We start from the raw sequence: 57671 nt of genomic DNA, 5'->3' as shown, positions 1-57671 counted from the left end.
CTGCGCGTCCGCGCGCAACCGGTGCTCCTCGTCGACCAGCTCGGAGATCCGGCCCAGGATGGTCTTGTCGTCCATCCCCTGAGCCTGGCACAGCGATACGGCCCACCGCCTGAATTCACCCGGGCGGCGTGGCTCGATCGCCGGCCGGACCGGCCCGCACCCCGAGGCGCGGGGATCCCGACCATGCCATGCCGGACATGACGTAGATCACCCTATCCGATCTGATCCGTCGATCGACGGCCCGTGTGCTGACGGATACCGGCAGTGCCGTCGTCTCGTCGATGACCCATTTGAGCTGGGCAAACGCGCTGTGGCCAGGTGGACGGGGTGGTCCTCGGGTGGGCGGGGACGCCGGAACGCGGCGGCGGAAGGCCGTCGAGCCACGCGAAATCCGTTCTGGACAGCGGGAATGTCGACCATGAAGATTTCTCGACACGCGACTAGTGAGGGATACCACTGCGATGTCATGCTCTTCGCAATCGTGGCATTCCAAAGAGTAAACCCACACCCCGGGGAGTCTGTGCGAGTGGGAAACAACCACGCGACAAATGTCCAAAGCCGACGCGCAGAGTCGGTACCGCTGCGACACGTACTGCCGGGCCTGTTGCGCGATCCGGCCCGCGCCCTGGTGGAGTGCGGCGAACGGTCCGGCGGCGAGGTCGTGCGGCTGAACCTCGGCTCCTTCCGACCGTTCCTCGTCACCCACCCCGAACACCTCCAGCGGGTGCTGCGGGAGCGGGCCGACAACTATGTCCGGGCAGGGGACGGGCTCCAGTGGCGGCCACTCAAGCGGCTGTTCGGCGAGGGCATTCTCAGCGACGGTGAACACTGGACCAACAGTCGACAGATTCTCCAGCCGTTGTTCACCGCCCGGCGCATCGACGGGCTGGTCGACCGCCTGGCCGTGGCGATCGAGGAGTCGATCGACGAGCTGGCCGAACCGGCCCGCTCCGGCCAGTCGGTGGACATGGGCAAGGTGCAGGCCCAGGTGGTCTGCTCGGCGATCATGCGGGTCTTCTTCGCGGACAAGATCTCGGTGTCGGACGCCATGCAGATCATGGAGGCCCAGGACGCCATCGCCTGGTCGGTGATGCCGCGGATCCTGGTGCCCTGGGCGCCGCTGGCCGCGCCGATGCCCGGCGACCGGACCTTCCGCCGCTCCGTGCAACTCATCGACGACCTGCTGATGCCGACCATCCGGGCCGCCCAAAACACAGCCGAGGCCGACTCCGACGACATCATCTCCACCCTCTGGCGGGGACGCACCGAGGACGGCGGCCGGTTGGACGAACGCCAGGTGCGCAACGACACCGTGGCGATGGTGGCCACCACCACGGAGACCACCATCAGCGTGCTCACCTGGCTCTGGCCCCACCTCGAACAGGACCCGGAGATCTCCGACCGGCTCTACGAGGAACTCGACCGGGTGGTCGGCGACCAGCCGGTACGCGGGCAGCACCTGCGCGAGCTGCGCTACACCCGGCGGGTGCTCGACGAACTGCTCCGGCTCTATCCGATCGGCTGGCTCTTCCCCCGGATGGCGGTGCAGGAGGACACCCTGGGCGGGGTGCGCATCCCGGCCGGCTCCACCCTGGTGGTCAGCCCGTTGATCACCCAGCGGATGTCGCAGTTCTGGGACCGGCCCGAGGTCTTCGATCCGGACCGGTTCCGGCCGGAACTGGTCCGCGGCCGGCCCAAGTACGCGCACTTCCCGTTCGGCGGGGGTCCGCACCAGTGCATCGGGATGCACCTGTTCTACCTGGAGGCGACCCTGATCGTCGCCACCCTGCTCAGCCGGTACCGGTTCCGGTTGAGCCGCCCGGCCGTACCCGGGATCAAGGTGGCCGCCGCGCTGCGTCCCCGGGACCGGGTGGAGGTCACCCTGCGGCCCGTGGCGGGTGTAGCGGCGTGAGTCTGGTGACCCAGTCGCCGCCGGAAACCGGCGGCGACCAGATGAGTGTGGCCGCGGAACAGGGACGCATCTGCGCCCTGGCCGCCAAGGGCCAGCGGGACCTGGCCGAGGTCGCCGCCGGCTACCCGGATCTGTTTCCCGCCAAGCCGTTCGACGCGACCCTGTTCGGCAACGTGGCCATGGCCATCGCCTTCGGCGCGCCCTGGTGCGAGGTGGCTCAGCTTCGACTGACCAACCGGGCGGTGCTGTGGGGATTCGCCCTGGACTGGCAGGTGGACCACGAGGCGGGTTCGCGCGACGAGATCGACCGACTGGCCGCCCGTTGTCTGGCGGTGGCCGACGGTGCCGCCCCGGAACCCGGGGACTCCCTCGGTGCGTTCCTGGCCGAGCTGCGTGACGAGCTGGCCACCGTGCCGGCCTTCGCCGAGTACGGCCACCACTGGCGCCAGGAGACCGACAAGGTACTCACCGCCATGGCGCGGGAGTGGACCTGGAAGCAGACCCCCGACCAGCTGCCCGGCTTCGAGGAGTACCTCGACAACGCCGACAACCTGGCCTGCACGGTGGTCAATGTCGTGCACTGGATCCACACGGCCGACCCGGCCACCCTGACCCACCTGGACGCGATGCTCACGGCCAGCGACTGCGTGCAGCGGATCCTGCGGCTGGTCAACGACCTCGGCAGCTACGAGCGGGACCTGCGCTGGGGCGACCTCAACGCCCTGCTGCTGGTGCCCCGGGCCGAGGTCGAGCAGCGCATCGCCGAGTTGGTGGCGCAGGCCCGCGACCTGCTGGCGGCGCTGCGGGAGAACTGCCCGGTGCAGGCCGACTACCTGGCCCGACAGATCGGCTTCAGTAGCGGCTTCTACCGGTCCACCGACTTCTGGGGGGTGCCGTGACAGCACCGCCGCTGACCGCCGAGGCGGTGGCGCAGCCGACCCTGGCCGAGGAGGTCGGTGCGCTGCTGGCGCAGTTGGAAGCACAGCCCCACGGGCAGGTCAGCACCTCGGTCTACGAGACCGGGCGGCTGGTGGCCGACACCCCGTGGGTGGCCGGGCATCCGCAGCGGCTGGCGTACCTGCTGGCCGAGCAGGGGGACGACGGCAGCTGGGGTCCGGCCGGCGGGTACGCCCTGGTCCCGACGGCTAGCGCGGTGCAGGCCCTGCTCGCCAGCCTGGTTCGGTGCGATCCGCCCGACCCGGCCGGACCGGACCGGGCCGCGGTCGCCGCCGCGGCCACCCGGGGGCTGATCGCGCTGGCCCGGCATCTGGGCGAGGGCACCGCCCTGCCGGACACCCCGGCCGCCGACCTGATCGTGCCTACCCTGGTGGCGCGGATCGACACGGACCTGGTCGCCTTGGCGGGCGACCCGGCCCTGACCGGGGCACCCGCCGCGCTGCCCCGGATCGACCGGCGTCGGGTGGAGGCGGTCGACGCCCTGCTGGCCGGCGGCCGACCGGTGCCCAGCAAGCTGTGGCACGCCTACGAGGTGCTCGGACCGGCCGCCGCCGCCCGCACCGAGGTCGCCCCGATCGAGGGTGCGGTCGGAGCCTCGCCCGCGGCGACCGCGGTGTGGCTGAGCCACCGAGGTGCCGAGGACCGGGCCGCCCGCGCGTACCTCGACGCGGTGGTGGCCCGGCACAATGGCCCGGTGCCGTGTTGTGCGCCGATCACGGTCTTCGAGCGTTCCTGGGCCCTGGCGAACCTGGCCCGGGCGGGGGTGCCGGTGCGCCCGGGCGCGCGGCTGGTGGCGGAGCTGGTCGCCGCCCTGGGGCCGGAGGGGGCGGCCACCGGACCGGGGCTGCCCGCGGACGCCGACACCACCTCGACCACCCTGTACGCCCTGGCCCGGCTGGGTCACCCGGTGGACCCGGTCAGCCTGCTCCGCTACGACCTGGGCAGCCATTTCTGCACCTGGCAGGGGGAGGACGGGCAGTCGATCACCACCAACGCCCATGTGCTGGAGACGCTGGGCTGGCACGCCCGCTACACCACCGACGGCGCCGACCGGTACGCCGCCAGGGTCAGGTCACTGGCCGGGTGGCTGCGGGAGGTGCAGCAGCCGGACGGGCTCTGGGTGGACCGATGGCACGCCTCGCCCTACTACGCCACCCACTGCGCGGTGTCGGCGCTGGCCGCGTACGCGCCGCCGGAGGTGGCCCACCCGGCGATCGATCGTGCCGTGGACCGGATCCTGGCCACCCAACGCGAGGACGGGGGTTGGGGGCGTTGGTCCACGACCACCGAGGAGACCGCCTACGCGGTGCAGATCCTGTTGGCCGGGCGCCGGCCGATCCGACCGGAGATGACCGCGGCCGTGCGCCGGGCATTCGCGCAGTTGCATGTCAATCGGCTCGACCACCCTCCATTGTGGCACGACAAAGACCTGTACGCGCCCATTCTCATTGTCCGGTCGGCGGTGATCGCAGCGCGGAAACTGGCTCATGCGGCGGTGCCGACATTCAACCAGGCTTTGCCGGCGACACGGGAAGCGGGGACCGGGTCAGGCATGATCACGACCGCTTGAGTTGGCGCGGTGACGCTGTTAGCGTGCGCCGGGGTCGATGTGCGTGACGCACTGCTGACCGACCGATCAATTAGCTCAGTGCCAGGGACGGTGTAATGGGTTCCCGCAGTTCGAATCTGCGTACCAAGGTCGTGGCTCTATTGGCCTCGCTGGTGGCACTCTGGGGCTTCACCGCCTGGGTCACCGTCCGAGAGGGAGTCAACCTCGTCGGTGTGCAGGCGCTCGACGCCCGGGTGTTCGACCCCACCGAACCGCTGCTGATGCAACTGCAGTTGGAACGCCGTACCTCCGTGGTCTACCTGGGACGGCCGGACGAAGGCGGGCGCACCGAACTGGCGCAACTGCGGCAGCGCACCGACGAGGCGGCGGCCGATTTCGTCGAGTCGACCGACAACTGGCAGGTGCGTCTGCTCGGCAGCAAGGATCTGGAGGAGCGCATCACCGCCCTGAACCGGGGATTGGCCGCGCTGTCGGAAACCCGTGATGCGGTCGACCAGCGCAACATCGGCCGGGGTGAGGCCATGACGGCGTTCACCGAAGTGATCGAATCGATCTACGGCGTCTACGACGAACTCGGCAACCTGGATGACGACGAGGTGGCCGAGAACACCGCACAGCTGATCCGGCTCAACCGGGCCAGGGAACTGGTGTCCCAGGAGGACGCCCTGCTGGCCGGAATTCTGGCCGCCGGCCGAATCACCCAGAACGAGCGGGCGGAGTTCACCCGCGTGGTGGGTGCCCGGCAGTTCCTCGCCGAGCAGGCGGTCACCCGGCTGCCCGCGGCAGATCAACGCCGATACGAGCAGATGATTGCCGGCGTCAATTTCACCCGGCTGGCCAATCTGGAAAACCAGATCATGCTCGCCTCCGGAACGTCGCGCCTGCCGTTCGACAGCCAGGAGTGGAACGAGATCTCCTCGGCCGCCCTGGTCGAGATCGGCGACGTGGTGCTGGCCGGTGGTGACGAGATCGTCAAGCGGGCCACCCCGGTCGCGATCGGCGTGGTCGTCCGGCTGGTGCTCGCCGCCGGTCTCGGCCTGCTGGCCGTCATCGCCTCCGTGGTCGTCTCCATCACCACCGCGCGAGCCCTGGTGCAGCAGCTGCAACGGCTGCGCGACGCGGCCTTCCAACTGGCCAACGAGCGGCTGCCCAGCGTGGTCGAGCGGCTGGGTCGTGGTGACCAGGTGGACGTGGCCAAGGAGGCCCCACCCCTACAGTTCGGTGACGACGAGATCGGCCAGGTGGGTAAGGCCTTCAACGTCGTGCAGGAGACCGCCATCCGTACGGCGGTCGAACAGGCCGAGCTGCGCCGGGCGGTCCGGGAGGTCTTCCTCAGCCTGGCCCGGCGTACCCAGGCCCTGGTGCACCGCCAGCTGACCCTGCTGGACGCGATGGAGCGGCGCGAGCACGACGCGGAGGAGTTGGAGGACCTGTTCCGGGTCGACCACCTGGCCACCCGGATGCGGCGTAACGCGGAGAACCTGATCGTGCTCTCCGGCTCGACCCCGGGCCGGGCCTGGCGACGCAGCGTGCCGATGGTCGACGTGATCCGCGGTGCGGTCGGTGAGGTCGAGGACTACACCCGGGTCACCGTGCTGCCGGTCGGCGGGGTGTCCCTGGCCGGACGGGCGGTCGGTGACGTCATCCACCTGCTCGCCGAGCTGATCGAGAACGGGCTGTCCTTCTCCCCGCCGCACACCAACGTCGAGGTCCGCGGTCAACTCGTCGCCAACGGGTTCGCCATCGAGATCGAGGACCGCGGTCTGGGCATGACCGAGGAGGACCTGGCCGCGGCCAACCACCGGATCGTGGACCGGTCCGAGCTGAACCTCGCCGACGCCTCCCGGCTGGGCCTCTACGTGGTGAGTCGGCTGACCGACCGGCACGGGGTGCGGGTCCGGCTCAAGGAGTCCGCGTACGGCGGCACGACCGCGGTGGTGCTGATCCCGAGCAACCTGATCATCGTCGACGGCAGCGAGCCGCAGAGCGTCGCCGGGCCGGGCACCGATGGCGCGGTGCGCGGCGGCGAGCCGGTGCCGGCGATCACCGCCCAGCGGTCGGGCGCACCGGTGGCCCTGGCCGCCCCGGCGCTGCCGCCCGCCCCCCGCCCCACCCGCGAACCGGTGGCCGACACCGAGGCCGAGCAGGGGCAGCCGGGCGGAGTCGCTGCCGACACCCCGGTGGAGGTCCAAACCGACCCCGAAGGTGGGCTGCCGACCCGGTCACGACGTCGACCCGGGCACTCCGCCCTGGACGGTCCGACCATTCCGATCAGTGTGCCGGTCACCAGCCCGCCCGCGGGCGGATCCGGGCTGCCGCGTCGTCCGCTGGACACCCGGCCTGCCGCCGCACCCGCCCCGGCGAGTTCCCCGGCCGGCAGCGCGCCGGCGACCGCCGAGCCGGGCGAGACGGCCCCGGCCGAGTCGACCCGCACCGAATCGGGCCTGCCGGTCCGCATCCGGCAGGCCAGCATCACGCCGGCGTTGCGCGCCGAGCCTGAGGCCGCGGAGGAGGACGAGGACGTGATCCGCGAACCGGAACAGGTTCGGCGAATGATGAGTTCGTACCAGACCGGCACCCAGCGCGGCCGTACCGACGCCGCCCGGCTGCTGGGTGGTGGCGGTCGGTCAGGCGACACGGACGAGTCTGACGACGCCGACCAACAGGAGTCCTGACCGGGGTGCCGGTCGTGCGGCGATCCGCCCGACCGACGGTCAGGACCAGATGAGCACGGCGATGAGCCGGGGGAGAAGAGGACGACGAAGTGGCGCAGAAGACGGCTTCGAGTGCCGACCTGACGTGGTTGCTGGACGATCTGGTCGGCCGGGTCAAGCAGGCCGAGCACGCGGTCGCACTGTCCGCCGACGGTCTGCTGATGGCCTCGTCGCAGGGGCTCAGCCGCGACGACGGCGAGCATCTGGCGGCGATGGCGGCGGGAATCCAGAGCCTGGCTCGGGGCGCGGGGAAGCGGTTCGGCGGCGGTCAGGTGCAGCAGACGATCATCGAGATGCAGTCTTCGTTCCTGTTCGTCACAGCCGCCGGTCGCAACGCCTGCCTGGCGGTCCTGGCCAGTGAGGACGCGGACGTGGGGCTGATCGCGTACGAGATGGCCATGCTGGTCACCCGGGTAGGCAAGTTCGTCGCGTCGCCGACACGATCAGCCGAACAGACCAACGGGGAGAAGTAACCCACATGACGGTGCAGGGAGAGTCCGCCGACCACCAGTGGGTGGACGACCATGCCGGTCCGGTGGTCCGCCCGTACGCGGTGACCGGCGGCCGGGCCCGCCCGGTCACCGGCACGTTCGACCTGATCTCGCTGGTGATGGCGACCCGGACGGACGTCTCACCGGAGGTCGGGTTGGGCCCGGAGCACCTGGCGATCGTCGGTTTGTGTCAGCGGATGCAGTCGGTCGCCGAGATCGCGGCGCATCTTGACCTGCCGGTCGGCACCGTGCGGGTCCTGCTCGGCGACCTGGTAGCGCGCAGCCTGGTTCAGATCCGGGAGCCACACAGCACCGTCGGCATACCCGACAACAGCATCTTCGAGGCGGTTATCAATGGACTACGGGCACTCTGAGCGGCCGTCGGGCGCGGTCGCATTGCCCACGGCGATCAAGATTCTGGTCGCGGGCGGATTCGGGGTGGGCAAGACCACGCTGGTCGGCGCGGTCAGTGAGACACGCCCGTTGCGGACCGAGGAGGTGCTCACCGAATCCGGGGTGGGCATCGACGACCTGTCCGGGGTCGAGACCAAGCGCACGACGACCGTGGCGATGGACTTCGGTCGCATCACCATCAGCGACGACCTGGTGCTGTACCTGTTCGGTACCCCCGGCCAGGACCGGTTCTGGTTCGTCTGGGACGAGTTGGCGCTGGGTGCGATCGGCGCGGTCGTGCTGGCCGACACCCGACGGCTGGCGGACTGCTTCCCCTCCATCGACTACTTCGAGGGGCGGGGCACTCCCTTCCTGGTGGCGGTCAACTGCTTCGAGGGGGCCCGGCAGTACCGGCTGGACGAGGTGCAGGCCGCACTGAACCTCGACCCGGAGGTGCCGGTGCTGCTCTGCGACGCCCGGCAACGGGAGTCGGCCAAGGAGGTGCTGATCACCCTGGTCGAGCACGCGATGAAGCTCCGCGAGGCCCGGCGCGCCGGCGGCTGAGACCGCCGCCGACCCTAGCCGCTGGGCGGAAACGATCGAGGGGCTCCTTCCCCGCACGGGAAGGAGCCCCTCTATGTGTCCGACCGTCAGCTGGCGATCATCCGACGCAGCACGTACTGCAGGATGCCGCCGTGGCGGTAGTAGTCCGCCTCACCGGGGGTGTCGATCCGCACCACGGCGTCGAACTCCACCCCGCTGTCGGTGGTGACCTTGACCGTACGGGGGGTCGAGCCCTCGTTGAGGTCGGTCACCCCGGTGATGGTGAAGGTCTCCGTGCCGGTCAGCCCCAGCGAGTCGGCGTTCTCACCGGCCGGGAACTGCAACGGCAGCACCCCCATGCCGATCAGGTTGGAGCGGTGGATCCGCTCGTAGGACTCGGCGATGACCGCCTTGACCCCGAGCAGCATGGTGCCCTTGGCCGCCCAGTCCCGCGAGGAGCCGGAACCGTACTCCTTGCCGGCCAGGATGACCAGCGGCACCTCGGCGGCCTGGTAGGCCATCGAGGCGTCGTAGATGGAGGTCTGCTCGCCGGTCAGGTGGTTGACCGTGAAGCCGCCCTCGACCCCGGGCACCAGCTGGTTGCGCAGCCGGATGTTGGCGAAGGTGCCCCGGATCATCACCTCGTGGTTACCCCGCCGCGAGCCGTACGAGTTGAACTCGTGGCGCGGCACCCCGTGCGCGGCGAGGTACTCGCCGGCCGGGGAGTCGGCCTTGATCGAGCCGGCCGGGGAGATGTGGTCGGTGGTCACCGAGTCGCCCAGCTTGGCCAGCACCCGGGCACCGGCGATGTCGGTCACCGGGGTCGGCTGCTGGGCCATGCCCTCGAAGTACGGGGGCTTGCGCACGTAGGTGGAGTCACCGTCCCAGGCGAAGGTGTCACCGGTCGGGGTGGGCAGCGACTGCCAGCGCTCGTCACCGGCGAAGACGTCGGCGTACGCGGCGCTGAACCCGGTAGCGCCGATCGCCGAGGCGATGACCTCCTGGATCTCGGCGGTGCTCGGCCAGATGTCGCGCAGGAAGACCGGGTTGCCCTCGCTGTCCTCACCGATCGGCTCGTTGGCCAGGTCGATGTCCATCGTGCCGGCCAGCGCGTACGCCACCACCAGCGGCGGGGAGGCCAGGTAGTTCATCTTGACGTCCGGGTTGATCCGGCCCTCGAAGTTCCGGTTGCCGGAGAGCACCGAGACGACCGCCAGGTCGGCCTCGTTGACGGCGGCGGAGATCTCCTCCGGCAGCGGGCCGGAGTTGCCGATGCAGGTGGTGCAGCCGTAGCCGACCAGGTGGAAGCCGAGCTTCTCCAGGTACGGGGTGAGACCGGCCCGCTCGTAGTAGTCCATGACCACCTTGGAGCCCGGCGCCAGGGTGGTCTTCACCCACGGCTTGCGGTTCAGGCCCTTGTCCACCGCGTTGCGGGCCAGCAGCGCCGCGCCGATCATGACCTGCGGGTTGGAGGTGTTGGTGCAGGAGGTGATGGCCGCGATCACCACCGCGCCGTGGTCCAGCTCGTAGGTGTTGCCGTCGGTGCCGGTGACCCGGATCGGGTTGCTGGCCCGCCCACCCGAGCCGACTGCGGCGGTGACCAGGTCACGCGGGGCGTCGGCCGGGTCGTTGACGTCGTTGGCAGGGGAGTCGCTGGCCGGGAAGGACTCGGCGCTGGCCTCGTCGGCCGGGCCGGCGGTGCCGAAGGCCTTCTCCTGCGGGGGCACGCCGGGCTTGCGGCCCGGCTCGCCGCCGGTCTCGTCGGCGGCCACGTAGTCGGTGAGCGCCGCGCGGAACAGGGTCTTGGCGCTGCCCAGCGGCACCCGGTCCTGGGGGCGCTTCGGCCCGGCGAGGGAAGGCTCGATGGTGCTCAGGTCGAGCTCCAGGCGCTCGGAGTACTCCGGCTCGGCCGCCGGGTCGTGCCAGAGGCCCTGCTCCTTGGCGTACGCCTCGACCAGGGCGACCTGCTGCGGATCGCGGCCGGTCAGCTCCAGGTAGCGGACGGTCTCGGCGTCGATCGGGAAGATCGCGACCGTGGAGCCGTACTCCGGGGACATGTTGCCGATGGTGGCCCGGTTGGCCAGCGGCACCGCGCTTACGCCCGGCCCGTAGAACTCGACGAACTTGCCGACCACCCCGTGCTTGCGCAGCATCTCGGTGATGGTGAGCACCAGGTCGGTGGCGGTGGTGCCGGCCGGCATCTCACCGGAGAGCTTGAAGCCGACCACCCGGGGGATCAGCATGCTGACCGGCTGGCCCAGCATGGCGGCCTCGGCCTCGATGCCGCCGACGCCCCACCCCAGCACCCCCAGGCCGTTGACCATCGTGGTGTGCGAGTCCGTGCCGACCACGGTGTCCGGGTAGGCCTGACCGCCCCGCTCCATGATCGTACGGGCCAGGTACTCGATGTTGACCTGGTGCACGATGCCGGTGCCGGGCGGGACCACCTTGAACTCGTTGAAGGCGGTCTGGCCCCAGCGCAGGAACTGGTAGCGCTCCTTGTTGCGGGCGTACTCCAGCTCGACATTGCGCTCGAAGGCGTCCTCACGGCCGAACAGGTCGGCGATGACGGAGTGGTCGATGACCAGCTCGGCGGGGGCCAGGGGGTTCACCTTGGTGGGGTCGCCGCCCAGGTCGCGGACGGCCTCACGCATGGTGGCCAGGTCGACCACGCACGGTACGCCGGTGAAGTCCTGCATCAGCACCCGGGCCGGGGTGAACTGGATCTCGACGTTCGGGTCCGCGGTCGGGTCCCAGGAGCCGAGTTGGCGGATGTGCTCGGCGGTGATGTTCGCGCCGTCCTCGGTCCGCAGCAGGTTCTCCAGCAGGATCTTCAGGCTGTAGGGGAGCCGTTCGTGCCCCTCCACCTGACTGATCTTGAAAATCTCGTAGCTCGCGTCTCCGACGCGTAGCTGGGTCTTCGCACCGAAGGTGTCGAGGCTCGCCACGTCGTACTCCTTCACACCAGCGACCGTGAGTAGTCCTGAGCAGTCTGTCGCACCGGTCGGGGCGCCGCCGTGGTTAGGGGACACTTACCGCCGATTCTCCCTGTCATCAAAACCGTACGTCCGTCTTGCTATGCACGCAACCCAGTGCCACCGTATGGACCCCCTCCCGGCACCCCCACCCCGCCCCAACGGGGCGAAGAGAGGGCCAAGGGGGTGGGTTTCTGGGGAGGGGGAGGGGGAAAGCGCGGCGGGTAGGTAGCCGACGATCACAGGGAGGGCCCGTGGTGCAGCAGGGTCGAGCCGTCGCCGTTCGCCAGCACCCGGCCCCGGTGGCCGGGGCGCCGCTGTGGTGCGACGCGCGGGACTACGGACTACAGGGCGACGGTACGACGAACGACCAGCCCGCGTTGGCGGCCCTGGTGGACCGCCTAGGGGAGGGGTACGCCGCCGACGGGCGGGCCCGGGTCATCTACTGCCCGCCCGGGATCTACTCGATCCGGGACGCCGGCACGGTCTGGCGCAGCGGGGTGTCCCTGGTCGGTGCCGGTTCGGGCGCGACCCGGTTCCTGCTCAGCAACGAGGGCAACCGCGCCGAGCCGACCCCCTTGGCGTACTGGACCACCCTCCAGCACGGCGCGGACCGGGACCGGCACATCGCCGACTGCACCTTCGCCGACTTCGAGATCGACGGCTCCGGCGTGGCCATGACCCAGTACAACTACCTGGCCAAGGGCCTGGGGTTGCAGTACGTCGTACGCGGGGTGTTCCGCAACCTGTACATCCACCACACCGGCGCCACCGGGCTGGGTTGCGACTTCCTCCAGGACTGCCTGATCGACGGGGTGGTCGTGGTGGGTTGCGGCCGACTGGACAACGGCGAGCAGATGGGCGGCGCGGGGATCGGCGTCGGCATCGGCGGGTGGGGTGATGTGGAACGCTGCACCATCTCCAACTGCACCACCCTCGGCAACGGCACCAACGGCATCTTCCTGGAGTTGCAGAAGCCGTACTGGACCCCGCCGCGTGGGTACCGCATCGTCGCCTGCCACAGCCAGGCCAACCGGTTCGGCATCTCCGACTGGGGCGCCGACGGACTGATCGTGACCGCCTGCACCATCACCGGCAACCTGGAGGCCGGCTTCGACGTCTCCGCCAACGGCACCGCCGGCATCGCCGGTCGCGGCGGCATCCTGGCCAACTGTGTCATCGACCGCAACGTCGGTGACGGGATCAGCATGGGGAACACCCCCGGCCCGTACACCATCCAGGGCAACCGGATCAGCGGCAACGGGCGCCACGGCTATCACCAGCACGACCTCGGCACGGGCTACGAGGGCCCGGCCCTGGACATCGTCATCGACGGCAACCAGTTCTGGGACAACGGGCTGGACGGGATCCGGATCGACCGGCCGATGGTCGACACGGTGGTGGTGAACAACCGGATCCGCAACAACGGGCGGCAGTGCGCCCCGGCGGCTGCCGGGTCCGGGGAATCGGTGCACTACGCCCGCCGTGCCGTGACGGACCGGTCGGCGCACTGGCCGATCGACGGCCACCGGGGCAAGGTGCTGCGGGTCGGCACCCGGTACGCGGTCGTGGTCGCCAACACCGACACCGATCTGGCCCTGGCCGACCTGCGGCCGGACGCCGAGAACGCCTGGAACGAGGACGTGCCGCCGCCCGGTGCGGCGTACGAACTGCCCGGCCCGGCCCCGGTACGCGCCGGCATCACGGTTAACTCCGAACTGCGTTCGTCGACCGTGCGCGGCAACCGGATCTGGGACAACCGCGAGGATCCCACCCAGAGCTACGCCATGTGGATCACCCCACGGGGCCGCTGTGTGTCCTGCCGGGTCGAGGACAACGACCTGGCCGGCAACGCCGATGGGCCGCTACGGCTGGACAACTCTCCGGAGGGCGGTCGCTGGGACCGCAACCACGTCGAAGTGGACTGAGGGCGTCAGTCCTGCTCGCCGGCGGGGGAGAAGGAACTGGCCTCCGCGTGCCGGTTGCGCAGCCGATCCCGGATCTCCTCCGGTGTGTACGCACGCCGCCGTCGTTCGGCTCGCGCGATCACCACCCCCGAGGCCGCCACACCGGCCAGACCGGCGAGACCGAGAACCTTCCACCACCGCACCCGTCGCCGCATCCGCTTAGGGTAAACCCTCATGAGCATCAGCCTGGACGACGCGGTCGAGCTGACCCGTACCGGCGACATGTGGCTGTTCCGGGGGCGCAGCGCGCCGGACCGGGCCATTCAGTGGACCACGAACAGCCCGGTCAACCATGTCGGCATGGCGGTCGTGCTGGACGACATGCCACCCCTGATGTGGCACGCCGAACTCGGCCGTTCCCTGCCGGACATGTGGACCGGTACCCACCAGCGGGGGGTGCAGCTGCACGACCTGCGGGACGCGGTCTGCGTCTGGGCCAACCGGTACGGCCAGCGGGCCTGGCTGCGGCAGCTCGACCCGCCGGCCGACCCGGAGATGGAGAAGGCGGTGCTGCGGACCATCGCCCGGCTGGACGGCACCCCCTTCCCGTCCACCGCCCAGATGGCCTGGCGCTGGCTTCGCGGCCGGGTGCCGGCCCCGCGCCTGCCCCGCCTGCCGCTACCCGCCGCCCTTTCCCGCCCGGTCGGCTCGGCGGAGCCGACCGCCCAAAGCACGGCCGCCGCTGACGAGTCGACCCTGGAGAGCGCCTACTGCGCGGAGGTGGTGGCGGTCACCTACGAGGCGATGGGGCTGCTGCCGGCCGGTCGCCGTCCCAACTGGTACGACCCGGGACGCTTCTGGAGCGGCGATGACCTCGGGCTGCGCGGCGGGGCCCGGCTGGGCAGCGAGATCGAGGTACGGATGCCGGCCCGTTGAGGTTTGGTCGACCGGCCGGTCGGCAACTTCCTGCCTGTGAATGCCTCCACCGATCTCGACGTCCTGACCGAATTCTTCGACCGGTACGGCGTGGCCCTGACCGCCGGTGACCTGCCCGCGATCGCCGGCTGCTACGCCCTGCCGGGGTTGGTGGTCGCCGACACCTACAGCTTCTCGTTCACCTCGCCCGCAGCGGTGGCGCTGTCCTTCGTGGGCGCCGCCCCGGACTACAGCGAGCGGGAACTCATCGCCGCGCACGCCGAGATCGAGCAGATCCAGCACATCTCCGCGCTGCTGACCATGGTGGCCGTCCGGTGGGAGTTCCTGGACAGCCAGGGACGGCAGGTGACGGGCGAACGCTACCGTTACCTGCTGCGATCCACTGACGACGGACCGGCCATCTGCACAGTGATCCGGGCCGGCTGACCCGTCAACCAGCTGTCACCGGCTGACCCGCCGGCCAGCCAGACCCCACCACCGGCCGGCCGGGGCTCCACTGTCGACTGGCCGGGCTGTTCGGTGCCCGGGTCCGCCTGGCTAGGCTGACCCATCGGTGACCATGAGGGGGCCTGAATGCCGGAGCGGTCGGCGGGCGACGAGGGCGCAGATCGCCACGGCCGGGTGGCCTTGCCCACCGTGATCGGGTCGGCACCATGGGTGGTGGTGCTGGTCGGCGTCGCGGTGCTGGCGGTGTTGCTGGTGGTGGCGACGTTGTCCTTTCGCCAGCCGGAACAGCCAACGGCGTGGACGCCCGGTCCGCCGATGCTGCTGCCGACCCAGCCCACCCCGACCCCAAAGCCCAGCGCAACCCGCAAACCCACCCCCTCGCCGAGGGCGACTCCCGGCCCGGCGGTCACTCCGTCGTCGACACGGTCGGCGCTTCCGTCGCGTACGGTGTCGGAGCCGTCGCGCAGGGAAGCGGAACCCTCCGAATCGCCCGATGTCTCTGACCCGCCGTCGTTGGCCGTGGACGCCGGGGAGTTTGCCGCCAGCTATCTGGTCACCTTCAGTGTGACGGACTATTACCGGGCCCGGTTGGTTGTCCACAACGGCACCGATCAGCCGGCTGGATGGGTGGTCGACCTGAGGTTCACCAGCGAGGTCACCGGCGTTCGGGCCTCCAGTGGGCCGGGGGTGTCGATGAGCATCAAGGGAGCGGGCTGGTACCAGCTCAGTGGCACCGGTCTGCTGCCCGCCAGCGGGCGGCAGACGGTGTATCTGCGAATCAGCCGTACCGGAAATCGGAATTACCCGGCACAATGCACGGTCAACGGCTCAGCCTGTGCGATGGGCTGACCGTACAGTCGGGACTGTTGATTGATCGGTCGGGGACTTCCCGAGTTCTGTCATGATCGTTACCCTTGCCGGGCTGCCCGCTGAGGAGAGACATGTCCGGTGTGCGTCGCGCTCCGCGTTCGATGCCGTCCCCCGGTGCCACCGCGGTGGCGTCCTCGCCCTGGATCCTGATCTCGATCGGGGTGGGCGCGATGGTGGTGCTGCTCGTCATCGCGGTGGGGGCGTACCGGGGGCCCGGAGCCGACTACGACCCCACCCCGCCGTTGGGTGCGGTGCCGCCGCCACGCGCCACCTCGGCCGGGTGGGGGGCCTCCGGCCTACCGTCGCAGCCGGTGCCGGGCCTGTCTCCGCGTCGCACCGACCCACCCACCCCGACCGGTACGGCGGCCATGCCCGCGCCCGAGCCTGAGCCCTCGGCCGGGCAACCCTCCCGCTCGGCGGCACCGACCTATGCGGCACCCGAGGTCAGCAGCCCGCCGATCGCCCGTCCACCCGCCACACCGGCCTCGCCGATTCAGGCGCGCTACCGGGTGACCGACACCTTCGACGGCGGATTCATCGCGGAGCTGTCGATCCGTAACACCTCCCGGCGCGACCAGGAGTGGGTGGCCCGGGTCGAGTACCCCGGCGGTCGGGTGGTCACCGCCTGGCTGGAGGGGGTGCCGCAGGGGACCTTCCGCGATTCCGGCGGCACCCTGACCTACCGCAGCGGCCCGGATCTGGCGGCCGGTGCGGCCGTAGCCCTGCGGTTCCACATCGAGTTCGCCTCGCCCCGCCCGGCGCGTTGTGTCGTGTCCGGACGGACCTGCGACGGCCTCTGAGGACCCTCCCGCTGTTGCGCGGTGCTTTCAAGCTTGCGCAAGGTGTCGACAACATTACCGGTTCGTTTGCAAGGTATTGCAGAACCTTTCGGCAAGGGCTAGCGTGCGGGCCAGTCAGCGACCAGAGGAAGGCCGTCGATGAAGCCCCCGCCGAAACCCCGCAGCGCCCTGTTCCCCCTCGTCCTGCTGCTCACCCTCACCCTGCTCGGGGCACCGGTCGTGGTGCACCAGAGCCCCGCCGTGGCCGCCCCGGGCACCGGCTCGCTGAGTCCCACCGGGGCCGTCACCTGGCAGTCCGAGCCCAGCGCCAAGGCTCTGCTGGCGGCGGGCGCCAGTTCGGCCCGCGCCGAGCAGTTCTACTTCGTACTGCCCGACCGGTTCGCCAACGGCGACCCGCGCAACGACCGGGGTGGGCTGACCGGAGACCGGCTGCGCACCGGGTACGACCCCACCGACAAGGGGTTCTACCAGGGCGGCGACCTCAAGGGGCTGACCGATCGGCTGGACTACATCCAGGGGCTGGGCACGACCGCGATCTGGCTCGCGCCGGTGTTCAAGAACCGGCCGGTGCAGGGCAAGGGGGACGACGTCTCGGCCGGCTACCACGGCTACTGGATCACCGACTTCACCCAGGTCGACCCGCACTTCGGCACCGCCGCCGACCTGAAGAAGCTGGTCGCCTCGGCCCACCGACGGGGCATCAAGGTCTACCTCGACGTGATCGTCAACCACACCGCCGACGTGATCACCTACGCCGAGGACAGGTACAGCTACCTCGACAAGAAGACCGCGCCGTACCGCGACGCGCAGGGCCGGCCCTTCGAGGACCGCAACTACGCCGACGGCAGCCGTACCTTCCCGCAGGTGAACAACCGGTCCTTCCCGTACACCCCGACCTTCGCCAGCCCGGCGGACGCCAAGGTCAAGGTGCCCGGCTGGCTGAACGACCCGACCATGTACCACAACCGGGGTGACTCGACTTTCGTCGGGGAGAACAGCGAGTACGGCGACTTCTTCGGCCTGGACGACCTGTGGACCGAACGGCCCGAGGTGGTCCGGGGCATGACCAAGATCTACGCCGACTGGGTACGCGACACCGGGGTGGACGGGTTCCGGCTGGACACCGTCAAGCACGTCAACATGGACTTCTGGCCGCAGTTCAGCCAGGGCATCGACCAGGCCGCCACCCGCGCCGGCAAGAAGGACTTCTTCATGTTCGGCGAGGTCTACAGCGCCGACCAGGAGATCACCTCCAGCTACGTACGGCAGGGCGGGCTGCCGGCCACCCTGGACTTCGCCTTCCAGGAGGCGGCCCGGGGCTACACCGCCGGCGAGGGCTCCGCCAAGACCCTGGCCGAGGTGTACGCCCGCGACGACCTGTACGCCGCCCGGGACACCCACGCCGGTCGACTGCCCACCTTCCTGGGCAACCACGACATGGGTCGGATCGGCTCCTTCATCGCCGCCGGCCCCACCGACCCGGCCACCCACCTGCGCCGTGACCAGTTGGCCCACGAGCTGATGTTCCTCACCCGGGGCCAGCCGGTGATCTACTCCGGTGACGAGCAGGGCTTCACCGGGGCGGGCGGGGACAAGGACGCCCGGCAGCCGATGTTCGCCTCCCGGACCCCGGACTACCTCGACGACGACCTGCTCGGCACCGACCGCACCCACGCCCAGGACCAGTTCGACCGCGGCCACCCGCTGTACCGGACCATCGCCGCCCTGGGCCAGCTGCGCCAGGCCCACCCGGCGTTGCGCGACGGGGTGCAGGTGACCCGGCACGCGGCCGAGGGGCCGGGGGTCTTCGCCTTCTCCCGGTTCGACCCGGACGACCGCACCGAGTACCTGGTGGCGGTCAACAACGCGGCCACCCCCCAGACCGTCACGGTGGACACCTGGTCGCCCGGTGCCACCTTCGCCGGGGTCTACGGCAGCACCGGTCGGCCCAGGGCGGCCGGGGACGGCAAGCTGACCGTCACCGTGCCGCCGCTGTCGGCCGTGGTGCACCGGGCCGGCAAGCCGGTGGCCCTGCCCACCACCAAGCCGGGCCCGACCATCACCGTCCCGGAGGCACCCCAGGCCACCCGGGCCGAGGTCACCGCCCAGGTGACCGGGGACCCACTGGCCACGGTCACGATGGCGGCCCGGGTCGCCGGTGGCCGGTGGACCCTGCTCGGCACCACCCATCGGGCGCCGTACACCGTGCACCACGACCTGACCGGGCTGGCCGCCGGCACCAAGGTCGACTACCTGGCGGTGGTCCGCGACGGGCGGGGCCGCGCCGCGACCGCCCGGGGGGCCACCACGGTCGGCACCCCCGACCAGGTCGGCTCCTCCCGGGACTGGCTGGTGGTGCACTACCAGCGGCCCGACGGCGACTACCCCGACTGGGGGCTCTACACCTGGGGTGACATCGACCCCGAGTACGCCACCGAATGGCCGAAGGGGCAGCCCTTCGCCGGGACGGACGCCTACGGCCGGTTCGCCTGGGTGAAGCTGAAGCCGGGCGCGAAATCGGTCGGCTTCCTGGTGGTCGATGCGGACGGCACCAAGGACGTCGACAATGACCGGGTGGTGGATGTGACGCAGACCGGGGAGGTCTGGGTCAAACAGGGTGACCCGGCGACCTACCAGAGGCGGGAGGAGGCGGCCGGTGGGCCCGCGCCGCCGGTCGAGGAGGGCACGGCGGTGCTCCACTACCGCCGGTCCGACGGCAACTACGAGGGTTGGGGCCTGCACCTGTGGGACGGCGCCGCCAACCCCACCGACTGGGCGCGGCCGATGCCGCCGACCCGGATCGACTCCTTCGGCGCCGAGTTCCGGGTGCCGCTGGCCGAGGGCGCTACCGGGCTCAGCTACATCATCCACCGGGGCGACGAGAAGGATCTGCCGCAGGACCAGCGGCTCGACTTCGCCGAGGCCGGACGTGAGGTGTGGTTGCTGGCCGCCACCCCGGGCCGGCTGCTGCCGACCACGGCCACCGGCACCGGTACGGACATCGACATCGGCCGGCAGAAGGCCCACTGGATCGACCGGTCCACCGTCGCCTGGCGCACCGGCGCAGGCGACGGCAAGGCGTACGCCCTGGTGACCGCCCCGGCCGGCGGGGTGCGGGTGGTCGACGGCGAGCTGGTCGGGGCGTACACCTCGCTGCCGTTGACCGCGCAGCGCAACGGGCTCACCGAGGCCCAGCGGGCGGCCTTCCCGCACCTGTGGGACCACCGGACCTTCACCCTGGACCGGCGAGACCTGGCCAAGGTGCCGGCCGCGTTGCGCGGGCAGGTGCTGGTGACCGAGCGGGCCGCCGACGGGACCCTGCTCGGCGCGACCGGGGTGCAACTCCCGGGGGTGCTCGACGACCTCTACGCCCCGGCGACGGCCGCCCGACTGGGGGCCACCTTCACCGACGGGGTACCGACCCTGGCGGTCTGGGCCCCGACGGCCCGCAGCGTGTCGCTGGAACTGTTCGACTCGCCCACCGCGACTCCGCGCCTGGTGCAGATGCGCCGGGACGACCGCACCGGAGTCTGGTCGGTACGCGGGGCCCGGGACTGGACCGGCCGGTACTACCGGTACCGGGTGCAGGCCTGGCAACCGGCCGCCCAGCAGATGGTCACCGCCGCGGTGACCGACCCCTACTCGGTGGCCCTGGCGGCGGACTCCACCCACAGCCAGATCGTCGACCTGGCCGACCCCAGGCTGGCCCCGCCCGGCTGGGCCAAGCTGCGCAAACCGGCCGCCCCGCCGGCCGCCAAGGTGCAGATCTCCGAGCTGTCGGTACGCGACTTCTCCATCGCCGACAGCACCGTCCCGGCCGACCGCCGGGGCACCTTCCTGGCCTTCACCGACCCGAACACGGCCGGGATGAAGCACCTGCGGGCGATCAGCGAGGCCGGCGTCAACCACCTGCACCTGCTGCCGACCTTCGACTTCGCCACCATCCCGGAACGGCGGGCCGACCAGCGGCAGCCGGACTGCGACCTGGCCGCCCTGCCGCCGGACTCGGAGCGCCAGCAGGAGTGCATCGCCGCGGTGCGCGAGCGCGACGGCTACAACTGGGGGTACGACCCCCTGCACTACACCGTCCCGGAGGGCGGGTACGCCGTCGACCCGGACGGCGCCGGGCGCACCACGGAGTTCCGGCAGATGGTCGCCGGGATCAACGGGGCCGGTCTGCGGGTGGTGCTGGACGTGGTCTACAACCACACCTCGGCCACCGGTACGGACCCCCGCTCGGTGCTCGACCAGATCGTGCCCGGCTACTACCACCGGCTGCTCGACGACGGGACGGTGGCCACCTCCACCTGCTGCGCCAACACCGCCCCCGAGCACGCGATGATGGGCAAGCTGGTGGTCGACTCGATGGTCACCTGGGCCAAGGCGTACAAGGTCGACGGGTTCCGGTTCGACCTGATGGGCCACCACCCGAAGGCGAACATCCTGGCCGTACGCGCCGCGCTGGACAAGCTGACCGTGGCCCGGGACGGGGTGGACGGCCGGAAGATCCTCCTCTACGGCGAGGGCTGGAACTTCGGCGAGGTGGCCGACGACGCCCGGTTCGTACAGGCCACCCAGGCCAACATGGCCGGCACCGGGATCGGCACCTTCAACGACCGGCTGCGCGACGCGGTGCGCGGCGGTGGGCCCTTCGACGACAACCCGCGTCAGCAGGGCTTCGCCTCCGGGCTGTTCAGCGACCCCAACGGCGACCCGATCAACGGCAGCACCGCCGAACAGCGGGCCCGGCTGCTGCACCAGCAGGACCTGATCAAGGTCGGGCTGGTCGGCAACCTGCGCGGCTACCGGTTCACCGACTCGGCGGGCCGGACGGTCACCGGCGACCAGGTGGACTACAACGGCTCGCCCGCCGGCTACACCGACTCGCCCGGCGAGGCGATCACCTATGTCGACGCCCACGACAACGAGATCCTGTACGACGCGTTGGCGTACAAGCTGCCCCAGGCCACCCCGGCCACCGACCGGGCCCGGATGCAGGTGCTGGCCCTGAGCACGGTGGTGCTGGGTCAGGGGGCCGGGTTCGTCACCACCGGCACCGAGCGGCTGCGGTCGAAGTCGCTGGACCGCAACTCGTACAACTCGGGGGACTGGTTCAACCAGATCCGCTGGGACTGCGCCCAGGGCAACGGGTTCGGCGCCGGCCTGCCGCCCGCCGAGGACAACCGGGACAAGTGGCCGTACGCGAAGCCGCTGCTGGCCGATCCGTTGCTGGTGCCGGACTGTGCCGCGATCGAGTTGACCGACGCCCGGTACGCCGAACTGCTGCGGATCCGTAACTCCTCCCCGGTGTTCGGGCTGTCCACGGCACAGGAGGTGCAGCGGCGGGTCAGCTTCCCGCTGTCCGGCACGGGCGAGACGCCGGGGGTGCTGACCATGACCCTGGACGCCCGGGGCCTCGGCGGGGCCTGGAAGTCCGTGACCGTGGTCTTCAACGGCACCCCGGAGGCGGCCACCCAGCGGGTGACCGGGCTGCGGGGCGCGGACGTGACGTTGCACCCGATGCTGCGTTCCTCGGCCGACCCGGTGCTGCGGACCGCCGCCTTCGCCGCGTCGACCGGCACCTTCACCGTCCCGGCGCGCAGTGTGGCCGTCTTCGTGCAGCGGTAGGCCGTACCACCACGAACGGGGGCTGGACCGCACGGTCAGCCCTCGTTCGTGCCCGCAGCAATCAGCCACCGACGGCCGGCTCCCTTCCGTGGTCGGAAGGGAGCCGGTCTGCGGTCGGAGCCGGTGTCAGTACCGGTCAACCGTGTGGATCAGCCGAAGCAGCCGTCCGGAACCACCGGGCTGCCGAGGCAGTTGGTGGGACGGTTGTCGGTGATGACGGACTTGTCGTCCAACACCACGCCGTCGTTGTTGGTGAAGACGCCGCCCGGCTTGTTGCGGGCGGAGTTGTGGGCCACCTCGGTCTTGGTCAGGTAGACCCAGCCGCCCTTGTTGAAGATGCCACCGCCGACAGCGAACGGGCCGACGGCACGGTTGCCGGTGACCTCGGTGTCCCGCAGCGTGGTCTTGCTGTCCTCGTTGAACAGGCCGGCGCCGAAGAACCCGGCGACGTTGTCCTTGATGGCGCTGTCGTCGACCGTGGCGGTGCTCCAGTCGACCACTGCCAGGCCGCCGCCGACACCTGCGGTGCTGTTCTTCGCGACCGTGCTGTGCGCCAGGGTGAGCTGGCTCTTCTTGGCCGCGAGGATGCCGCCACCGGCGATCAGCGCGGCGTTGTCGGAAACCTTCGAGTGCTTGACGGAGGTCTGACCGCCGATGTCGAGGATGCCGCCGCCGAAGCCGGTGGTCTCGTTCCCCTCGATCTCGGACTTCTCGACGTACAACGTGCCGTTGTCGATGCCGGCGTGGTGCAGCTTGTCCTTGTGCGGCTTGAACTTGACCAGACCGTTGGAGATGCCCGCACCGCCGATGATCGCCTGGTTGTTCTTCACCGCCGACTTCTCGATGTTGAGGACGCCGACGTTGAGGATGCCGCCGCCGAAGAGGAAGGCGGTGTTGTCGACGACGCGGCTCTCGTGGAGCAGGGTCTGGCCGTAGTTGGCCACGGCACCACCGTTGGCACCGGACTGGTTCTCGACGAACTCGGTGTCGTGGACATCGGCCCGGCCGCCCGGCTGCACCAGCAGGCCCGCGCCGTCAAAACGGCCCGGCTCCCAGTCGCCCTCGGCCTCGACCTGCTCCTCGGACTGCCACTCCTGCTCCCCGTCGACCTGGGCGGTGGCGGGCACCGCCGCCGCGTCGGTCTCGGCCGGCGCCTTCGGCGCGGCCTGCAACGCGGTGGCCAGCGGCTTGCCGCCCTGTACGGCGTCCGTCGCCTCGCCCGAACCCGAGAACTGTGACCACGTCTTCCGCGGCTCCGGCGCCGAGACCTTCTTGGCCGGCCCGGTCTGGCCGCCCTTGATGGTCAGGCCCTTGAGGGTGAGTTCCCCGCCGGGACCGACATTGAGAATGCGGAACGGCTTGGCCGTGGCATCCCGCTCGATCTTGGTTTTGTCGCCCTTGAGGGTGATCGGTTGGGTGATCTTCGGTAGGCCGTTGCCCCACTTGTCGTGCCGGGTGAGCTTGTAGGTGCAGTGCTCGGCCAGCCTCAGGGTGGCACCGTTCCTGTTGTTGGCGAGGGTGATCGCCTCGATCAGCTTGTCGCTGTCGCAGGGCACCTCCCTCGCCCGCTCATCGTGCCGATCGCGGTCCCGCTTCTTGCCGTCGTGTTCCGCCTCCTTGCCGTGTTCCGCTTCGCCCTGGACGTCGTCGCGGATGACCTGCTGGGTGGTCGACCACTTCACCCCGTCACTGCCGCCGACCGCCCCGGCACCAGCGACGCCGACCGCGGCGATGCTGACCACGCCGGTCAATCCGGCAACGCCGCTGGCCACCCAGAGCTTGCGGCGACGCTTCGGCGTCGGCCGATCATCGTTGTTCGCTAGGTAGTTGGACATCGGAGCTTTTGCCCTCTCCTCGTACCAGACAGGGTCGCTCCGCCTCAGGCGGGCGTCCCCTGCTACAAATCGGTTGTAGCTCCCGAAACCAACAGTAAGAGAATCTTCCTCACCTCGCGGCCAAATGCGAAAGGAACCCGCATTAGGTGCATTCGCTGTCCCGCGCACCCAAGCCCTCATCCCCACCCCACCGTGGCCGCACCCCGGACAGGCGGCTGATCAAGAGCTTTTGGTCGTGCTACACGCCATTCGTGACGCAAACTTCTCGATCAACATGGCTGGGCGGGCGGGGGGAGAAGGGGGAGGGCTTCTCCGGGGCGCCGGGTGGCGGCCCGGAGAAGCCCTCCGGCTATGTGGTCTGGCTCTCTCGGTATGTCTCAGCCGAAGCAGCGGTCCGGAATGACCGGGCTGCCGAGGCAGTTGGTCGGGCGATTGTCGACGACCGTGGATTTGCTGTCGATGTCGACGCGGTCGTTGTTGGTGAAGATGCCGCCCGGCTTCTTGGTGGAGAAGTTGAAGGCCACCTTCGACCGGATCAGACTGACCTTGCCGCCGTCGTTGTAGATCCCGCCGGCCTGTGCGTACCCACCGACCGCCTGGTTGGCGAGTACCTCGGTGTCCCGCAGCACGGTGAAGCCGAAGTTGAAGATTCCGCCACCGTCGCCGTCGGAGACGTTCTCCTTGACGAGGCTGTGCTCGATGACGGCCTTGGTGCCCGCACCGATGCCGATGCCGCCGGCCCGGCCCTGGGTGGAGTTCTTCGCGACGAGCACGTGCTTGAGGGTCAGCTGGCTGTCGACGTTGGCGAGCACACCGCCGACATCGGAGCCCGCGGTGTTGTCGGTGAACTCGCTGTGGCTGGCCGAGGTGGTCCCGCCGTTGTCGGCCAGGCCGCCACCGTCACCCGCGGTCCGGTTGTGACTGATCTTGCTCTTGAAGATGTAGACGGTGCCGCCCTCGATCCCGTACTTGTCGGACGAGCCGTTGGCGATGCCGCCGCCGCCTTCCTCGGCGCTGTTGCGAACCACCTCGGACTGCTCGACCTGGAGAGCTCCGGCGTTGAAGATGCCGCCGCCGAAGCCACCGGCGCTGTTGCGCTCGATCAGGGTCCCGTCGATGCGGGTGGCGCCGAAGTTGGCGATGGCACCGCCGTCGCCGGCCGCGTGATTCTGTACGAAGGTGCTGTGCTCGACGACGGCGCGACCACCCTGGTGGACCAGGAGACCCGCGCCCTCGGTGGGCGTGTGCCCGTGCCCGCCGGTGGGCCACGGAGCCGGCGTCACCTCCGAGCCGGGCTCGCCGGCTCCGGGCGCGGCCGCCGGTGCCGCTGCCGCCCGAGGCGCGGCTGCTGCCTGGGGGGCGACCGCCGGTGTCCCGGGCGCGGCGTCAGCCGCCTCCGGCGTGGCCGTGGGAGCCGTCGTTTCCCCCTTCGACCCCCACCGTACGCGGGGCTTCGAGTCGTCCTTCTTCTTGTCGTCCTTGAGCTGGCCGCCCTTGATGGTCAGGCCCTTGAGGGTGAGTTCCCCGCCAGGGCCGACGTTGAGGATGCGGAACGGCTTGGCCGTCGGATCCCGCTCGATCCGGGTCTTGTCGCCCTTGAGGGTGATCGGCTGATTGATCCGTGGCAGGCCGTTACCCCACTCGTCGTGCCGGGTCAGCGTGTAGGTGCAGTGCTCGGCCAGCTTCAGGGTCGCGCCGTCGGTCCGGTTGGCCAGGGTGATCGCGTCGATCAGCTTGTCGGTGTCGCACGGCACCTCCTTCACCCGTTCTCGACCGTCGAAGCGCTTGCCCTTGCCGTCCTGGTCGCCCTTGCCGTGCCGGTCGCCTCGGTCGCCCTTGCCGGACTCCGCGCCACCGGTCTCCTCGGCCTTGTCCGCGTCGCTGACGTGCTGTTTCGGTGCCGACGCCGGCATGTTCGACGCCTGTTGCCGCTCGCCGGACTTCTGGTTACGGGCGGCCACGCCGCCCACGGCGGCCAGGCCGACGACGCCGGTCAAGCCGGCTACCCCGGCGGCCACCCAAAGTTTCCGTCGTCCTCGTCTCGGTGGGGCCATGGGGGCCTCACCGGAGGGAGTCGTTAGGTTGGACATCAGAGCTTTCCGCCCTTCCTGCTACCAAACGGGCTCGCACCACCCGAAGGAGGCGCGTCAGCTACAAATCGGTTGCAGCCTCCGACGACCACCGTATGAGAAGGATCCTCGCGACAAGGGCGTATCCGAAAAACACCCGCATTAGATGTATTCCGGGCATGTGCCGGTCACAGCGCCAGCCTGGGCAAGAAGCGGGTGACCGGACCAAACAAGGACGGGCCCCGCTCGGGGTGTGCTGGACGTACGAAACGTCGCACACCGCCGGGCGGGGCCCGTCGGGCGGTCGTGGCGCGGTCAGCCGGGCAGGCGCAGGCCCGCCTCGCGCTGCTCGGCCAGCCAGGTCTCCACCTCGTCGGAGCGGCGGGGCAGACCCGCCGACAGGTTCACCGCACCGGAGTCGGTGACCAGGATGTCGTCCTCGATCCGGATGCCGACCCCCCGCAGTTCCTCGGGGACCAGCTCGTCCTCGGGCTGGAAGTACAGCCCCGGCTCGACCGTGAGCACATATCCCTCGCCCAGGTTGCCGTCGCGGTAAGCCTCCTTGCGGGCGTTGGAGCAGTCGTGCACGTCGATGCCGAGCATGTGGCCGAAGCCGTGCAGGGTCCACCGGCGGTAGACGGTGGAGTTCTCGTCCATGGCCTCGTCCACGCTCACCGGCAGCAGCCCCAGGTCGGCCAGGCCCTCGGCGAGCACCCGCATACAGGTCAGGTGGACCTCCTTGAAGGCCACCCCCGGCTTGATGACGTCGATGCCGGCCTGCTGCGAGGCGTACACGATGTCGTAGACCTGCCGCTGGAGGGGGGTGAACCGGCCGTTGACCGGCAGCACCCGGGTCACATCGGCGGTGTAGAGGTTGCGGCCCTCCACCCCCATGTCCATCAGCAGCAGTTCGCCCGGCCGGGTGACCCCGTGGTTGTGCACCCAGTGCAGGATCGTGGCGTGCTCCCCGGCGCCGACGATCGAGCCGTAGCCGACGTCGTTGCCGTCGTGCCGGGCCCGCAGGGCGAAGATCCCCTCCAGCAGCCGCTCCGAGACCCCCCGGTCGGCCGGCAGCACCCGGGCCACATCCTCGAAGCCGCGTACGGTGGCGTCGATCGCCTCCTGCAACTGGCTGATCTCCCACTCGTCCTTGACGAGCTTCTGCTCGGAGATGGCGATGGCCAGCTCCCGGTCCCGGGCGGGCTGACCCTCCTCGCGCGGACCGTCGTAGGCGCGGACCGCGGCGTCCACCCGGGGGTCGAAACCGCGCAGCACCCGGGTACGCGCCGGGGCCAGCTCGGCCAGCGCCGAGTCCAGCTCGGCCAGATCCACCGTGGGCAGGCCCAGCTCGGTGGACTTCTCGCTGAGGGTGTGCCGTCGGCCCACCCACAGCTCGCCGTGCCGGCTGCGGAAGAACTCGTCGTTCTCCCGCGAGCTGCGGGGCCGCATGTACAGGATCGGGTCGTGCCCGGAACCGTTGGGCCGCAGCACCAGGACGCTGTCCGGGTCGTGGTCGCCGGTCAGGTACGCGAAGTCGCTGCCCGGACGGAACCGGTACTCGGTGTCGTTGGCGCGGATCTTCTCCCCGCCGGTGGGGATCACCAGGGTCTCGCCCGGGAAGGCGGCCGACAGCGCGGCTCGCCGCTTGGCGTAGTTCGGCACCTCCGGTCGGGGGCCTACCGGCAGGGTGGTGTCCCGCCAACCCTGCCGCATGAACGCCAGGAACGCCGGGGGGAAGTCCGGGTCGTGTGACTCGGTGCCGTCGGCCGGCTTGCCGTCGGTGCGTTCCTCGGTCATGCCCGCTCCCTTCATGTCGTCGCTGGCCCCGACCGTACCGCGAATCCGGTCCGCACCGGCCATGGTGATCATTTCGTGCTGCGCGCCGGGACCCTCTCCGGGCCCTCGGTGGGGGAGCCCGCCCGTGCCGCAACGCCCGATTCGTACGCATGGAAAGATGACGACCATGTGCGGACTCCTGGCTTTTTTCAGTGCGCGCGGCGACGCCGCCGCTCACCGCGACAGCATCGCCGGAGCGTTGGAATGCCTGCACCACCGCGGCCCGGACGAGACCGGTGTCGAGGTGGTCGGGGACGCCACCGGCCAGTACGCGGACGGGGTCTTCGCCCACAAGCGGTTGGCGATCATCGACGTCGCGCTCAGCCATGAGCCGCTGCCCTACGCCGACGGGCGCTACCTGCTGACCTTCAACGGCGAGATCTACAACTACATCGAGCTGCGCGAGGAGCTGATCCGCGAGCACGGGGCCCGGTTCGCCACCAACGGTGACGGGGAGGTGATCGTCGCCGGCTACCACTACTGGGGCGAGCAGGTGCTCACCCGGCTACGGGGCATGTTCGCCTTCGTCATCTGGGACCGGCAGGCCCGCCGCGCCTTCGGCGCCCGGGACTACTACGGCATCAAGCCGCTGCACTACCTGGAGACCGCCGACGGGCTCTACCTCGCCTCGGAGAAGAAGGCCCTGCTGCCCTTCGCGCACTCCGCGCACATCGGCGACGCCGGGGTCGACACGGCCAACCTCAGCCACTACCTGACCCTGCAGTACGTCCCCGAGCCGGGCACCCTGCACAAGCAGATCAGTCGGATCGGGTCGGGGGAGTACCTCACCTGGTCCCCGGGTGGCCGGATCGACATCCGCCGCTGGTACCGCCCGGTGTTCCGGCCCGCCCCGGTCGCCGACGAGCAGCAGCTCTACCACGAGATCCGGGAGACCCTGCGGGAGAGCGTACGGATGCACATGCGCTCGGACGTGCCGGTCGGCTCCTTCCTGTCCAGCGGCATCGACTCCACCGCGGTGGTGGCCCTGGCCCGGGAGTTCAACCCGAACATCCTCACCTTCACGGTCGGCTACGACGTCCCGGGCTACTCGGAGATCGATGTCGCCCAGGAGTCGGCCCGGCACCTCGACGTGACCACCATCCCGACCAAGATCGGGCCGCAGGACATGATCGACGCGCTGCCGAAGATCGTCTGGCACCTGGACGACCCGGTGGCCGACCCGGCCCTGGTGCCGCTCTACTTCGTCGCCAAGAAGGCCGCCGAGCACGTCACCGTGGTGCTCTCCGGCGAGGGGGCCGACGAGTTCTTCGGCGGGTACACCATCTACCGGGAACCCCTCTCCCTGAGCGGCGTCAACGGGCTGCCCGGCGGGGTGCAGAAGGGCCTGCGGGCGGTGTCCAAGGCCATCCCGCAGGGGGTCAAGGGCAAGAGCTTCCTGGAGCGCGGCACCACCCCGATCGAGCAGCGCTACTACGGCAACGCCCGGATGTTCACCGAGGAGGAGAAGCAGCACCTGCTGCGCCGCTACGACCCCTCGGTGCGCTACACCGACGTCACCGCCCCGATCTACGCCGAGTGCACCGAGCTGGACGACGTCACCAAGATGCAGTACGTCGACCTCTACACCTGGCTGCGCGGCGACATCCTGGTCAAGGCCGACCGGATCTCCATGGCGCACTCCCTGGAGGTGCGGGTGCCCTTCCTCGACCGGGCGGTCTTCGAGGTGGCGGCCAAGATCCCGGTGGAGTTGAAGCTGCCACCCCGCTCGGACACCACCAAGTACGCCATGCGTCAGGCGTTGCAGGGGGTGGTGCCGCCGGCCATCGTCAACCGCAAGAAGCTCGGCTTCCCGACCCCCACCCGGGTCTGGTTGCGTGGCGAGATGTACGAGTGGGCCCGGCACGTGCTGAGCACCTCCGGCGCCGGTGACCTGCTCGACCTGTCGTACGCCCTGCGCCTGCTGGAGGAGCACAAGCGGGAGGAGGCCGACCACTCCCGCAAGGTGTGGACCGTGCTGATCTTCTGCATCTGGCACGCCATCTTCGTGGCGAAGACCCTGGACCCGGGCATCCAGCGCAACCAGTCCGCCCTGCTCACCAAGCCGGTCGTCGGCTCGATGGTCCGCTGACCTGTCAGCGGGGATTCTCGTTCAGCCCGGCCGGTGGAACGAAGGGGATGGACCATAACGGATCTTGGCCATTCCGCCTCTTGTGGACATTGGGTCCGCGCTATCAGCAAGCCGTCCGCTTCGAAGAGAGATAGATCAGCTACTGACTAGTAATATTTGCTAAAGTTTGATCATGGACTAACCTCCAGGCCAGAGTCGGCCGACCGGTGATCTGCCGGAGGAGGCGGCCATGAACAGCCAAACTGATGTCGATCGTCGTCAACCGCCAACGATCTCCACTCCTCGTTTCGTGGGGCGGGACCGCGAGATGCGGGCGTTGTTCGGCGCACTCGGACAACCGCCCGCCGTGGTCCTGCTGGAGGGGGAGGCCGGCATCGGCAAGACCCGGCTGTTGCGGGAGTTCCTGGCATCTCCATCCGGTCAGGGTCACCGGGCCCTCGTCGGTTCCTGCCCACCCCTACGTGAGCCCTACACCCTCGGCGCAGTGGTCGACGCGGTGCGCGAGGGCGTCGGCAATGTCGCCGGGCTGCGGCTGAGCGGCCTGGCCGGAGCGCTTCGGCCGTTGTTTCCCGAATGGGCGGCCGACCTGCCACCCGCACCGGAGCCGATCGAGGATCCGACGGCGGCGCGGCACCGACTCTTCCGCGCCTTCGTCGAGTTGCTCGGCCGCCTCGACGTGGCTGTGCTGGCGCTCGAGGACGTGCACTGGGCCGACGACGCCACCCTTGAGTTCCTGCTGTTCCTGGTCTCGCGCCGCCCCCAGCCGGCGAGCATAGTCGTGACCTACCGGCCCGAAGAGCTACCGGCCGACTCGTTGCTCCTGCGGCTGTCCTCTCGGCTGCCCGCCGACGCTCGTCTGTCCAGGGTGGAACTCGAGCCGCTGTCAGTCGATGACACGGCCGCCTTCGTCTCCTCGATGCTGGCCGACGAGCACGTCTCCGCCGAGTTCGCGGCCTTCCTGCACGAACGCACCGACGGCGTACCCATGGCGGTGGAGGAATCGATACGCCTGATGCGGGAACGTGCCGACCTGGTCCGCCTCGCCGGCGGCTGGGCGCGCCGTCGGCTGAGCCACATCGAGGTGCCGCCGACGATCCGTGACGCCGTGCTCGAACGTGTCGCCCGACTGCGGCCCGACACCGTCGCCATCCTGCGTGCCGCCGCGGTGCTCGCCGCCCCCGCCGATTACCTGACCCTCAACGCGGTCGCCGGTCTGCCGCCGGAGCGGGCCGGCGTGGCCGCGGCGGAGGCGCTCGGCTGCGGCCTGCTGCGCGAGGACCGGCGTGGGAAGGTGTCGTACCGCCACTCCCTGGCCTGCCGCGCGGTGTACGAGGCCGTCGCGGTGCCGGAACGCCACCTCATGCATCTGCGGGCCGGCAGGGCACTGGAAGGATCGGTGCTGCCGCCGGTGGCGCAGTTGGCCCACCACTTCCGGCAGGCCGGCGAGACCGAGGCATGGTGCCGATACGCCGAACAGGCAGCCGACCTCGCCGCCCAATCCGGTGACGCGGCCACGGCCGCACTCCTGCTGCACCGGCTGGTCACCAGCGTTGACCTGCCGGTCGAATCGCTGGTGCGGCTCGTGATGAAAATCCAGTTCCAGCCGTTGCCCGACGCAGACCCGTATTCGGACATCGTCGGTGTCCTGCGGTCCGCGCTGCGGAAGGAAGCGCTGACGTCGCAGCAGGAAGCAGCGGTACGTTTTCAGCTCGGCCGGGTCCTCATGGTGGCGGGTGCCTGGGAGGAGGCCCGACTCGAGGTCGAGCAGGCGACGGTCAATCTGGCGCCGGACTCGGAGCAGGCCGCGCGAGCACGGATCTTTCTTGCCCTTTCTCCCGGCACCGCCCGGCTGACCGAGGAGCAGCTGCGTCAGCTGCGCGAGGTACCGGCGGCCACGTTGTCGATCACGCCATACGAGCGACTACGCCTGCTCCAGGAGCGGACGTTCGCGCTGCTCATGCTCGGCGAGGAGACCGCCTGGGCCGAGGTGCAGCAGCTTCCCCAGGAGAGCGCGGATCCTCGCCAACGTGGGCTGATCGCGGCGAGCCACGCGAATATCGCCGAGATGGCGATGCGTTGGGGTCGATACGACGAGGCCCGCCTGCGACTGGCCAAGGCCAGAGACCTTGCCGACAGATACCAGCTTGAGATGCTGTTCGGCGCCATCGCGGTAATCGAGGCACACCTGGACTGGTTCACCGGCGCCTGGGCCGGCCTGGCGGACCGGGCCGCCGCACTGATGGCCGCGCCCGACGGGGTGTGGCTGAGGGACCAGCGCGAGGCGGCCCTGGTGGCAGGCCTGCTGCATGCGCTCAACGGAGACCGGGAACAGGCGGAACGCCATCTGCTCGTCGCCGGCAGGGACGATCAGCAACGCATCGAATCCACGGCAGCGCTGGCCCGACTGCGACTGCGCGACGGATGCGTCGAGGAAGCGCTCCGCATGACCGAGGAGCCCGGAGAAGTAGCACTACGCAACGGAATCTGGGCGCGTGGCGCGGAAATCGCGCCCGTGCGGGTTGAGGCTCTGGTTGCCGCTGGTCGAATCGACCAGGCCGGCGATCTGGTCGGCGCCTTTCAACGCGCCCTGGGCGACGCGCCCGCCCCGGCACCGCAGGCGTCCCTGGCGCTGTGTCGCGCGATCCTCACCGAAGCCCGCGGGCAGGCCGCCCGGGCCGCCGAGCTGTTCGCTGACGCGGTCGCAGCGTGGCAGGCGTTGCCTCGCCCGTACGATGCGCTGCTCACCCGGGAGCGCCACGCCCGCTGCCTGCTCACCGTCGGCCAACCCGACGTGGCCTTGCCGATGCTCGCCGAGACAGCACGGGCCCTGACGGAACTGGGCGCCGGCATCGACGCCGACCGGATCTTGCAGGCTTTGCAGGAGTACGGGTGGAAAGGCGGCATGACGCGGGGCCGTGGCCGGCCGAGCTACGGCAACCAACTGTCGCCGCGCGAGCGTGAAGTGGCCCGCCTGCTGGTCGGTGGGTGGACGAACCGCCAGATCGCCGACGAGCTGATGGTGTCCACGCAGACCGTCTCCAGCCAGATCAAGTCGGCCATGCGCAAGTTGCAGGTGACCTCCCGCACGGGACTCGCACTCAAGATCATGGAACTTGGCCTCGTCGAGCAGGAGGCACACGCGCCGGCGCAGGACGAAAAAATTCAGCCCCCGTCAGGCGGCACGAAATAAATCCGTGGGTGCGCGGGCGGTTTAAATCCTGCACTTGGCCAATCGATCTACGGCCAAGGTGATCCCACACTGTCCTCATGGAGCCAGGACAACCGTCTATGCCTGAGTCATCAGACAGCTCGCCGGAGTCGTCGAGCGGGTCGAACGGCCGCGCGGAGCTGGCACGACCGCCGATCGACTCGGCAGTTGCATCGAATAGTACCGATGCGGGCGGAGTCGATGTCGATGGCGAATACGAGCCGCTCTAGCGAAGGCCGAGGGTCGACAGCGGGGTTTCTCTTTCGGCTGCACGACCATTTTTCGGTACGTCGGCGGAGCAGGTACCAGTTAGCAGGAGGAATTTGATGCGATCCACACGCCATCATCCAGGCACCTGCCTGGCCGTATCTCGGCAGGAGGCCGACAGATGAGGCCGAGTCCGGCTATGAAGCCCATCGGGCGACGCTTGGGCGCCCTGACCGTCGGTCTGACCATCTTCGGGATGGTCGTGTCAACCTCGCCGGCGAACGCCGAAACGCCAACCCAGCAGGGTCCGCGACCGGATGTCACGGCGCCCCGGAGCCTGCCGGTGACCATCAGCGAAGACGCCCTGCGGGTCGCTGCCGGCTCCGGCGCAAGCCTGCCGCTGACACTGATCACCGGTGACAAGGTGCATGTCGGTATCGGCGCGGACGCGAAACCGGTAGTACGGGAGATCGAAGCCGCCCCCAGACCCGACGGCGAAACTGTCACCTTCCACACCATCACCAGGAAGGGCAGCGTCTACGTCGTACCGAACGACGCACTGTCGCTGATCGAGCAGGGTCTGCTGGACTGGGGCCTGTTCGACCTTGCCAAGCTGGCCGCGCACGTGGCGGAGGGCACGGTCGGCCGGGTGCCGGTGCTGATCACCTACGACCAGAATCTCCGGATGCGGGCGGCACCGAAGGTGGCCGGTGCATCAACCGGGTCCACTCTGGCCAGCATCAACGCCCAGTCGATGGACATCCAGGGTGACGGCCGGTGGTGGCAGGAGGTGCGCGGCAAGGACGACATCGGCGTGGCAGCCGCCAGGACTGCCGGTGCACTGTCCGGAGTCAAGAAGGTATGGCTCAACGAACTGGCCCGCATCAACCTTGACACCTCCGTAGCGCAGATCAATGCGCCGATCGTGTGGGACCGCGGCTACGACGGGTCGGGTGTGACCGTCGCGGTACTCGACAGTGGTATCGATCCCAATCACCCGGATGTGGCCGGCAAGATCGTCGAGCAGGTCGACTTCACTGGTGACGCGAGCGGCCCGAAGGACGGGCACGGGCATGGGACGCACGTGGCGGCTACCGTCGCCGGCAGCGGTGCCGCCTCCGACGGACTGCGCAAGGGAGTGGCGCCGGCGGCGAAACTCATGGTCGGCAAGGTCTGCAACGACGGCGGCTCCTGCCCCACCGATGCCGTCATCGCCGGTATGGAGTGGGCTGCCCACTCCGACGCCAAGGTCGTGAACATGAGCCTCGGCGGCGGGGCCACCGACGGAACCGACCCGTTGAGCGAGGCGGTCAACAACCTGAGCCGCAGCACGGGAACCCTCTTCGTCGTCTCGGCGGGCAACTCCGGACCAGGCAGCGGCACTGTCGGAGCCCCGGGAGCTGCCGACGAGGCACTGACCGTGGCGGCCGTGGACAAGCAAGACGCCATGGCCGGCTTCTCCAGCCGCGGACCGCGAATAGGAGACAACGCGGCGAAGCCGGACATCGCCGCTCCAGGCGTCGAGATCGTCGCTGCGCGCGCCGCCGGTACGGCGATGGGTACCGTGGTGGACGAGCACTACACCAGCGCCAGCGGCACCTCGATGGCCGCCCCGCACGTTGCCGGAGCCGCGGCCATCATCGCGGAGAAGTACCCGGAGCTGACTGGGCAAGAGATCAAAGGGCTCCTGATGTCCACCGCCATGGACCTCGGGCACGACGTGTACGCCCAGGGCGTCGGCCGGGTCGACCTGGCCCGAGCCGTCGACCCGACCATCAGCACCACCGGAAACCTGCACTTCGGCCGGCACACCTACCCCCACTCACCGGTGGTCAGGACGCTCACCTACACCAACCACACCGACCAGCCGATCACGCTGAATCTCTCGGCCTCGGTCGCCTCCAACGGCCAGTCCGCTCCCGCAGGGCTGTTCAGCTTCGGCACCGACCCGGTGACCGTGGCCGCGCACGGGACCGCGGAGGTGCCCGTCACCGTCGACGGCAGGGTGTTGGAGGACGGTGGGCAGTACGGCAGCTACACCGGTGTGCTGACAGCTCGGGATGCCGACGGCATCGTGCAGGCGTCCAATCGGATCAGCGCCTTCCTCGAGCCGGAGCGCATCGAGCTGACCATCAACGTCATCCCACCGGCCGGTGCCACCTCCGTCAGGTACGGCAACGCACTGATCGTTCCCGTGGATGACAAGGTGCACCTGCACGACGACGCGGTGGGCGTGCCCGGCAGTGACCGGATGACCGCACGCCTGTTCGAGGGCACCTTCGCCGCCGCCCTCTCGGTCACCTGGCAGGACGCGCGTGGCGAGCAGCACAGCGCACTTCCGATGGCCTCCGAGGTGAAGCTGAGCAAGCCCACCACCGTCACCCTCGACCTGCGTAAGGCGAAACCGGTCAGGGCGAAGACCCCGAAGCCGACGGAAACCTACTTCGCGGCCCAGGTCATCCAGCGGACGTCCGCTACCGGTGACTGGGACATGACGGCGCAACAAACCGCATCGAACTACGGCGCCTACGACCCGAACTGGTGGGCCCTGCCCACCGACAAGGTGCGTACCGGCACCCTGACCCACAGCGCCTACCTGGTGCAGACCACACCTCTGATCACCATGAAGGTCACCGGTGGGGGCAGCTCCTTCGACCTGTCCGCCCGCTACAGCACCCCGGACGCCTCCGTGTATCGCAACGACCTGCAGTGGACGGAGGGGGAGAACACCTTCTCTCAGCCGCTGCGGCTGCGGGTTCCCCGGCTGCCGAACAGCGGGACGAAGGCTGTCGTCTACGGCGGCATGGGATTGGCGGACGACCTGGCGAAGATCGATGCCAGGGGCAAGCTGGTGCTGCTGACACCGACCGACATCTGCCCGGCGACGACCTGTCAGGTCACCTCGCTGCGGGAACGGGTTGCGGCGGTGGCTGCCGCGGGGGGTGTCGGCGTGCTGGTGGCCGGCCCGCCGGGTCTGCAAAGACTGACGTTCGTCGAGCCCACCATCGTCTGCCCGGACGGGCCGGAGAGCTGCCCGGCAATCGAACCGTACGCCGCGCTGCCGATCCTGACCGTGCCGGCGGATGAGGCCAACCAGCTGATCGCGCGGCTCGAGGCCAAGCCGAAGAAGGCCTCGTCCGTCCGAATCAAGCTCGGCGGCAGCCCCGACCCGCAGGTCTACACCCTCGCGTTCCACGACTCGGGTCGGGTGCCCAACAAGCTGCCGTACCAGGTGCGACACAACGACCTTGACCGGGTCGACCACCGATTCCACGCCAGCCGGCCGGGAGAGGTCACCAGCCTGACGTGGGGGCAGTGGACCGAATCCGGCCCGGACCCGGTGTCCGTCAGCCTGCCGCTCACGAGCACGCAAGACAAGCTCACCACGTTCGTCACCCGGCAGAAGAACGCCATCAACAAGTTCGCATTCACGTGGGTCGACCACACCGAAACGCCAACGCCATCGTCGAATCAGCAGGAAGACCAGGAGTTGCTGGCCGGTGTGGCGCAGACGGTCTACTGGAACACCGGTCCGACCCTGCCCGGTGCGGTGCCGCAGGTCCGTACCAGGTCGGGCTTCACCCTCGACACGGGAACGCTCTGCGCAGGGTGCCGGCAGGCTGACACCTTCTACCCGAACATGTATCTGACCACCAGCAGCGGCGGCCGCCAGGCGATGATCGGCATCGTCAACAACGAGGGGCTCGCCGAGGGGTACTTCGGAATCAACAACTGCGAGCCGTCCGCGTGTGACTTCAGGCTCGCCGATGAGTCCGGCAACGAACTTGAACGCCGGCTCGCGCCCTTCTCCGCCGTGATCGGCAGCGGTGCGGCCGGTGACCCGGTGGCCCGGACCTCCGGTGGCCAGCGATGAGGGCCGAATCGAAAAGGGAGGCCGACGCAATGAACACGACGTCGCCGTCGTTGCGGCGAAAGGCAACACTCGCGGGGCTGGTAGCTGCGGGGATCGTCGCGCTGGGATGCGCGGCGGGTGGTGACATCGTCGCCTATGATCTGCCGCCGGAATCGGCCCGCTACACCTTCGAGGCGGAGACCGACGGCGTCAAGACCGTGTGGGAGTACACCTCGGGCAAGGCGACCGAGGGGGACGTCTCGGAGTTGCAGCCCTGCATGGGCGACATCGTCGGGGGCGCGGGCGAGTGTCGCCCGGAACCGCTGATCTTCCTCCGCTACGACCTGGGTCTTGACCTGGACAACACGGTCAAGGCCGGGAGCGCGCACCAGGTCACGATCATCGGCTACTACCAGGAGCGTCTCAGCACGCCGCCGAAGGTGACCGATCTGCGTGTGGAGGTCAGCTTCGACGGTGGCCGAAGCTGGCAGCCGGCGCCGACGAAGGCCGCCGGGAAGAACACCTACACCGCGACGGTCAAGCACCCGAAGCGGGGTCAGGCCGCCGAAGGGGTCGGGTTGCGGATCAGCGCGGCCGACAGCGGTGGCAACACCGTGAAGCAAACCATCCCCACGGCGTACACGCTGCGCTGAGCGGTTCCGCGGACGGGATGACCCGGTCCGGGGCGCGGTCGGGGCGAGACACTCTCGCCCCGACCGCGCCTTTTCAGTGGCGGCCGGTGTGCCGAGACCGGACTGAGTCGCTTGGGGTGCTGGCGGCGCTGAGGCGCTGACGGACAAGCGGAAGGGGGCCCCGGATCCGGGGCCCCCTTCGTGGTGCTGGTGATCAGCTGGCGGTGCAGGTGATCGTGGGGGTGGAGCTGGTGCCGCTGGCGAGGAAGCCGAAGCTCGTACTGGCGTTGGCTCCTAGGCTGCCGTTGTACCCCACGTTGCGGGCCGTCACGGACGATCCGGACGTGGTGTGCGTGGCGTTCCAGACCTGACTGATCTGCTGACCGCTGGACAGGCTCCAGTTCGCGGTCCAGCCGTTGATCGGCGAGGTGCCGGTGTTCTTGATCTCCACCTCACCCTGGAAGCCACCGGACCAGCTGTTGGTCAGCTTGAAGGTGGCCGAGCAGCCGCTGTTGTTGCCGGGCGGCGGGGTGGTCGGCGGCGGGGTGGTGGGCGGCGGGGTGGTCGGCGGGGGAGTGGTGGGCGGCGGGGTGGTGGGCGGGGGGTTGGTGCCACCGCCACCGATGCCGGTCACCTCACCGTTGCCGCCGTCGAAGACCACGTCGGAGCAGCCGAAGAAGTTCTCCTGGCTGTCCGAGCGGACCCAGCGGGAGTAGATGATGTGCCGGCCACTCTTGTTCGCCGGCAGGGTGCCGGTGAAGTAGTAGTGGCCGTCGTTGGTGCCGACCGCGCCGCGCTGCGGCGGGTTGGTCACCGTGAGGAACGGCTGGGTCTCCAGGTCGCTCCAGGCCAGCGCCCGGGTCGGGCTCCAGCTGTCCTTGGTCACGTAGAAGTAGAACGTGCCCGGGTGGTGGGCCCAGTTGCTGTACCGGAACTCCATGGAGCGGCCGGCGGTCAGGTGGGTCAGCGGCCAGTCGTTGCGGGCCAGGTCGAAGCCGCGGAAACCGGTCGCGCCGCCGCTGCACAGCTGCCCGTCCGGAATGAAGCCGGTGGTGCGACCGCCGGCGTCCGAACGCAGCACGCTGAACCAGTTGTAGAGGGAGTTCGTGCCGCTCTGCGCGACAGCCGCCGCACAGGCCGGGTTCTGCGGACGGATCTCGCCGGTGGGGGAGAGCCCGTCACGCCAACAGAGGTAGGTACGGGCACCCGGGGTCATCGCCGCGCCGTGCGCGGCGGCCGGGTCGGGGCTGGCGGTCACGGCTACGACCGCGCTCGCAGCGAGGGTGACGGCCGCGAAGAATACCGCGGCCAGACGAGGACGGTGCACAGGTTCTCCTGACTCGCGGGGACACCGGTCCGGTGGCCCCGCCGGAACGCGCGGGGGATGACGAGGTATGCCAACCCCGCTGCTGTTAGGCGGATGCGATCGATGCGGCGACCCGCGCCCAGGTCGGATGAGCCCGACAGGCGGGTGCCGTCAGCATGCGGTCGACGCGTAAATGCCCTCGCGTGCGATGAACCCGGCGCCGGTGACGCGCAGCCCCCGCGTCACCCGGTACCCACTATCCCAGCACGGGCGGCGCATCGGCGCAATAGTCATTTCTCGATGTCGGCTCGGTCGATGCGCCGCCTCGCCCACCCGACCGGCCCCGGCTGTGCCAGCCTGAACATCCCGGCAGTGGACGGAAGGATCGGCTCGATGGGATACGCGGTGGTGCTCGGCGAGGCGCTGGTCGACCTGCTCGACACGGAGTACGACGGTGTGCCGGTCTACCGGCAGGCCATCGGTGGGGCCCCGCTCAACGTAGCGGTGGGCATCGCCCGGCTCGGCGGTGCGGTGCAGTTCGTCGGCTCCCTCGGTGAGGACGCGCTCGCCGAACGGATCCGCACCTTCCTCACCTCGGCCGGGGTCGGTCTGACCGGCACGGTCACCGCCGCCGTACCGACCACCCTGGCGGTGGCCACCTTCACCGGCGCCGAACCGGACTTCCGCTTCTACGGCGATCCGCCCTCGTACGCCCTGCTGAACCCGGAGGACCTGGACGTCGGGCTGATCCAGGGCGCGCAGGTGCTCTCCTGCGGGTCGATCGTGCTGCTGTCGCCGGCACCGCTGGCCGCCGCCCGGCGGGCCTGGTCGCTGGCGACCGGCCTGCGGGTGTTCGACCCCAACGTCCGGCCCCGGCTGCTCTCCGGCCCGGCGGCGTTGGCCGACCTGCGCGAGGTGGTCGCCGAGTTCGCCGCCGGGGCGCACCTGGTCAAGTTGAGCGCCGCCGACGCGGAGCTGCTCTATCCGGGCGAGCCGGCCGAGGGGGTGGCGGCCTACCTGCGGGAACTGGGGGCCGGCACCGTCGTGGTCACCCTGGGCGCCGCCGGTGCGGTGGTCACCGCCGCCGACACCGATCCGGTACGGGTACCGGCGCCGAGGGTCGCTGCGGTCGACGCCACCGGTGCGGGTGACTCCGTGCTGGCCGCCCTCGTCGCTGACCTGCTGGTCGCCGGGGAACCGGTCGACCCGACCGGGTGGGCCGAGCGGGTGGCCTTCGCCCTGCGGGTCGCCGGGCTGGTCTGCGAGCGCCCCGGGGGCGCGGTCGCCATGCCCACCCGGGCCGAGGTCGCCGACCGGTTCCCCGGCTGACCCCTGCGGCCCGCCGTCACCCGGTCAGATCGTGCCGTCCAACTCGGCGTAGCCGCGACGGGCGGCCAGCAACGCGGCCCGGGCCGGAAAGGGTGCGTCGGCGGCGACCCGCTCCGGTGGGGTCGAGCCGGTGTGCCCGGCCCGGATCAGCCAGGCCAACTCGACCAGCTGGGCGTGCTGGGCTCGGACGAAGTCGACCTCCACCGGCGTGCCGTGCCCCGGCACCACGACCGTCGAGGGGGTGGCCCAGCGCAGCAGTTCGGCCACCGTCTCCGGCCATTGCAGGGGGTAGGAGTCCTCGAAGGCGGGTGGGCCGGACTCCTCCACCAGGTCACCGACGATCAGCACCTCGGCGTCGGGCACCTGCACCACCAGGTCGGCGTCGGTGTGCCCACGACCGGGATGGCGCAGCAGCACCGGCCGCCCCCCGATGTCCAGGGTGACCTCGGTGCGCAGGGTGTGGGTGGGCGCCAGCACCTCGACCTCGGTCACCTCGGCGGCCAGCTCGGGGTGCTCGTCGCGCAGTTCCGCGTACGCCTGCCGGCGTAGCCCTTCCGGGTCCTCGCGCAAGGCCGCCGCGGCCAGTTCGTGCGCCCAGATCGGGCGCGACCCCCCGGCGGCCAGGGTGGCGTTGCCGAAGCAGTGGTCGAAGTGGTGATGGGTGTTGACCAGGGTCAGCGGGTCGGCAGTGACCGCGCGTACCGCCTCGGCCAGCTCGACCGCCTGCCCAACGGTGGACAGGGTGTCGACCAGCAGGGCCTGCCCCTCGCCCAGCACCAGGGTGACGTTGACCGCCAGCAGGGGCTCCCGCAGCACCAGGACCCGGTCGGCGACCTCGACGAAGCCACCCGTCATGAGGCTCCGCCCGCCCGCTCGATGAAGCGCTGCCGGTCGACCAGCACCCGCTCCACCCGGCCTCGCGCGACCGTCTGCTCACCTTCGGTGACGGTCACCTCGAAGGTCAACCGACGCCGGTCGACCGCGGTCAGTTCGGCCTGGGCGGTCACCGTCCGGCCCACCAGGGTCGCGGCCAGGTGATCCAACTCCACCCGGGTGCCGACCGTCGTCGTCCCGGGCGCCAGTTGACGGGTGATCGCCGCCACGGTCGCCGCCTCGGCCAGCGCGACCACCCGGGGGGTGCCCAGCACGGGCACGTCGCCGGAGCCCAGGGCCTGGGCGGTGTCGGCGTCGGTGACGGTCAACGCGACGCGGGCCACCAGGCCCGGCGTCAGGGCATGATCCGACTGCTCCTGCATGGCCACAGCGTAGGTGCTGGCCCGGCGCCGGGGCGGGTGGCCGCCACGATCACCGCGATCCGGGCCGTGTCGGGCCCCGGCGGGATGCGACCCCGGTCACTGCCCCGGCGCGGCAGGTGGTCCTGCGTCAGACGGTGGTTGATGCGCCGTTAACCTTGTCCGCGATGTCTGCTGTGACCGACCCCCAGCCCACCGCCCCCACCGAGGCCCCCGTCCCACCTGAGAACGGGCGCCGCCGGGTGGTCGCGATGCTGGTGTGGGCCCTCGCGTTCGTGGTGTGCTGGCTGGCCATCGGCCTGCCCACCGACCCCCTGTACGCCTTCTTCTGGATCTGGGCCGGCACCATCGCCTGGAACTCCGACCGCCCGTGGCGCAGCCACCTGCGGTTCGCCCGGGACTGGGTGCCGGTGGTGCTGCTGCTGGTCGCGTACAACCTGTCCCGTGGTTTCGCCTACCACGACGGGACGGTCCCGCACGCGTACGAGTTGATCCTCGCCGACCGGGTGATGTTCGGCTGGCTCACCGGCGGGGAGGTGCCGACGGTCTGGTTGCAGCAGCACCTCTACCACCCCGACGTGCGCTGGTACGACGTGCTCGTCAGTTGGGTGTACTTCTCCCACTTCGTGGCGGCCCTGGCCGCTGCCGCGGTGCTCTGGGTGCACTCTCGCGCCCGCTGGGCGGCCTTCATGCGCCGCTGGTTCTTCCTCTGCGCCGCCGGCCTGGTCACCTACTTCCTCTACCCGGCCGCCCCGCCCTGGTGGGCGGCGCAGAACGGGCTGCTGACGGAGGTGGCACGCATCTCCACCCGGGGGTGGCGGGAGTTCGGCATGCACGGCGCCGGCAACCTGCTCAACGCCGGTCAGCTTGCCTCCAACCCGGTGGCCGCCATGCCGTCGCTGCACACCGCCTTCGCCCTGTTCGTGGTGCTGTTCTTCCTGAGCGGGGTGCGGCGTCGCTGGTGGCCGCTGCTGTTGGCGTATCCGCTGGCGATGACCTTCACCCTGGTCTACAGCGGCGAGCACTACGTGATCGACGTGCTGGTCGGTTGGGCGTACGTCGGGATGACCTTCCTGGTGGTGGGCCTGGCCGAGCGCTGGTGGGCCGGCCGAAAGGCAGGCCGCACCCCGACGGACACCCCCGCCGACCCGCCGGTCACCCCGGCCGACCCCACCACCGTCCCGGCGACCCGCTGACCGACCCTCGCGGTTCGGGCGGTCACTGCCGGGGTCGAGCGGGTGTCACTGCCGGCGGCGGGCGGCGTGGGGTCGGGCGGTCACTGCTGGCGGGCGGCGTGCCCTCGCGCGGACAACTCCGCCGCCAGGGCCCAGGCCTCGGCCAGATCCCGGTCGACGGCCGCCGCCCCGGCCCCACCGGCCGTGTCGGCATGGACCGTGGCCAGCCGCAGCAGTCGCTGCAACGGCCCCTGCACCACCCGGACACTCTGCAACCGGGCGTACGGCACGACGGTCACCTGGCGGGTCAGCAGGCCGGAACGCACCGCGAAGACCTGCGGGGTCAGCCCGGCACCGAGCACCTGGCGGCTCAGCGGGTTGAGCCAGCGGGCCCGCTCCGGCGGCGTGGTCAGCGGCAGCGACGACAGATCGACCCCCGGCAGCACCTCGGCCATGATCGCCTCGGCGGTGCGGAGGTCACCGACCGGCAGCAGACGGTCGGGGCGGCTGCGCTGGTCCGGCTCGCCGCCGGAGTAGCCCGCCACCTCCAGGCGCATCCGCAACCAGCCCTTGAACCGCCAGAGCAGCGGCCAGGTCACCCCGACGGTCTGCACCCGGTGCAGGGGTACGGTCTGCATCCTGGTCTCCAGCAGACCGTTGCGGATCCGCAGCCGGTCCTCGTCGCGGGCCAGTTGGAACCGCCAGTCGTCCAGCACCCGGCGAACCGGTTGCAGCAGGATGCCGGCCATCGCGGTCAGGGTGCTGGCCACCGCGATGAACGACCAGGAACCCTCCGACAGGAACTGCGCGGCGACGAAGAGCACACCGAACGGCAGCAGGAACGCCTGGGGGGTGAGCAACTGACTGATCAGCAGATCATGGTTGCGTACCGCATGCAGTTGCCTACCGGCCGGCGGCTCGGCCCCGGCAGGGGTGGCCAGCGGAGCGGGCCGGGGCCCGGCACCGGGTGCGCTGACGGTCGGTGACCCGGCCAGGGCCAGCAGGCGTTGGCGCAGCGCGGAGGCCTCGGCGAGGCTGAGGAAGGCCAGCGGGGCCTCCGTCTTACCGCCGCCGACCACCTCCAACCGCAACTCGGCCAACCCGGTGAGCTGGGCGAGCAGGGGCCGGACCACCTCGACGGCCTGGAGGCGTTCCAGCGGGATCGCCCGGGTCCGGCGCCACAACAGCCCTTCGTGGATCCGCAGCTCGCGGCCCACCACCTGGTAGCCGGTGTTGTACCAACTGACCACGGCCAGCACGGCAGCGCCCAGGACGATCACGGACACCATCGCCGCGAACCAGCCGAACCCGACCCGGGACAAGGTCGACCAGGACAGCCCGGCGATGACCACGACCAGAGACCGGGCGCTGTGCAGCACCGGACTCAGCGGATGCAGCCGCTGTCGGGCCTGCGGTGCCTGCGGCGAGCCCAGCCAACCACCGGGCGGATACTGCGGCGGCCCCGCGCCCGGGAGATATCCGTACGGATACTGCGGTGGCACCGCCCCCGGCAACGGGCCGGCTGGTGGTGGCGGGGCTACCGGTGATGGGCCGGCTGGCGGGGGTGGGGCTGTTGGGGAGCTGGCGGAGGGTGCGGTGTCCGGCGAGGGCGGGGTGCGGTCCGAGTCCCCGCCGACGGGGTCGCTCACAGCCCTTCCGCCCGGTCCTCGCCGAGGGCGGTGAGCCGGTCGCGCAACCGGGAGGCCTCCGCGGGCCGAAGCCCCGGCACCCGGGCGTCACTGGCCGCCGCCGCGGTGTGCAACTGCACGGTGGCCAGGTCGAAGGCCCGCTCCAGGGGGCCGGCACTGACATCGACGAACTGCATTCGGGAGTACGGCACGATGGAGAGCCGACGGACCAGCAGCCCGTGCCGCACCAGCAGATCGTTCTCCCGTTCGGCGTAGCCCCAGGCGTGTACCGCCCGGACGATCGTCACCGCCCGCCAGAGGGCGAAGAACAGGAGCAGGCCGAGGGCCAGCCCGAAGGGCCAGGCGCTGGTGAACGCCCAGCCGACCCCGAGAATGATCGACAGTACGACCACCATGGCGGACAGCCGCAGCAACTCCACCCAGATCAGATCCCGGGAGATCGACTGCCAGTGGACCGTGTCCGGCCACGGCTCAAGTGGGCTGGGGTGCCCGGCGTCCGACCTCGGCAATGAGCCGCCGCCCACCTGATCACCGGTCATGGGGCCCGCCTTCTGTTGTGCCCGTCCACTCTTCGAGGGTAGGCGATCCGCTCAGCGGGGCGACCTCCCGCAGGAAGCCGCGTGCGGTGAGGAAGTCGCTGAGCTGAGCGCGGTGCGCGTCGCAGGCCAGCCAGGTCTTGCGCCGCTCGGGCTGGTGCAGACGGGGATTGTTCCACCGCAGTGACCACCCGGCGCAGGCGTGACACCCACGGGCCGAACAGACCAGGACCTGGGTGGAGGTGTCGGGGTCGCTCATCCCGGCCAGTCTAGGGCGGCGGGAGAAAGACGATGAGCGCCGGGCGGCCACGGGGGAAGCCGCCCGGCGACGGGTGAATGGTACACACGCCGAGGCGGATTCTGTCCACTGGTGATCGGCGATTCGGTGCCGAGGGGCGGGCGTGGCGAAAATCGGTCGCTCCCGCCGTCCGTACTCAGCCGGGCATGCGAGGCTTGGTAGCGCACACGCCGCGACGACCGATTCATGCTGTGGAGGACCGGTGGCCCAGCCGACCACGCCCGACGCCCCGACCCCGAACGGGACGCAGCCGCAGGCGCCCGCCGCGCCGACCACACCGGCGCAGGACGCCGGCCTGCTGGAGCGGGCCCTGTTCGAGATCAAACGGGTGATCGTCGGGCAGGACCGGATGGTGGAGCGGATGTTCGTCGCCCTGCTGGCCCGGGGGCACTGCCTGCTGGAGGGGGTGCCCGGGGTGGCCAAGACCCTGGCGGTGGAGACCCTGGCCAAGGTCGTCGGCGGCTCCTTCGCCCGGGTGCAGTTCACCCCGGACCTGGTGCCGGCCGACATCATGGGCACCCGGATCTACCGGCAGTCCAGCGAGAAGTTCGACGTGGAGCTGGGCCCGGTGTTCGTCAACTTCCTGCTCGCCGACGAGATCAACCGGGCCCCGGCCAAGGTGCAGTCGGCGCTGCTGGAGGTGATGAGCGAGCGGCAGGTCTCCATCGGCGGGGAGAGCCACCGGGTACCGAACCCCTTCCTGGTGATGGCCACCCAGAACCCGATCGAGCAGGAGGGGGTCTACCCCCTGCCGGAGGCCCAGCGGGACCGTTTCCTCATGAAGATCGTCGTGGGTTATCCGACCGACGCGGAGGAGCGGGAGATCGTCTACCGGATGGGGGTGGCCCCGCCCGAGCCCACCACGGTCTTCGACACCGAGGACCTGATCGCCCTGCAACGCAAGGCCGACCAGGTGTTCGTACACAATGCCCTGATCGACTACGCGGTGCGGCTGGTGCTGGCCACCCGTACCCCCGCCGAGCACGGGATGCCCGACGTGGCGCGACTGATCCAGTACGGTGCCAGCCCACGGGCCTCCCTCGGTCTGGTCCGGGCCACCCGGGCGCTGGCCCTGCTGCGCGGACGGGACTACGCCCTGCCGCAGGACGTTCAGGACATCGCCCCGGACATCCTGCGACACCGGCTGGTGCTCAGCTACGACGCCCTGGCCGACGACGTGCCGGCCGACCACGTGGTGCATCGGGTCATGTCGACCATCCCGATGCCCTCGGTGGCGCCCCGGCAGCAGGCCACCCCGCCGCCACCGGGGGCGGGGGCACCGACCTCGGGGTGGCCCGGGCAGCGGCCGTGACCTCGACCACCCCTCCTAGCGGTCACCGGGAACCGACGTCGGCGGCGGACAACCGCTCCGGGGCCGTGCTGGCCCGGTTGCAGCTGCTGGTCACCCGCAAACTCGACGGGCTGCTGCAGGGCGACTACGCCGGGCTGCTGCCGGGCCCGGGCAGTGAGGCGGGCGAGTCCCGGGAGTACCGCCCCGGTGACGACGTACGCCGGATGGACTGGCCGGTCACCGCCCGCACCACCACCCCGCACGTACGCCGTACGGTGGCCGACCGTGAGCTGGAGACCTGGTTGGCGGTGGACCTGTCGGCGAGCCTCGACTTCGGCACCGGCCGGTGGCTCAAGCGGGAGGTGGTGATCGCCGCGGCGGCGGCCATCACCCACCTGACCGTCCGGGGCGGCAACCGGATCGGCGCGGTGGTCGGCAGCGGCGACGAGGTGCCCGCCCAGCGTCGGGGTCGCCGGTCGGCACCCGTACCCGTCGGGCCGGGGCGGCTGGTCCGGCTGCCGGCCCGGTCCGGGCGCAAGGAGGCCCAGGGCATGCTGCGGGCCATCGCCGGCACGGAGAGTCGGCCCGGCCGCAGTGACCTGGGCGCACTGGTGGACATGCTCAACCGCCCACCCCGGCGGCGTGGAGTCGCGGTGGTCATCTCCGACTTCCTGGCCCCGCCGACCCAGTGGGCCCGCCCGCTGCGCAAGCTGCGGGTACGCCACGACGTGCTGGCGATCGAGGTGGTCGATCCGCGGGAACTGGAGCTACCGGACGTCGGGGTGCTGCCCGTCGTCGACCCGGAGACCGGGGAACTGCACGAGGTGCAGACCGCCGATCGGGGCCTGCGGCACCGGTACGCGGCGGCGGCAGCCGCCCAGCGCGCGGAGATCTCCGCCGCCCTGCGTACCGCCGGTGCCGCACACCTGCGACTGCGTACGGACCGAGACTGGCTGCTGGACATGGTGCGCTTCGTTGCCGGGCAACGGCACGCGCGTACCCGGGGGACGACACGATGATCCGACTGCTCCAACCGTGGTGGCTGCTGGCCGTACTGCCGGTGCTCGCCCTGGCCGCGCTGTACGTCTGGCGGCAGTTGCGCCGCCGGGAGTACGCGATGCGGTTCACCAACGTGGACCTGCTGCGTACGGTGGCGCCGAAGGGACTGGGCTGGCGGCGGCACGTTCCGGCGACCGCCTTCCTGCTGGCTCTGCTGGTGCTGGCCGGTGCCCTGGCCCGCCCGGCGATGGACACCCGGGAACCCCTGGAACGCGCCACCATCATGCTGGCCATCGACGTGTCGCTGTCGATGCAGGCCGACGACGTGCCCCCGAACCGCCTGGAGGCGGCCCAGGAGGCGGCCAAGCAGTTCGTCCGGGAACTACCGGAGACGTACAACGTGGGGTTGGTCTCCTTCGCCAAGTCGGCGAACGTGCTGGTGCCCCCGACCAAGGACCGTCCGGCGGTGACCAGTGCGATCGACGGGCTGGTGCTGGCCGAGGCGACCGCCACCGGGGAGGCAGTCTTCACCTGCCTGGAGGCGATCCGGTCGGTACCGGCCGACGGGGCGGCCGGGATCCCCCCGGCCCGGATCGTGCTGCTGTCCGACGGCTTCCGCACGGCCGGCCGGTCGGTGGAGGAGGCCGCCGCAGCGGCCCAGGCGGCCAACGTGCCGGTCTCCACGATCGCCTTCGGTACGGACGCCGGTCATGTGGCCATCGGCGGGCAGTTGCAACGGGTGCCGGTGGACCGGATGGCCCTGGCCGCCCTGGCCGAGACGACCGAGGGCTACTTCTACGAGGCCGCCTCGGTCAGCGAGCTCAAGCAGGTGTACCAGGACATGGGCAGCTCGATCGGCTTCCGGACCGAGGCCCGGGAGATCACCCAGTGGTACGCCGGCATCGCCCTGCTGCTGGCCCTCTGCGCCGGGGCGACCAGCCTGCTCTGGTCCTCCCGCCTGGTCTGACTGTCCCCGGCCCTGCCGTGGTGATCACGCTCGATCCGGGATCGAGTGGCTTGGCGGCGTGCGCTTAGCCACTCGATCCCGGATCGAGCACGATCCCACCGGGGCGGTCAGTGGGTGCCGCTGGCCATCACGAACAGGACGGCCACCCAGACGGCGGCGAGGGTGAAGCCCAGCGGGGCGACGTAGCGGCTCATGACAGACTCCGGGGTGAGCGGTTCGTCGGCCCGGGACATGGCGGGACCGGCGAGGAGTGAATCGGGGACGCACACACTCGAAGTCGTGACCGGGGGCTTCCGGTTGGCACCCGCAGGATCGACCACTGCGGCTTACGGCCGAAGGGCGGTGGCGGGTGCGCGGGGAGCGGGCCAGCTCAGGCGGAGAGATGCTCAGCGTGACTGGCGGTCGGCCCGGCCACGACTGGGAGGATCGCTATCTGGCACAGCGATCACCTCCTGAGGTCGGGGTCGGTCCGGGCGATACGGGTCGCCGAGCGACCCGCGAACGCCCGTCAGCGTACACCCGGTACCGCCCCGGGGCGCATTCGGTCGACCGCCCCCGCGAACCGGGGTCGACTGTCCGGCGGCGGAGGCCGGAAAGGCTGGCAGTCGACGGGATGGCCCCGCATGGGCACACTTCCGCCGTCCGAGATGGAAGCGAGCACGATAGGTGCGATGACGTGGGACGGGTTAGGGATTACCGTGCGGTAGCACCTAGTCTCCACCCGCAACGATCTTTTGGAGGGACGCCCGTGTCTCGAACTGTGTTGGTTACCGGTGGCAACCGCGGCATCGGTCTGGCCATCGCCCAGGCGTTCGCCAAGCAGGGCGACCGGGTGGCGATCACGCACCGGGGCAGCGGCGCACCCGACGGGATCTTCGGGGTGCGGTGCGACGTCACCGACAGCGAGTCGGTCGACGCGGCGTTCACGGCCGTGGAGGCGGAGTTCGGCCCGGTGGAGGTGCTGGTCGCCAACGCCGGCATCACGGACGACACCCTGCTGCTGCGGATGTCCGAGGAGCAGTTCACCCGGGTGCTGGACACCAACCTGACCGGGGCGTACCGCTGCGCCAAGCGGGCCTCGGCGAAGATGCTGCGGGCCAAGTGGGGTCGCATGATCTTCATCTCCTCGGTGGTCGGTCTCTCCGGCGGGGCCGGTCAGGTCAACTACGCGGCCAGCAAGGCCGGCCTGGTCGGGGTGGCCCGCTCGATCACCCGTGAGCTGGGCAGCCGCAACATCACCGCCAATGTGGTGGCCCCCGGCTTCATCGAGACCGACATGACCGCCGAGCTCTCCGAGGGGCGCAAGGCGGAGATCCTCAGGTCCATCCCGGCGGGCCGGATGGCCAGTTCGGACGAGGTCGCCGAGGTCGTCACCTGGCTGGCCGGCGACAGTGCCGCCTACATCAGCGGCGCGGTCATCCCGGTCGACGGCGGCATGGGCATGGGCCACTGAACCGAGCAGGCCCCTGAACCTGAGCACGGAGGAATGAGCAAAATGTCCGGACTGCTGGCCGGTAAGCGGCTGCTCGTCACCGGCGTCATCACCGACGCCTCCATCGCCTTCTCAGTCGCCAAGCTCGCCCAGGAGAACGGCGCCCAGGTCGTGTTGACCGGGTACGGCCGGCTCTCGCTGGTGGAGCGGATCGCCAAGCGGCTGCCCGAGGCGGCACCCGTCATCGAGCTGGACGTGACCAACTCCGAACACCTGGCCGGGCTGCCCGACAAGGTGCGTGAGCACGTCGACGGCCTGGACGGGGTGGTGCACTCGATCGGGTTCGCCCCGCAGAGCTGCCTCGGCGGGGGATTCCTCGACGCCCCCTGGGAGGACGTGGCGACCGCCCTGCACGTCTCCACGTACTCCTACAAATCCCTGGCCGTCGCGGCGCTGCCGCTGATGTCGCCGGGCGGCGCGGTGGTCGGGCTGACCTTCGACGCCACCCAGGCCTGGCCGGTGTACGACTGGATGGGCGTGGCCAAGGCCGGGCTGGAGTCCACCTCCCGCTACCTGGCCCTGCACCTGGGCAAGCAGGGCATCCGCAGCAACCTGGTCGCCGCCGGTCCGCTGCGGACCATGGCCGCCAGGTCGATCCCCGGCTTCGAGCAGTTCGAGAACGCCTGGTCCGGACGGGCCCCGCTGGGCTGGGACCTAGCCGACCAGGAGCCGGCCGCCCGGGCCTGCCTGGCCCTGCTGTCGGACTGGTTCCCCGCCACCACCGGCGAGATCGTGCACGTCGACGGCGGCTACCACGCAATCGGCGCCTAGGTGAAAGGAAGGGCCCCCTGTTAACGCCTACGGTAGAGCAGGGGGCCCTTCTTAACGGTCGGGACCCGGGGGCGTTGCCGGTACGCCGCCTGGCAGGGGCAAGAATGGCACCATGGCGTACGACGCGTTGGTGCTGGTCTCCTTCGGTGGCCCGGAGGGGCCGGACGACGTGCTGCCCTTCCTCCAGAACGTCACCCGGGGGCGGGGCATCCCGCCGCAGCGGCTGGCCGAGGTCGCCGAGCACTACCAGCACTTCGGCGGAGTCTCCCCGATCAACCAGCAGTGCCGGGACCTGCTGGCCGCGGTCCGCGCCGACTTCGCCGCCCACGGCCTGGACATGCCGGTGTACTGGGGCAACCGCAACTGGCACCCGATGCTCGCGGACACCCTGGCCCAGATGCGCGACGACGGGGTACGCCGGGCCCTGGCGTTCGCCACCAGCGCCTTCGGCGGGTACTCCTCCTGCCGGCAGTACCAGGAGGACATCACCGCCGCCCGGGCCGCGGTCGGCTCGGACGCACCCGTGATCGAGAAGCTGCGCCAGTTCTGGGACCACCCCGGCTTCGTCGAGCCGCACATCGACGCCGTCCGGGCCGCGCTGAGCCGACTGGACCCGGCTCGGCGGGACACCACCCGGCTGGTCTTCACCGCCCACTCCGTACCGGTGACCATGGCCGACAGCGCCGGCCCGCACGGTGGCCGGTACACCGCCCAACTGGCCGAGACGGCCCGGCTGGTGCACGCGGGGGCCGCCCCCGACCTGCCCTACGACCTGGTGTGGCAGAGCCGATCCGGGCCGCCGCACGTCCCGTGGCTGGAGCCGGACATCAACGACCACCTGACCGCCCTGGCCGACCAGCAGGTGACCGGGGTGGTGGTCAGCCCGATCGGTTTCGTCTCCGACCACCTTGAGGTGATCTGGGACCTGGACACCGAGGCGCGGGACACGGCCACCCGACTGGGCCTGGACTATGTCCGGGCGGACACCCCGGGCACCGACCCCCGCTTCGTGACCATGGTGCGGGAGCTGGTCCAGGAACGCATCGACCCGGCCGGGGTCGACCTGCGTCGCCGGCTCGGCGAGCTGCCGATGTGGGACACCTGCCCCTCGGTCTGCTGCGTCCCGCCCCGCCGTCCCTCCTGACCGGCCCTGCCGACCCCGACACCCCTGCGGAGACGAGCATGCAAGACCGTAAACCCGTCGAGAGTTGGCTCACCGACATGGACGGTGTGCTGGTGCACGAGGGACAGCCCATACCGGGTGCCCCGGAGTTCATCAAGCGGATGCGCGCCTCCGGCAAGCCCTTCCTGGTGCTGACCAACAACTCCATCTACACCCCCAGGGACCTGCAGGCCCGCCTGGCCCGGATGGGTCTGGACGTGCCGGAGCAGGCGATCTGGTCCTCCGCGCTGGCCACCGCCCAGTTCCTGGCCGACCAGCGGCCGGGCGGGACCGCGTACGTGATCGGGGAGGCCGGGCTGACCACGGCCCTGCACGCGGTCGGCTACGTGCTCAGCGACTTCGCCCCCGACTACGTGGTGCTGGGGGAGACCCGCACCTACAGCTTCGAGGCGATCACCAAGGCGATCCGGCTGATCAACGACGGGGCCCGGTTCATCTGCACCAACCCGGACGCCACCGGCCCGTCGGTCGAGGGGGCCCTGCCGGCCGCCGGATCCGTGGCCGCGATGATCTCCAAGGCGACCGGGGTGGAGCCGTACTTCGTCGGCAAACCCAACCCGATGATGATGCGCTCGGCGCTGAACACCATCGACGCCCACTCGGAGAGCACCGCGATGATCGGTGACCGGATGGACACCGACATCCTCTGTGGCCTGGAGGCCGGGTTGGAGACCATCCTGGTGCTGACCGGCATCAGCACCCGCACGGAGGCGGAACGCTACCCGTACCGTCCCTCCCGCATCGTCAACTCCGTGGCCGACCTGATCGACGAGATCTGACCGCTGCGGCGTCCGGGCGGATCGGCGCCGGTCAGGCGGGCTCGGTGTCGCGGCGCAGGAAGTCGGCCAGCACCGGAGCCTGCACCGCTGCCGGTACGCCGTGCCACTCGCCGGGCAGGCTGCGTTGTTCGGCGGCGGGCAGCAGGGCGGCCGTGGTGGCGGCCATCGCGGTCAGGTCGGCCGTGCTGCCGGCGCTGTGCAGCACCAGCGTGGGGGTGGCCACCCGCCGCAGCAGTGCCGCGCCGGTGGCTTCGCTGAGCAGACTGTCGTACGCCAGGGTGTGCGCCACCGAGACCATGGCTGTCCAGTGCGGGGTGCCGCGCATCCCGGCCAGCAGGTCGTCCGGTACGCCGATCTCGGTGAGGAAGAACCCCACCGCCTCCTCGCCGCCCGACTCCCGCAGCTTCGCGGTGAAGGCCCGCGCCTCGGCGCGGTCGTCGTCCGTGTCCAGTGGCGGCTCCAACAGGGCCAATCGTCGTACGTCGACACCGGCGGCGGCCGTGTGCAGGGCGAGCAGACAGCCCGAGGAGTACCCGTACAGCGAGACCGGTGCTCCCGCCTCGGCGATCAGGGCGGCCAGGTCCTCGACCTCGCGCTGCGGGGCGTACGGCGGGGTGTCGCCGCTGTCCCCGCGGCCGCGCCGGTCGTAGCGGTAGACCGTGAAGTCCTGGGCCAGCAGGACGGCCAACTCGTCCAGGGGGCTGTTGGCCCGGAAGTGCCCGGCGGCGTCGATGAGGATCAGCGCCGGGCCGGCACCCTCCCGTTCGTAGGCGATCCGCGTCCCGTCCCGGGAGGTTACGAACGGCATGGGGTCCTCCGGGCTACGGCCGCAGGGGGGCGTTGCAGGCGGCGACGAGGGCCTGACGGCAGGCCGTGGTCAGGGGGCGCAGGGCGGCATCGCGCTGCTGGGCCTCGTGGTTGTTGACCGCACCGCCGGGTGCGGCGTGCCCGGCCAGGGCCAGCACCCGGTCGAGTACGGCGGCCCGGGCGAACAACCGGCGCGATCGCGGGTCGAAGCCGGGCGGCAGGTCGGTGGTGCCGTCCGGGCGGCGCAGGGCCTCCAGGGCCCCGGCCAGCTCGGGACGCCACTGGGCGATGTCCAGTCGGGTCAGTGCCGCGGTCGTGTCGGCGAGCGCGGCGGCCAGCTCCGCCTCCGCCTCGGCAGCGCCGGGCAGGGTGAGCGCGGCGGCCGGGGCGTTGGCCGGCAGGGGGTACACCCGCCAGAGCACGGTCTCGAAGGTGTCCCCGGAGCCGGAGGTGTGCACCCGTACCTCCGGGATCAGGCCCATCGGGCCGGCGATGACGGCCTCGCCGGTGACCAGGGCGGCCCCGGCGAAGTCACCCGGGCCGGGCAGGCCACGGGGGTCGCCCGGGGCCGGCAGCACCAGCCGGATCTCGTCCGGCGAGAGCTTGGCCAGGGTGGGCAGGGCCTCCCGCAAGGGCACGTCCGTCCAGGTGCCGGGTGCGTCGGCGACCAGGTGCTCCTCGTCACCGGCGACCTCGTCGGCGACTTCGTCGAAGGGCACCAGGCCGGCGCGCCATGCGCGCACCCAGGCAACGAACCGGCTCGACCGGCGCGGCGCAAGGATGGCCGCACCCGCAGCGGGGGTGGACATGCCGAAAGAGTACGTGTTCTTGCCCGCCCCTGTCTCGACTGCCGCACTCCACCCCTTCCCACCCCCTCCCACCCCGCCCCTCCCACCCCCGCCATCTCCCCGTCGATCATGCACTTTTGGTCGCTGGTTCATGCACTTCTGCACCTTTCGTCGCGACGCTAAGTGCATGATCGGCGGCCAGAGGGCGGGGTGGGCGGCGCGTCGAGATGTGGGGTCGGGTGGGTGGGACTAGCGTGCCGGGGATGGGGCGGCGGTATGGCGAGGACGTTCTGGCGGGGGACTGGCGGCGGCGGAAGGTGATTCCGGAGGTCGACGCCGAGGCGGACCTGGTGGTCGAGGACGCCGATTCGGGTTTCTGTGGCGCGGTGGTCGGGTTCGAGTCCGGTGCGGTGGTGCTGGAGGACCGGCACGGTAAGCGGCGCAACTTCCCGCTGCGTCCCGCCGCCTTCCTGCTCGACGGTCAGCCGGTCACCCTGCGCCGACCCGCCCGGGCGCCGGTGCCGGCCGCGCGTCGGCGTACCGCCTCGGGTTCCGTAGCGGTCGAGGGGGCACGCGCCCGCGTCGCCCGGGCCAGCCGGATCTGGGTGGAGGGGGTGCACGACGCCGCCCTGGTCGAGCGGATCTGGGGCGACGACCTACGCATCGAGGGCGTGGTGGTGGAACCCCTGGAGGGCATCGACGACCTGGACGCCGCGGTACGCGAGTTCGGCCCGGCCCCGCACCGGCGGCTCGGCGTTCTCGTCGACCATCTCGTGCCCGGCTCGAAGGAGAGCCGGATAGTGGCCCGGGTGACCTCGCCACACGTGCTGGTCACCGGGCATCCGTACGTCGATGTGTGGCAGGCGGTGAAGCCGGCGGCGCTGGGCATCCGGGCGTGGCCGGTGGTGCCGCCGGGGCGGCCGTGGAAGGAGGGGGTCTGCGCGGCGCTAGGGGTCGCCGAGCCGGCCGACATGTGGCGGCACATCCTGTCCCGGGTCAACACCTACGCGGAGGTGGAGACCCCGCTGATCAACGCCATGGAGCGGTTGATCGATTTCGTCACCGAGCCGGGCTGATCCGCGCCCTCGGCGGTCTGTGTCGGGCGGGGCCGCAGGCGCTACGGTGTACCGCCTGATCCCTACCACTCCCGGGGGTGCCGGTTGAGCCGCTTCGAGCAGCCGCGACGGCGGGTGCGTCAGGCGTTCCAGGTGGGACGCGCGTCCGTACGCGCCGCCCGCGAGCGACAGCGCGAACGAGCGGCGATCCGCGCCCAAGAGGCGGTCGCCGTCCCGCCGCCCTGGCAGCCCGTGCCGCCGGTCGACGGCGGTGGCTCGACGACCAGCCGGGACGACTCCGATGTGCCGAAGGCACTGCGGATCGCCGCCGCCTGGTCCTGGCGGCTGATCGTGATCGGGGTGGTCGGCTGGGCGCTGCTGCGCCTGATGGGCACCGTTCGCATCGTCATCGTTCCCCTGCTGGTGGCCCTGCTGCTGACCGCCCTGCTGGCCCCGGCGGTCGGGTGGCTGCTGCGGTTGCGGGTACCCCGGAGCCTGGCCACTGCGGTGGTGCTGATCAGCGGGCTCGGCGCGGTGGTGGGCACCCTGACCCTGGTGGTCAACCAGTTCATCGTCGGTCTGCCCGACCTGAGTGTGCGGGCCTCGGCCGGCATCGGGCAGATCCAGGACTGGTTGCGCGACGGCCCCCTCGGGCTGTCCGACGGGCAGCTCAACGGCTACGTCGAGGCCGGCCAGAAGTGGATCAACGAGAACAGTCAGTCCCTGACCAGCGGGGCGATCAACACCGCCGGCACGGTGTTCGAGGTGTTCACCGGCACCCTGCTGGTGCTGTTCGCGATGTTCTTCTTCCTGCGCGACGGTGACCGGATCTGGCGGTTCCTGGTCGGGATGCTGCCGGTGGCGGCCCGTTGGCGGGCCGACGACGCCGGTCGGGCCTCCTGGTTGACCCTGGTGGCCTACGTCCGGGCCACCGTGCTGGTGGCCTTCATCGACGCGCTGGGCATCGGGATCGCCCTGGTGCTGTTCGACGTGCCGTTCGCCTTCCCACTGGCCGCACTGGTGTTCCTCGGCGCCTTCATCCCGATCGTCGGTGCCACCCTGTCCGGTGCGGTGGCGGTGCTGGTCGCCCTGGTCGACAGCGGCTGGGTCACCGCCCTGGCGATTCTCGGGGCGGTGATCGTGGTGCAGCAGCTGGAGGGCAACGTCCTCCAGCCCTGGATCATGGGTCGGGCGGTGGCCCTGCACCCGCTGCCGGTGGTGCTGGCGGTGACCGCCGGGGTGGTGCTCGACGGCATCGTCGGAGCACTCGTCGCCGTACCGTTGATCGCCGTGCTCAACACCGCGGTCCGCCGCCTGGCCCGCCGCCCCCCGGAACCGGCCCCGCCGGTCCCGGACGCGGTGGTCGTCCGCTCCACCGCGCCATAACACCCCCCACCCCGACCCGGGCCCGCTGCGTTGATCATGAGGCTAGCGGCGGGGACACCGCTTTCCTGTACCGGCAACCTCATGATCAACGCGGGTGGGCAGGTGGGTCAGGGGATTTGGTCGGGGGAGCGGGTGAAGACGAAGGTGGCGATGTCCAGGGTCACCGGGCGGCCCGTCTGGTCGCGGAGCACGGCCAGCACCTCGCCGTGTTCCTCGCCGCTGACGGCCCGCCACCGGTCCGGGCCTTCCGGGCGGTAGCGGCTGACCGGATCACCCGGCATGGTCCCGACCAGTTCCCCGGTAGTGGCGTCCCAGACGAGGTCCAGGGGAATGCCCATCCACCACCAGCGGCCGGTCAGGGCGGCCACGTCGGCCGGGGGCGGTGTGTCGACCGGCGACCAGGCTCGGGGCGGCGTCGGTTCGGCGTCCAGGACCTGGGTGAGCAGCTGCCGGCCCAGGGTGCCGAGACCGCCGACCCGGAAGGCGTACGCGTTGGCGAAACCGACCACCGCGGTACGACTGGGGCGATGCACCTCCAGCACGGCCAGGTAACCGGGCATCGAGCCGCCGTGTCCGGCGTACACCCGCTCGCCCTCGCGGTGCAGTGCCAGTCCGAGCCCGCGTCCGGCCCGCCAGGAGTCCAGGTCGACCATCGCCATCGGGGCGCACATCTCGTCCAGGGTCTGCGGGGCCAGGACGGCCGGATCGGGCTCGGCCAGGAAGGCCGCCCAGCGG

At 70.7% G+C, this 57671-nt stretch carries 44 protein-coding genes (2 of these 44 running past the window's edge); 28 read left to right on the top strand and 16 right to left on the bottom strand.

Features of this window, described 5'->3' with window-relative positions; genetic code table 11:
• Positions 1-75: the 5' end (the start) of a DUF2630 family protein gene (locus tag ACGFIK_RS07095; RefSeq protein ID WP_327025013.1), read on the bottom strand. It extends 174 nt beyond the left edge of the window; the window shows 75 of its 249 coding nt (coding positions 1-75); it begins with the start codon at positions 73-75; the stop codon falls past the left edge of the window.
• A gap of 529 nt (positions 76-604) precedes the next feature.
• On the opposite strand from ACGFIK_RS07095, the gene ACGFIK_RS07090 reads away from it, so the two are divergent.
• The 7 genes from ACGFIK_RS07090 (at position 605) to ACGFIK_RS07060 (ending at position 8601) form a co-directional block, all read left to right on the top strand.
• On the top strand, positions 605-1912 hold the full coding sequence (locus ACGFIK_RS07090; RefSeq protein WP_327025014.1) for a cytochrome P450: 1308 nt from the start codon (positions 605-607) through the stop codon (positions 1910-1912).
• Between the two features lie 41 nt (positions 1913-1953).
• Positions 1954-2811 carry a terpene synthase family protein gene (locus ACGFIK_RS07085; RefSeq protein WP_327027046.1) on the top strand — a complete coding sequence of 286 codons (858 nt, stop codon included), beginning with the start codon at positions 1954-1956 and terminating at the stop codon, positions 2809-2811.
• Positions 2808-4439 carry a prenyltransferase/squalene oxidase repeat-containing protein gene (locus tag ACGFIK_RS07080; RefSeq protein ID WP_393338196.1) on the top strand — a complete coding sequence of 544 codons (1632 nt, stop codon included), beginning with the start codon at positions 2808-2810 and terminating at the stop codon, positions 4437-4439. The genes ACGFIK_RS07085 and ACGFIK_RS07080 overlap by 4 nt, the downstream gene beginning before the upstream one ends.
• 95 nt (positions 4440-4534) lie before the next feature.
• Entirely contained in the window at positions 4535-7114 is a 2580-nt protein-coding gene (locus ACGFIK_RS07075) for a nitrate- and nitrite sensing domain-containing protein (RefSeq protein ID WP_393338193.1), read from the top strand.
• 89 nt (positions 7115-7203) lie between these two features.
• Positions 7204-7626: a roadblock/LC7 domain-containing protein gene (locus ACGFIK_RS07070; protein WP_013734909.1), complete on the top strand. Its 423-nt coding sequence runs from the start codon at positions 7204-7206 to the stop codon at positions 7624-7626.
• Positions 7627-7631: 5 nt separating this feature from the next.
• A complete protein-coding gene (locus ACGFIK_RS07065) occupies positions 7632-8018 on the top strand; it encodes a DUF742 domain-containing protein (protein WP_327025017.1) in 387 nt (128 codons plus the stop codon).
• Positions 7999-8601, top strand: coding sequence for an ATP/GTP-binding protein (locus ACGFIK_RS07060; RefSeq protein ID WP_327025018.1), 603 nt, complete (start codon positions 7999-8001; stop codon positions 8599-8601). Before ACGFIK_RS07065 ends, ACGFIK_RS07060 begins: the two co-directional genes overlap by 20 nt.
• A gap of 86 nt (positions 8602-8687) precedes the next feature.
• On the opposite strand, the gene ACGFIK_RS07055 is transcribed toward ACGFIK_RS07060, so the two are convergent.
• Positions 8688-11543: an aconitate hydratase gene (locus tag ACGFIK_RS07055; RefSeq protein WP_393338191.1), complete on the bottom strand. Its 2856-nt coding sequence runs from the start codon at positions 11541-11543 to the stop codon at positions 8688-8690.
• A gap of 266 nt (positions 11544-11809) precedes the next feature.
• On the opposite strand from ACGFIK_RS07055, the gene ACGFIK_RS07050 reads away from it, so the two are divergent.
• Positions 11810-13483, top strand: coding sequence for a right-handed parallel beta-helix repeat-containing protein (locus ACGFIK_RS07050; protein WP_393338189.1), 1674 nt, complete (start codon positions 11810-11812; stop codon positions 13481-13483).
• A gap of 5 nt (positions 13484-13488) precedes the next feature.
• Here ACGFIK_RS07050 and ACGFIK_RS07045 read toward each other — a convergent pair whose 3' ends face one another.
• Positions 13489-13698: a hypothetical protein gene (locus tag ACGFIK_RS07045; protein ID WP_357529738.1), complete on the bottom strand. Its 210-nt coding sequence runs from the start codon at positions 13696-13698 to the stop codon at positions 13489-13491.
• Here ACGFIK_RS07045 and ACGFIK_RS07040 point away from each other — a divergent pair.
• The 5 genes from ACGFIK_RS07040 (at position 13697) to pulA (ending at position 22143) form a co-directional block, all read left to right on the top strand.
• On the top strand, positions 13697-14398 hold the full coding sequence (locus ACGFIK_RS07040; protein WP_393338186.1) for a hypothetical protein: 702 nt from the start codon (positions 13697-13699) through the stop codon (positions 14396-14398). The genes ACGFIK_RS07045 and ACGFIK_RS07040 overlap by 2 nt on opposite strands.
• Before the next feature lie 36 nt (positions 14399-14434).
• Positions 14435-14824 (top strand): hypothetical protein, encoded by a 390-nt coding sequence (locus tag ACGFIK_RS07035; protein ID WP_327025023.1) that lies wholly within the window; start codon positions 14435-14437, stop codon positions 14822-14824.
• 231 nt (positions 14825-15055) lie between these two features.
• On the top strand, positions 15056-15694 hold the full coding sequence (locus tag ACGFIK_RS07030) for a hypothetical protein (protein WP_393338184.1): 639 nt from the start codon (positions 15056-15058) through the stop codon (positions 15692-15694).
• 92 nt (positions 15695-15786) lie between these two features.
• Positions 15787-16515: a cellulose binding domain-containing protein gene (locus ACGFIK_RS07025; RefSeq protein ID WP_393338182.1), complete on the top strand. Its 729-nt coding sequence runs from the start codon at positions 15787-15789 to the stop codon at positions 16513-16515.
• A 138-nt stretch (positions 16516-16653) separates the two neighbouring features.
• Complete coding sequence (gene pulA / locus ACGFIK_RS07020; protein ID WP_393338179.1) at positions 16654-22143, top strand: pullulanase-type alpha-1,6-glucosidase; 5490 nt, start codon at positions 16654-16656, stop codon at positions 22141-22143.
• A gap of 149 nt (positions 22144-22292) precedes the next feature.
• Here pulA and ACGFIK_RS07015 read toward each other — a convergent pair whose 3' ends face one another.
• The 3 genes from ACGFIK_RS07015 to ACGFIK_RS07005 all read right to left on the bottom strand — a co-directional run bounded on the left by ACGFIK_RS07015 (position 22293) and on the right by ACGFIK_RS07005 (position 27844).
• Positions 22293-23978, bottom strand: a complete 1686-nt coding sequence (locus ACGFIK_RS07015; protein ID WP_393338176.1) for a right-handed parallel beta-helix repeat-containing protein — start codon at positions 23976-23978, stop codon at positions 22293-22295.
• A 377-nt stretch (positions 23979-24355) separates the two neighbouring features.
• Complete coding sequence (locus ACGFIK_RS07010; protein ID WP_393338173.1) at positions 24356-26068, bottom strand: right-handed parallel beta-helix repeat-containing protein; 1713 nt, start codon at positions 26066-26068, stop codon at positions 24356-24358.
• A 294-nt stretch (positions 26069-26362) separates the two neighbouring features.
• Positions 26363-27844 (bottom strand): aminopeptidase P family protein, encoded by a 1482-nt coding sequence (locus ACGFIK_RS07005; RefSeq protein ID WP_327025029.1) that lies wholly within the window; start codon positions 27842-27844, stop codon positions 26363-26365.
• 166 nt (positions 27845-28010) lie between these two features.
• On the opposite strand from ACGFIK_RS07005, the gene asnB reads away from it, so the two are divergent.
• The 4 genes from asnB (at position 28011) to ACGFIK_RS06985 (ending at position 37893) form a co-directional block, all read left to right on the top strand.
• A complete protein-coding gene (gene asnB / locus ACGFIK_RS07000; protein ID WP_327027048.1) occupies positions 28011-29972 on the top strand; it encodes an asparagine synthase (glutamine-hydrolyzing) in 1962 nt (653 codons plus the stop codon).
• Between the two features lie 229 nt (positions 29973-30201).
• Positions 30202-33162: a helix-turn-helix transcriptional regulator gene (locus ACGFIK_RS06995; RefSeq protein WP_393338170.1), complete on the top strand. Its 2961-nt coding sequence runs from the start codon at positions 30202-30204 to the stop codon at positions 33160-33162.
• Between the two features lie 568 nt (positions 33163-33730).
• A complete protein-coding gene (locus ACGFIK_RS06990; RefSeq protein WP_393338167.1) occupies positions 33731-37261 on the top strand; it encodes a S8 family serine peptidase in 3531 nt (1176 codons plus the stop codon).
• On the top strand, positions 37258-37893 hold the full coding sequence (locus ACGFIK_RS06985; protein WP_393338165.1) for a hypothetical protein: 636 nt from the start codon (positions 37258-37260) through the stop codon (positions 37891-37893). The genes ACGFIK_RS06990 and ACGFIK_RS06985 overlap by 4 nt, the downstream gene beginning before the upstream one ends.
• Positions 37894-38086: 193 nt before the next feature.
• On the opposite strand, the gene ACGFIK_RS06980 is transcribed toward ACGFIK_RS06985, so the two are convergent.
• Positions 38087-39199, bottom strand: coding sequence for a lytic polysaccharide monooxygenase (locus ACGFIK_RS06980; RefSeq protein WP_393338163.1), 1113 nt, complete (start codon positions 39197-39199; stop codon positions 38087-38089).
• 372 nt (positions 39200-39571) lie between these two features.
• On the opposite strand from ACGFIK_RS06980, the gene ACGFIK_RS06975 reads away from it, so the two are divergent.
• Entirely contained in the window at positions 39572-40507 is a 936-nt protein-coding gene (locus tag ACGFIK_RS06975; protein WP_327025034.1) for a PfkB family carbohydrate kinase, read from the top strand.
• Positions 40508-40531: 24 nt separating this feature from the next.
• Here the strand turns inward: ACGFIK_RS06975 and ACGFIK_RS06970 are convergent, their stop codons facing one another.
• Positions 40532-41362, bottom strand: a complete 831-nt coding sequence (locus ACGFIK_RS06970; protein ID WP_393338160.1) for an MBL fold metallo-hydrolase — start codon at positions 41360-41362, stop codon at positions 40532-40534.
• Complete coding sequence (locus tag ACGFIK_RS06965) at positions 41359-41763, bottom strand: hotdog domain-containing protein (protein ID WP_327025036.1); 405 nt, start codon at positions 41761-41763, stop codon at positions 41359-41361. The genes ACGFIK_RS06970 and ACGFIK_RS06965 overlap by 4 nt, the downstream gene beginning before the upstream one ends.
• Before the next feature lie 164 nt (positions 41764-41927).
• Here ACGFIK_RS06965 and ACGFIK_RS06960 point away from each other — a divergent pair, with 164 nt between their 5' ends.
• Positions 41928-42956, top strand: coding sequence for a phosphatase PAP2 family protein (locus ACGFIK_RS06960; protein WP_393338157.1), 1029 nt, complete (start codon positions 41928-41930; stop codon positions 42954-42956).
• Between the two features lie 80 nt (positions 42957-43036).
• Here ACGFIK_RS06960 and ACGFIK_RS06955 read toward each other — a convergent pair whose 3' ends face one another.
• From ACGFIK_RS06955 to ACGFIK_RS06945, 3 genes are all read right to left on the bottom strand, one after another.
• Positions 43037-44449 (bottom strand): PH domain-containing protein, encoded by a 1413-nt coding sequence (locus tag ACGFIK_RS06955; protein ID WP_393338548.1) that lies wholly within the window; start codon positions 44447-44449, stop codon positions 43037-43039.
• A gap of 131 nt (positions 44450-44580) precedes the next feature.
• Positions 44581-45123, bottom strand: coding sequence for a PH domain-containing protein (locus ACGFIK_RS06950; RefSeq protein WP_327025038.1), 543 nt, complete (start codon positions 45121-45123; stop codon positions 44581-44583).
• A complete protein-coding gene (locus tag ACGFIK_RS06945; RefSeq protein ID WP_327025039.1) occupies positions 45113-45379 on the bottom strand; it encodes a hypothetical protein in 267 nt (88 codons plus the stop codon). Before ACGFIK_RS06945 ends, ACGFIK_RS06950 begins: the two co-directional genes overlap by 11 nt.
• A gap of 241 nt (positions 45380-45620) precedes the next feature.
• Here ACGFIK_RS06945 and ACGFIK_RS06940 point away from each other — a divergent pair, with 241 nt between their 5' ends.
• Genes ACGFIK_RS06940 through ACGFIK_RS06930 form a run of 3 tightly spaced genes read left to right on the top strand, consistent with a single transcriptional unit; the run spans position 45621 to position 48675 of the window.
• A complete protein-coding gene (locus ACGFIK_RS06940; RefSeq protein ID WP_327025040.1) occupies positions 45621-46730 on the top strand; it encodes a MoxR family ATPase in 1110 nt (369 codons plus the stop codon).
• Entirely contained in the window at positions 46709-47728 is a 1020-nt protein-coding gene (locus ACGFIK_RS06935) for a DUF58 domain-containing protein (protein ID WP_393338154.1), read from the top strand. Before ACGFIK_RS06940 ends, ACGFIK_RS06935 begins: the two co-directional genes overlap by 22 nt.
• A complete protein-coding gene (locus ACGFIK_RS06930) occupies positions 47725-48675 on the top strand; it encodes a VWA domain-containing protein (protein ID WP_327025042.1) in 951 nt (316 codons plus the stop codon). The genes ACGFIK_RS06935 and ACGFIK_RS06930 overlap by 4 nt, the downstream gene beginning before the upstream one ends.
• Before the next feature lie 107 nt (positions 48676-48782).
• On the opposite strand, the gene ACGFIK_RS06925 is transcribed toward ACGFIK_RS06930, so the two are convergent.
• The gene (locus ACGFIK_RS06925; RefSeq protein WP_327025043.1) at positions 48783-48908 is read right to left on the bottom strand and encodes a hypothetical protein; all 126 of its coding nucleotides are present in this window, start codon (positions 48906-48908) and stop codon (positions 48783-48785) included.
• 515 nt (positions 48909-49423) lie between these two features.
• Here ACGFIK_RS06925 and fabG point away from each other — a divergent pair.
• From fabG to ACGFIK_RS06905, 4 genes are all read left to right on the top strand, one after another.
• On the top strand, positions 49424-50128 hold the full coding sequence (fabG, locus tag ACGFIK_RS06920) for a 3-oxoacyl-ACP reductase FabG (RefSeq protein ID WP_393338151.1): 705 nt from the start codon (positions 49424-49426) through the stop codon (positions 50126-50128).
• Positions 50129-50170: 42 nt separating this feature from the next.
• Positions 50171-50938: an enoyl-ACP reductase FabI gene (fabI, locus tag ACGFIK_RS06915; protein ID WP_327027050.1), complete on the top strand. Its 768-nt coding sequence runs from the start codon at positions 50171-50173 to the stop codon at positions 50936-50938.
• Between the two features lie 112 nt (positions 50939-51050).
• Positions 51051-52082: a ferrochelatase gene (locus ACGFIK_RS06910; RefSeq protein WP_393338148.1), complete on the top strand. Its 1032-nt coding sequence runs from the start codon at positions 51051-51053 to the stop codon at positions 52080-52082.
• The gene (locus ACGFIK_RS06905) at positions 52031-52900 is read left to right on the top strand and encodes an HAD-IIA family hydrolase (protein WP_327025046.1); all 870 of its coding nucleotides are present in this window, start codon (positions 52031-52033) and stop codon (positions 52898-52900) included. The genes ACGFIK_RS06910 and ACGFIK_RS06905 overlap by 52 nt, the downstream gene beginning before the upstream one ends.
• Positions 52901-52931: 31 nt before the next feature.
• On the opposite strand, the gene ACGFIK_RS06900 is transcribed toward ACGFIK_RS06905, so the two are convergent.
• Positions 52932-53708 (bottom strand): alpha/beta hydrolase, encoded by a 777-nt coding sequence (locus ACGFIK_RS06900; protein ID WP_327025047.1) that lies wholly within the window; start codon positions 53706-53708, stop codon positions 52932-52934.
• Positions 53709-53721: 13 nt separating this feature from the next.
• On the bottom strand, positions 53722-54516 hold the full coding sequence (locus tag ACGFIK_RS06895; protein ID WP_327025048.1) for a hypothetical protein: 795 nt from the start codon (positions 54514-54516) through the stop codon (positions 53722-53724).
• Positions 54517-54758: 242 nt separating this feature from the next.
• Between ACGFIK_RS06895 and ACGFIK_RS06890 the strand changes: the two genes are divergently transcribed.
• Both ACGFIK_RS06890 and ACGFIK_RS06885 read left to right on the top strand, forming a co-directional pair.
• Positions 54759-55571: a DUF3097 domain-containing protein gene (locus ACGFIK_RS06890; RefSeq protein WP_327025049.1), complete on the top strand. Its 813-nt coding sequence runs from the start codon at positions 54759-54761 to the stop codon at positions 55569-55571.
• Between the two features lie 84 nt (positions 55572-55655).
• The gene (locus tag ACGFIK_RS06885) at positions 55656-56936 is read left to right on the top strand and encodes an AI-2E family transporter (RefSeq protein ID WP_327025050.1); all 1281 of its coding nucleotides are present in this window, start codon (positions 55656-55658) and stop codon (positions 56934-56936) included.
• A 107-nt stretch (positions 56937-57043) separates the two neighbouring features.
• On the opposite strand, the gene ACGFIK_RS06880 is transcribed toward ACGFIK_RS06885, so the two are convergent.
• Positions 57044-57671: the final stretch of a serine hydrolase domain-containing protein gene (locus ACGFIK_RS06880; RefSeq protein ID WP_393338143.1), read on the bottom strand. 692 nt of this gene lie beyond the right edge of the window; 628 of the gene's 1320 nt are visible here — the last part of the coding sequence; its start codon lies off the right edge, out of view; it ends in the stop codon at positions 57044-57046.

The sequence above is a fragment of the Micromonospora sp. NPDC048871 genome (assembly GCF_043198155.1).
Classification (GTDB): domain Bacteria; phylum Actinomycetota; class Actinomycetes; order Mycobacteriales; family Micromonosporaceae; genus Micromonospora.
The sequence above is the reverse complement of the archived record's forward strand: the minus strand, read 5'-3'. Positions and strand labels throughout refer to the sequence as shown.

Coding starts and splice junctions, on each gene's coding strand:
- ACGFIK_RS07085 (WP_327027046.1), top strand. CDS start 1,954: ATGAGTGTGGCCGCGGAACAGGGACGCATCTGCGCCCTGGCCGCCAAG.
- ACGFIK_RS07075 (WP_393338193.1), top strand. CDS start 4,535: ATGGGTTCCCGCAGTTCGAATCTGCGTACCAAGGTCGTGGCTCTATTG.
- ACGFIK_RS07065 (WP_327025017.1), top strand. CDS start 7,632: ATGACGGTGCAGGGAGAGTCCGCCGACCACCAGTGGGTGGACGACCAT.
- ACGFIK_RS07060 (WP_327025018.1), top strand. CDS start 7,999: ATGGACTACGGGCACTCTGAGCGGCCGTCGGGCGCGGTCGCATTGCCC.
- ACGFIK_RS07040 (WP_393338186.1), top strand. CDS start 13,697: ATGAGCATCAGCCTGGACGACGCGGTCGAGCTGACCCGTACCGGCGAC.
- ACGFIK_RS07045 (WP_357529738.1), bottom strand. CDS start 13,698: ATGAGGGTTTACCCTAAGCGGATGCGGCGACGGGTGCGGTGGTGGAAG.
- ACGFIK_RS07025 (WP_393338182.1), top strand. CDS start 15,787: ATGTCCGGTGTGCGTCGCGCTCCGCGTTCGATGCCGTCCCCCGGTGCC.
- pulA (WP_393338179.1), top strand. CDS start 16,654: ATGAAGCCCCCGCCGAAACCCCGCAGCGCCCTGTTCCCCCTCGTCCTG.
- ACGFIK_RS07015 (WP_393338176.1), bottom strand. CDS start 23,978: ATGTCCAACTACCTAGCGAACAACGATGATCGGCCGACGCCGAAGCGT.
- ACGFIK_RS07010 (WP_393338173.1), bottom strand. CDS start 26,068: ATGTCCAACCTAACGACTCCCTCCGGTGAGGCCCCCATGGCCCCACCG.
- ACGFIK_RS07005 (WP_327025029.1), bottom strand. CDS start 27,844: ATGACCGAGGAACGCACCGACGGCAAGCCGGCCGACGGCACCGAGTCA.
- asnB (WP_327027048.1), top strand. CDS start 28,011: ATGTGCGGACTCCTGGCTTTTTTCAGTGCGCGCGGCGACGCCGCCGCT.
- ACGFIK_RS06995 (WP_393338170.1), top strand. CDS start 30,202: ATGAACAGCCAAACTGATGTCGATCGTCGTCAACCGCCAACGATCTCC.
- ACGFIK_RS06985 (WP_393338165.1), top strand. CDS start 37,258: ATGAGGGCCGAATCGAAAAGGGAGGCCGACGCAATGAACACGACGTCG.
- ACGFIK_RS06975 (WP_327025034.1), top strand. CDS start 39,572: ATGGGATACGCGGTGGTGCTCGGCGAGGCGCTGGTCGACCTGCTCGAC.
- ACGFIK_RS06970 (WP_393338160.1), bottom strand. CDS start 41,362: ATGACGGGTGGCTTCGTCGAGGTCGCCGACCGGGTCCTGGTGCTGCGG.
- ACGFIK_RS06965 (WP_327025036.1), bottom strand. CDS start 41,763: ATGCAGGAGCAGTCGGATCATGCCCTGACGCCGGGCCTGGTGGCCCGC.
- ACGFIK_RS06960 (WP_393338157.1), top strand. CDS start 41,928: ATGTCTGCTGTGACCGACCCCCAGCCCACCGCCCCCACCGAGGCCCCC.
- ACGFIK_RS06950 (WP_327025038.1), bottom strand. CDS start 45,123: ATGACCGGTGATCAGGTGGGCGGCGGCTCATTGCCGAGGTCGGACGCC.
- ACGFIK_RS06945 (WP_327025039.1), bottom strand. CDS start 45,379: ATGAGCGACCCCGACACCTCCACCCAGGTCCTGGTCTGTTCGGCCCGT.
- ACGFIK_RS06930 (WP_327025042.1), top strand. CDS start 47,725: ATGATCCGACTGCTCCAACCGTGGTGGCTGCTGGCCGTACTGCCGGTG.
- ACGFIK_RS06925 (WP_327025043.1), bottom strand. CDS start 48,908: ATGTCCCGGGCCGACGAACCGCTCACCCCGGAGTCTGTCATGAGCCGC.
- fabI (WP_327027050.1), top strand. CDS start 50,171: ATGTCCGGACTGCTGGCCGGTAAGCGGCTGCTCGTCACCGGCGTCATC.
- ACGFIK_RS06910 (WP_393338148.1), top strand. CDS start 51,051: ATGGCGTACGACGCGTTGGTGCTGGTCTCCTTCGGTGGCCCGGAGGGG.
- ACGFIK_RS06900 (WP_327025047.1), bottom strand. CDS start 53,708: ATGCCGTTCGTAACCTCCCGGGACGGGACGCGGATCGCCTACGAACGG.
- ACGFIK_RS06895 (WP_327025048.1), bottom strand. CDS start 54,516: ATGTCCACCCCCGCTGCGGGTGCGGCCATCCTTGCGCCGCGCCGGTCG.
- ACGFIK_RS06890 (WP_327025049.1), top strand. CDS start 54,759: ATGGGGCGGCGGTATGGCGAGGACGTTCTGGCGGGGGACTGGCGGCGG.